Below are 54,440 nucleotides of genomic sequence, written 5' to 3'. Positions count from 1 at the left end.
CCGTCGACGAACGCCACCCCAGCGGCGAGCGGCACCAGGCCGGCAGCCGTGGTCCTTCCCGTGCCGGGTGTCAGTTGCTGAGGTCGAACACACCCCAGGCGGTGCACGGTTCGGCCTGGACGTAGATCCTGCTTCCTCGGCCGACGGCCCGCCAGCGACCGGAGGCAGCGCCATCGGGCAGGGCGAGCACGCCGGCGCCCGTCGGCTCGACGGACGCTTCGGTGAGCTCTCCGTGGGCGAGTCGGTGCCGCTCCTCGCCGTAACCACCGTAGAAGACCACCCGATCGCCGTGAACCGCCACCGCATGGGAACCCCGTATACGGTTCGCCCACACCCTCACGGGCCGCTCGGGGCGGTCGGGGCGTATCTCGACGAGCGGGAAGTCCGTGTACGGGCACGCCCAGGCGGCGGTGCCCGACACGTTCAGGGCGTAGCAGTCGAAGAGACCGGGGATGCGGGCGTCGTCCGACGTCCAGGCGAGCCGGCCGGTGGCGCTCCAGCGGCGGATTCCGAGCGGGTTCTCGTCGAAGTGCCCGACCCAGACGTGGCCGGCCTCGTCCACGAGCAGATGCTCGATGGCGTCCCCGACGGAGAAGGACGAGGTCTCGTGGCCGTGCGCGTCGAAGACCTGGACCTGGTTCGAGTCCTTGGACCGGCGGGCGCGAGAGGCGGCGACGACGAACCGGCCGTCGGGCAGTCGGTCCAGGTGCGGCCAGCGGGCCCGCACGGCGCTCAGTTCGGTGTGTTCGACGCTGCCGTCCTGATGGACGGAGACGACCAGGGCGTCGAAGGGCCGGATCTCGCCGCGGGGCTGCGGAGGGCGTTCACCGAGCAGCCAGTGTGCGGTGCCGAAGACATCGACGGTACTGGTCAGGACGTGGCGCTCGTGGTGCGCTCGGGGAAGGTGGGCGTAGGGAACGAGGGCGGTCGTCTGCACGGGCGGGCTCTCCTGAGTGGGCGGTCACGGCCTTCGGGCGCTGCGGTGGGCGGCGCGCGAGCGGTGGAGAGATGAGCGGGGCTCCTGGACGGCACGGCCCTTTCCGGTCGTCATGAGGTGATCATCGTCGACGCCGACCGCGTGACCAACCATTTAGGTACGCGTGGCGACACCCTGGGAGCCGCCGAGGCCAAGTCGTTCCAGCCAGGCCCTGAGGACGGTGTCCGCTTGTGCGACTTCTTCACCCTGGACCGCCAGGCCGTCGGCAAAGGCCGCGCCCCTACAGGAGGCCGCGTAATCGCGTGCGGTGGTACCCAGGCCACTCATGGCATGGGTGGTGAAGGGAACAACGGTCTTGCCGGAGAAGTCGAGCCGCTCAGTGAAGGTCGTCATGATCATGGGCGCGCGGACGTTCCAGATGGGGCTGCCCAGCAGCACGGTGCCGTACCCGTTCAGCTCGGGCAGCGCGCCCTTGACGGCGGGGCGGGCGTCGGCCTCCTGCTCGCCGGCATTGCGCTTGACCGTCGCGTCGTAGTTCGCCGGATAGGGCTCGACGGGCTCGATCCGGTACAGGTCACAGCCGATGAGGGCGCGGATCGTACGGGCCATGACCTCGGTGTTGCCGACCTTCAGATCGGTCCGACCGCCGTAGTGGTAGTTCTCGCCGGGCCGCGAGAAGTACGCGAGCAGCACCTTCCCCCGCACCGCACCGCTCGCTGCGGGCCTCGGCGACGACTTCTCGTCGGAGGCTGGCTGATCGTTCGCGGGTGAGCAACTGCTGAGGTGGGGTGCGGCCATGGCGGTGACTCCGGTGAACAGAGCGGCGCGCAGGATCGTTCGGCGCCGGGCTGAGCTGTGGTTCGGCTGGTTCACAGAGAGGCCCTTCGCGAGGGATCCGGCAGCGGAGGGGCGAACGACCGGCGAGGGGCCGCTCGCCCCTGGGGAGGGCGGCGGGTTTCGGGTCAGGCGTCCAGGCGGCGCTGGGCGAGCCAGGCGACGATCTCGGGGTCGTGGTGGTCGAAGAAGAGCGAGCTGCCGGTGTCGAGGGTGGCGATCCGGGCCATCTGCTCGTCGGTGAGCCGGAAGTCGAAGACGTCGATGTTCTCGGCCATGCGCTCGGCGCGGACGGACTTGGGGATGGCGATGACACCGCGCTGGGTCAGCCAGCGCAGGACGACCTGGGCGACCGACTTGCCGTACTCCTCGCCGATCCCGGCCAGGAGCGGGTTGGTGAACAGGTCGTTCCTGCCTTCGGCGAAGCCGCCCCAGGACTGGATCTGCACGCCGTGCTCGCGCATGAGGTCCTGGTAGTCGGCGCGCTGGAAGAAGGGGTGGGTCTCGATCTGGTTGACCTGCGGGGTGATCTCGTTGTTGACGATCAGGTCGAGCAGCCGGTCGGGGTAGAAATTCGCGACGCCGATCGCCTTCGCGAGGCCCTCGCGGTTGAGGGCTTCCATGGTGCGCCACTGGCCGTAGACGTCGCCGAAGGGCTGGTGCATCAGGTACAGGTCGAGGTGGTCCAGGCCCAGCTTGGTCAGCGATGTCTCGAACGCGCGGCGGGTGTTGTCCTGGGCGGGGGCGTCCTGGACCCACAGCTTGGTAGTGACGAACAGCTCGTCGCGGGCGAGCCCGCTGGACCTGATCGCGCGTCCCACCGCCTCTTCGTTGGCGTACGCGGCGGCGGTGTCGAGGAGGCGGTAGCCGGCGGCGAGTGCGTCGGAGACGGCGCGCTCGGTCTCCTCGGCGGGGATCTGGTAGACGCCGAAGCCGAGAAGCGGCATCTGCACGCTGTTGTTCAGGGTTACGTACTGCATGGGGGGCGTCCTTGACTGAGTGGGCGGAGCGGGATCAGGGGGGCTCGGGAGGTCAGCGTTCGAGCATCCGTGCCTGAGCCTCGGTGTGCGTGTCACCGGCGGCGGGCGGCAGGCTGGAGAGCTGGTCGAGGTGCTCGGCGGTCAGGGTGACGGCGTCGGCGGCGGTGTTCTCCTCGACCCGGCTGACACGCTTGGTGCCGGGGATCGGGGCGATGTCGTCACCCTGGGCGAGCAGCCAGGCCAGCGCCACCTGACCGGGCGTGGCGCCGACCTGGCGGGCCAGTGCCTCGACCTCGTCGGCGAGAGCGAGGTTGCGACGGAAGTTCTCGCCGGTGAAGCGCGGGTTGTCGCGCCGGAAGTCGTTCTCGTCGAACTGGTCGGTGGAGCGGACCGTGCCCGTCAGGACGCCGCGTCCGAGCGGGGAGAACGGCACCAGGCCGATGCCGAGCTCCCGCAGGACGGGCAGGACGCGCTCCTCGATGCCGCGGGTGAACAGGGAGTACTCGGACTGGACCGCGGTGACCGGCTGGACGGCGTGCGCGCGCCGGATGGTGTCCGGCCCGGCTTCCGAGAGGCCGAAGGCGCGTACCTTGCCCTCGGCGATCAGCTCGGCCACCGCGCCCGCGGTCTCCTCGATCGGGGTGTTCGGGTCCACTCGGTGCTGGTAGTACAGGTCGATGTGGTCGGTGCCCAGCCGCTCCAGCGAGCCCTCCACGGCCGCGCGGATGTTGGCCGGGCTGGAATCCAGGTTCCAGGCGCCCTCTCCGCCGTGGGAGACCAGGCCGAACTTGGTGGCCAGCACCACTTGGTCGCGGTGCCCCTTCAGGGCCTTTCCGAGGAGTTCCTCGTTGGTGTAGGGGCCGTAGATCTCGGCGGTGTCGATGAGCGTGACGCCCAGCTCCAGCGCACGGTGCACGGTCCTGACCGACTCCGCGTCGTCCGTGCCGGATCCGGTGTAGCCATGGGACATCCCCATCGCTCCCAGCCCGATCCGGGACACCTCCAGGTCACGCAGCTTGATGTAACGCATGTCGTCCTCTCCACGTCGTGGCACCGCCCGGCACCTCACTCTCGCCCGGTCCGGCGGGCCGTGCCCGCGCGGCCCACCGGTGGGATCCGGGGTGTCGGCGTTGTGCCCCTCCACCTTCGCCCGGATGGCGCTGGTGTGGCAGGGCGGGCTCTTCGGGGGTAATGACAGGGCCCCTCTCCCACCTGCGGACCAGGTCATGCGGGAGTCAGACTGGAGTCATGGCATCCGAGAACGCGCACGGTGAAGGCGCCGAGCTGGGCCGCTACCTGCGCGCCCGCCGCACCCAGACCAGCCCCGGACACGTCGGTCTCACCGTCGGCGCCGGCATCCGCCGCACGCCCGGCCTGCGCCGCGAGGAGCTGGCCACCCTGGCCGGCATCAGCATCGACTACTACGTGCGCATGGAGCGCGGCAAGGAGACCCGCCCCAGCCCCGCCGTCCTCGACGCCCTCGCCCGTGCCCTGCGCATGGACGACCAGGAGCACCAGCACCTGCGCGAGCTCGCCGCCCGCGCCGCCCGCTACGCCCCGGAGCCGCCACCCGCGCCCAGCCGCACCGTACGCCCGCATCTGAAGCTGCTCCTGGAATCGCTGCGGCCGAACCCCGCGTACGTGATCAGCCGCAGCATGGACGTGCTCGCCTGGAACCCCGGGGGCCTCGCCCTGTACGCGGGCCTGGACGACTGGCCCGTCAAGCACCGCAATCTCGCCCGCTACCTGTTCCTGCATCCCGCGGCCCGTGATCTGTTCGGTGACTGGGACCGGCAGATCACCGCGTGCGTCGCCCGCCTGCGGGCCATCGCCGGCACCGCCCCCGACGCCCCCGATCTCACCAACCTCGTCGGCGAGCTGCTTCTCAAGAGCTCCGACTTCGCAGGCCTGTGGGAGCGCTACGAGGTGACCGGGCGCAAGCCCGCCCACAAGACCTTCCAGCACCCGCAGGTCGGCACGGTCACCCTCACCTCGCAGTCCCTGCACGTGGAGGGCACTCCCGGCCAGCGCATCGGCGTCTACACCGCCGAACCCGGCACCCCCGACCACGACGCCCTGCTCCTGCTCGACATGACCGCACCGCAGCCGGCGGAACGCTCGTCGCCCGCTCCGAGAGCCACCGGGCAGGAGTTCCCCCGGGACTGACCGCGCCGGGCGTTCAGCCGGTGGGTCCGGTGGGCGTGCGGTGCCGGTCGGCTGCCCACGACGCAAGGATCCGCAGGCCGTCGTGGGTGGACGAGCCGACTTCGGCAGTCCAGACGACCAGCTGCTGATCGGGATCGGTGCTGGCCGTCAGGGTGTCCCAGTCCAGGGAGAGCTCACCGGCGACCGGGTGGTGGAGAACCTTCGTGCCCACGCCGAGCGTGGCGACATGGTGCGCGGCCCACCACTGACGGAAGTCCTCGTCCTGAACGCACAACTCGCCGACCAGAGCGGTCAGTCGGGGATCGTCCGGATACTTCGCCGCCTCCATGCGCAATTGCGCGACCGCAGTACGCGCGACGCCCTTCCAGTCGGCATAGAGGGTACGCATCGTGGGGTCGGTGAAAAGAATGCGCACGTAATTGCGGTGCTTTTCCGGTACCGCTCCGAAGTCGGCCACCAGTGCCGCCGCAAGGGGATTCCAGGCGATGACGTCCATCCGGCGGCCCATCACGACGGCGGGCGTGGAGGTGAGGTCGTCCAGGACCCTGCGGAGCTGCGGCTGCACCTTCTGCCGGGCCCGGCGGCGGGGCCGGGCGGCCTCCTTCCCGGCCAGGCCGAACACGTAGCGCCGCTGGTCGTCATCGAGGTGCAGGGCCTGGGCCACAGCCTCCAGCACCGGTGACGACGGTGGCAGCCGGCCCTGCTCGACGCGCGTGTAGTAGTCGGTGGAGATCGAAGCGAGCTGGGCCACCTCTTCCCTGCGCAGCCCGGCGACCCGGCGCTGCCCGCCGCTGTCGGCCAGGCCCACGGCTCGCGGGCTCAGCTCGGAGCGGCGGCCTGGTCACCGTCACCGTGCTGATCGCCCTGTACCGCTCCGAGCAGCTCGGCTTCCATCTGAAGCTGGCGCTGGAGAACGGACTGTCCGAGGCGGAGCTGAGTGAGGCCATCACCCATCTGGCGTTCTACGCCGGCTGGCCGAACGCCATGGGCGCCGCCGGTCAGCTGAAGGCCGTCCTGGCGTCCGCCGACGCAGGCTCAGGTTCAGACGCGGACCAGGACTGACACCCCGACTACGCAGGAGCTTTTCTCTCATGAGCAGGGTCATCTTCGTCACCGGTGCGGGCCGCGGCCTGGGCACCGACATCGCCCGCCGGGCCCTGGCCGCGGGCCACCAGGTCGTCGCCACCGGCCGCCGCCCCGAGCGCGTGCTCGACGCGCTCGGTGGCGCGCAGGACAACCTGCTGGCCACCGCACTGGACATCACCAGCACCTCCGCCGCCCGAGCCGCCGTCGATGCGGCCGTGGCCCGCTTCGGCCGCATCGACGTGCTGATCAACAACGCAGCCACCTTCCAGGCCGGCTACTTCGAGGAGATCTCCGAGGCGCAGATGCGGGCACAGATCGAGACGAATCTGTTCGGTCCCATGAACGTCACCCGCGCCGTCCTGCCCGTCATGCGCGGCCGGCGTGCCGGGCACGTCGTCACGATCTCCTCGCCGGCCGGCGTGATCGGCCAGGAGTTCTGCGTCGCCTACGCAGCGGCCAAGTTCGGCGTCGAGGGCTGGATGGAGTCCCTGCGCTTCGACCTGGAGCCCTACGGCATCAGGACGACGGTCGTCGAACCCGGCTTCTTCCGCACCGAGCTCCTCGTGGACGCCTCCACCAGCTGGGCGGAGAACTCGATCGAGGACTACGCCGCGCGCACCGCGGAGACCAAGAAGATGTGGCAGTCGATGAACGGCCGGCAGCCCGGCGACCCCTCCAAGCTCGCCGATGCCCTGCTGAGCGTCGTCGACCTGGAGGAGCCTCCGCTGCGGTTCGTCGCGGGCGACGACGCCGTGCCTGCCATCGAGGCCAAGGGCAAGGAGATCGCCGACCAGGCCCGAGCGTCGCGCGCTCTGGGCACCGCTCTCTCCCACGCTGACGCGGCCTGACGGCTGCGGCCCCGACAGCTCTGGGGCCGCAGCGGGCACCGTCCTTCACCCGCGGCACCACACCCGCCGCTGACACTTCACCCGTTCGAGGAGCGCTCGTCATGGAATTCGTCAATCCCCGGCCCACCGGCAAGGGACCTGCTGAATGGTTCGACGGAGACGTCTGGTTCGACGTCATCCACGCAGGGGAGGAACCGTCCCGTATCCGCGCCAACATGGTGCGCTTCGCCCCCGGCGCCCGCACGGCGTGGCACCACCACGCTGTCGGCCAGACCCTCCACGTCGTCGCCGGCACCGCCCTGATCGGCACCCGTGACGGCAGCGTCTATGAAGCCAACCCCGGCGAGACCGTGACCTGTCCGCCCGGCGAGGAGCACTGGCACGGGGCGACCGAGGACCGCTTCATGCAGCACCTCGCCCTGTGGGACGCCGTCGCCCCCGGCGACGACCGGCCCGAGACCACCTGGCTGGAGCACGTCACCGACGCGCAGTACCGCACCGAGCGCACCCGCAACAGCCACTGACCCCGCGCCACCCGCGAAAGGAGCCCCGCGCATGCCCGAGATGATGACCGCCCTGTTCGGCGGCACCGGACCTGACTGGGCCGCCCGCCGGATCCCCGTACCCGAGCCCGGTCCCGGGCAGATCGTCGTACGCGCCCGTGCGACGGCCCTGAACAACGCCGACGCCTCCATGCTCGCCGCCGCCGACCCGGCCTCCGGCGGCACCGGCGAGGAGTACCAGGCCGGCTACGAGTTCGCCGGCGAGGTCACCGCCGTCGGCGAGGGCGTCGACACACCCGCCGTGGGCGAGCGGGTGATGGGCACCACGCCGGGCAGCTTCGCCCAGTACGTCCTGGCCGATCACCGCCACGTCCTGCCCGTCCCCGACGAACTCGGCTACGAGGAGGCATGCGCGCTGCCCACCGGGCTGCTCACCGAGCACGGCGCCCTCATGGCCGCCGGGTTCCGGGCCGGGCAGTCGGTGCTGATCACCGGGGCCACCTCCGGCATCGGCCTGATCGGCGTGCAGATCGCCAAGGCCCTCGGCGCGGGACAGATCATCGCCACCACTCGCGGCGCGGCCAAGCGCGACCTGCTCATCGGCGCGGGGGCCGACACCGTCGTGCTCACCGGTGGCCAGGACCTCGCCCGGGCAGTGCTGGAGGCCACCGGCGGCGAGGGCGTCGATGTGGCCCTCGACCACGTCGGCGGCCGCGTCTTCGCCGCCTGTCTGCCGGCCACCCGCACCGACGGCGCCGTGGTCAACATCGGCCGCCTCGACACGGCCGAGGCCACCATCGACCTCGACGCCCTCTCCTACCGCCACCTGAGCGTCTCGGGCGTCTCCTTCGGCTTCACCCGGCCCGCCGAACTCGGCGACGTCATCGCCACTGCGGGAAGACACCTGTTGCAGGCCGTCGCCGACGCGCGGGTCCGGCCAGTGGTCGACACCACGCTGTCCTTCGACACGGCCGCCGAGGCCGTGGAACGGCTGCGCTCCCACCAGGCCCACGGAAAGATCGTTCTCACCGTCCCTTGAAGTGGGCCGGGCCGGCGGAGGTCAGCGGGTGCTGCCAACCGGCCGGGACGCCACGCTCAGCGGCGTCGAGGTCGGTCACGAGCCGCAGCAACCGCCCGCCGGCGCTTCGTCCACGGCTGCGGCAGCGGCCGGTGCGCGGACACCGAGCTGCACCAGGGCCGTCTCCGGGGTCGCGCAGCAGCCCGCGGCGTCGGTCTGTGCGGTGGCCGGGTCGTCGAACAGCCCGGCTCCGCCGCAGACCCCGGTTTCGGGGAGGGTGAGTTCGACGCGGTCGGCCGCCTCCAGGTCGCCGGCGAGCGCGGCGGCCACGGAGCGGACCTGCTCGTAACCGGTCATGGCGAGGAAGGTCGGGGCGCGGCCGTAGGACTTCATGCCGACCAGGTAGACCCCGGATTCCGGGTGGGAGAGCTCCCGGTGCCCGTGCGGGGGGACGGTGCCGCAGGAGTGCTGGTTGGGGTCGATGAGCGGAGCCAGCCCGGCCGGAGCCTGGAGCCGCTCGTCCAGGCCGAGGCGGAGCTCGTCGAGGAAGCCGAGGTCGGGGCGGAGGCCGGTCAGCACGATGACTTCGTCGACCGCGTCCAGACGGCGCCCGTCCTCGCCCACCAGGACCAGGCGGCCGTCGGTGTCGCGCTCGATCGCTTCGGTGCGGAATCCGGTGACCGCGTCGGCGTGCCCCTCGTCGACAGCAGCCCTCGCCGCGAGCCCGAGCGCACCGCGGGCGGGGAGCTGGTCGGCGCTGCCCCCGCCGAAGGTCGAGCCGGAGATACCCCGGCGCAGGACCCACACCCCCTTCGTGCCCGCGCCGTCGTCGGACGTGGCGAGGCCGGCGAGGTACGCCAGGGCGGTGAAGGCGGAGGCGCCGGAGCCGATGACGGCGGTGCGGCGACCTGCGTAGCGGGCACGCACGGCCGGGTCGTCGAAGTCAGGGACGCGGTAGGTGATCCGGTCGCCGGCGCCCTTCTCGCCGAGCGCGGGCAGGCCAGAGGCACCGGCCGTGTTCGGAGTGCTCCAGGTGCCGGAGGCGTCGATGACGGCGCGGGCGAGGACCCGCTCCTCACGGCCGTCGGTGTGCGCGATGTGTACGACGAACGGCTGCTGGTCGCGGTCGGCGTCCACGATCCGGTCGCGGCCGGAGCGCGAGACGCCGGTGACCCGGGCACCGAGCCGGACCCGGTCGCCGAGCACGTCGGCGAGCGGCTGCAGATACTGCTCGGCCCAGTCCCCGCCGGAGGGGTAGGCCGCCGGGTCGGGGCGGATCCAGCCGGTGGGGGCCAGCAGCTTCTCCGCGGCCGGGTCGATGAGCTCGCCCCAGGTGGAGAAGAGGCGTACGTGCGCCCATTCCCGTACGGCCGTGGCGGCGGCGGGCCCGGCTTCCAGGACGAGCGGGATGAGGCCGCGCTCGGTGAGGTGGGCCGCGGCGGCGAGTCCGGCCGGGCCCGCTCCGATCACGACGACCGGCAGATACGCAGTGGTGGTGGTCATGGCGGTGATGTCCTCCGGGGAAGAGGCGGCAGATCCGGCCGCTGTTTCGATTACTGTCTATGTCTGGAGCTTGCACCGGTTATCGATGAGTGTCAACATAGACGCATGTCGAAATATGAGAGTGCCGAGCTGCCGGTCCTGGACCCGGAGGCGGTTGTGCCGTGCTGCCCGCCCCTCACCGCCGGGGAGCTGTCCGCGGAGGACGCGGAGCGGATGGCCGCGACGTTCAAGGCGCTCTCCGACCCGGTGCGGCTGCGGCTGTTCTCCAAGGTCGCCTCGCATCCGGGAGGAGAGGCGTGCGTGTGCGACATCCAGGACGTCGGCGTCTCCCAGCCGACCGTCTCCCACCACCTGAAGAAGCTCCGCGAGGCCGGACTCCTGACCTCGGAGCGGCGCGGGACCTGGGTCTACTACCAGGTCGCGCCCTCCGTCGTGGCCGCCATGTCCGCCATGCTCGACCTCCGCCCGGCCGCCGGCAGCGCCTGAGGCCGGGCAGCCTCAGGCGCTGCCGGCGGCCGGGCGGCGCGGCTCCACCGCCGACCGCCGCGGCCGGTCCCCCTCAGCGCCCCCCACCGGGAGTCCCCACCGCCCCGGGCTCGAACCTCTTGCGCCAGGCGAGCGCGACGTACACGAGCCCGATCAGGACCGGCACCTCGATCAGCGGGCCGACGACGCCGGAGAGCGCCTGGCCGGAGGTGACTCCGAACGTGGCGATGGCGACGGCGATGGCCAGTTCGAAGTTGTTGCCCGCAGCCGTGAACGCGAGGGTGGCGGTGCGGTCGTACGCGAGGCCGAGGCCCTTGCCGAGGAGGAACGCGCCGAAGAACATGATCGTGAAGTAGACGAGCAGCGGCAGCGCGATCCGCACGACGTCCAGCGGCTGCGAGGTGACCGCCCTCCCCTGGAGGGCGAACAGCACGACGATCGTGAACAGCAGCCCGTAGAGCGCCCACGGACCGATCTTCGGCAGGAACGTCGCCTCGTAGGTCTCGCGACCCAGCTTCCGCTCGCCGATCCGGCGGGTGAGGAACCCGGCCAGCAGCGGGATGCCGAGGAAGACGACGACGTTCAGCACGATGTGCCGGACAGGCACGTCGAGGCCCCGGCCGTCACCCAGGCCGAGCCACCGGGGCAGCAGGTCGAGGTAGAACCAGCCGAGCAGGCCGAACGCGACGACCTGGAACACGCTGTTGAGGGCGACGAGGACGGCGGCTGCTTCCCGGTCGCCGCAGGCGAGATCGTTCCAGATGATGACCATGGCGATGCACCGGGCCAGGCCGACGACGATCAGGCCGGTGCGGTACTCGGGCAGGTCCGACAGGAAGATCCACGCCAGGGCGAACATGACCGCGGGCCCGACGATCCAGTTGATGACCAGCGAGGAGACCATCAGCTTCTTGTCGCTCGTCACACGGTCGAGCCGGTCGTAGCGGACCTTCGCGAGGACCGGGTACATCATCACCAGCAGACCGAGCGTGATCGGCAGGGAGATCCCGCCGACCTCGATCTGCGCGAGAGCGTCGTCCATCCCGGGAACGAGGCGGCCCAGGCCCAGGCCGCCGGCCATGGCGAGCAGGATCCACACCGCGAGGTAGCGGTCCAGGGTGGACAGCTTCCTCACGACCGAATCGTCCCGCACTCCGCCATGGGGCGTGGAGGTGGAGGTCACGGGCAGGACCTCTTGTTCCGGTCGGCGGTACGGGCGGAGTCGGCGAGCGCGGCGAACTGCTCGGACAGTCCGGCCAGGACCTCGGGCCTGAGCCTGTAGTAGGTGTACCGGCCGCAGGGCTCGGTCTCCACGATTCCGGCCTCGCGCAGGACCTTCATGTGGTTGGAGAGATTGGTCTGCCTGGCTCCGGTCTCCTCGACGAGGTGGGTGGTGCAGAGCGTCTCGCGGGCCAGCAGGGTCACGATTTTCAGGCGGAGCGGATCGCCCAGTACCCGCATCACATCAGGATCGACTGAAGTCAGCATGCACTGATACTTTCACATCACCGCTCGCTGATATCAGCGAGCCCGAAGTCGCTGGCGGCTGACGCCGTCGCGCGACGAGAGAGAGCGATCGATCATCATGGCCGACAAGCCGTCCGTCCTGTTCGTCTGCGTCCACAACGCCGGCCGGTCCCAGATGGCCGCCGCCTGGCTGAGCCACCTGGCCGGAGACCGGGTGGAGGTCCGATCTGCGGGCTCGGACCCGGGCGAGGCCGTGAACCCCGCCGCCGTGGAGGCGATGGCCGAGGTCGGCATCGACCTCTCCGCCGAGACCCCCAAGGTGCTCACGATCGCCGCGGTCCACGAGTCCGATGTCTGCGTCACGATGGGCTGCGGCGACACCTGCCCCGTCTTCCCGGGCAAGCGCTACCTCGACTGGACGCTGGACGACCCGGCCGGCCAGGGCGTGGCCGCCGTGCGCCCGATCCGCGACGCGATCAAGACCCTCGTCGAGGGCCTCATCGAGGAGATCGCCCCGGAGGCGGCGTGAGCACCACCGACCGGCCGACTGCGGCGCCAGGCCACCACTGCACCTCCGCCCCGGCGAGCCCTCGCGCCAACAATTCGAACAGACGTACCATTCACGGGTGACCACGTACGACTTTCCTCAGGACCTGTGCGACGCCCAGCTCGCCCTGCACCAGACCCGCGCCGCCTACGAGCAGTACGCCCGGACCCTGCCGTGGTCGGCCGAGCCCATGCCCGGGTGGGAGGGCGACAAGCAGCTGCACAGCGATTACCGGTCCTCCAAGCCCGACAGTCCCGGCTACACCGAGGACCAGCACCGGGAGCTCGCGGCGTTCCGGGCGCGCTTCCTCGAACTGGGCATCACGGTGTCGACGCATCCGTTCTGGGCGACGCTGGAGCGGGGAGCGGTGGTGGCGGGGCGTATGGCGCTCAAGCACACCCATGAGGCCGCGGCGACGGACGAGGCGGTCTGAGTCCGATGTCGGATCCCGGCGGGATATCACGGCTCGAGAAGTGGCGGGCCACGCGGGAGTACCTCGCGTGGCAGCTGAGGTGTGCGGATCAGAAGGTCCGGGAGCTCGAGGGCCAGGAGAAGGCGGACAGACGCCAGCGGGACCAGGCGCGGGCCGAGCAGTCGTGGAAGATCCAGCCGCAGCGTTCCAGCGGCAGCGCGCTGCTGCACCGGGGGTCGTGCACCTTGTACAAGAACGACTTCGGCTACATCGACCGACACGACGCACTCGTGGCACTGGCGGAACCGGACATCGAGGCGTGCCAGATCTGCACGCCGCAGACGGGCCTGGGTAGCCGCGGCGGCCTCCGAGCACAGCGAAGCCCCGGCTGGTCGGGTGACCGGCCGGGGCGGTGACGCGTGTGGGCGGAGTCTGTGCGGTGCGGCCCGACCCCCGTGGGGGAAGGGCCGTGCCGCCTTCGCTGCCTGTGATCAGTAGGCGGAGTCGACGTTGTCGATGGAGCCGTACTTGTCGGCGGCGTAGTTGGCTGCCGCGGTGATGTTGGCGATCGGGTCGGTCAGGTCCTTGGACGTACCGTCGACGTGAAACGCCTCGAACGTCGGCTGGATCACCTGCAGGAGCCCCTTGGAGGGCGTCCCGTTCTGCGCGTTGACGTCCCAGCCGTTGGCCGCGTCGGGGTCGCCGCCCGACTCACGCATGATGTTGCGGTGCAGGCCCTCGTAGGTGCCCGGGATCCCCTCGGCCTTCATGATCTTGAGGGACTTGCGGATCCAGTGGTCGAGCTTGTCCGAGTCCGACGCCGCCTTGCCGGCCTTCTTGGCGAGGGCGTCGGCCTGCGCGGACACTCCGGTTGCCGAGACCCCGGCCGTGGTCACACCGTGCGAAGCCGGCTCGGCGGCGTGCGCCGGGGACGGAGCGAGGGTCAGGGCCGCTGCTGCGGCTCCGGCGGCGCAGAGGCCGGATACGGAGTACCTGCGGATCCGGGCGGCACGGGTGACGGGGGCGAGGGACTGAGCGGACGTACGGATAGAAACACTCCTTGCGGCGATGACAGGGCGGCCACGGGACCGGCGGCGGAGCGGACGTGCGCGGCGAGGTCCGTACGTACGGAAACGTGCGGCGCTCGACCGGTTCGCGGGGTCGGCTCCCGGGCTTGCAACCATGGTTAGCGGCACGCCGGGGAGAGGGCAATGCCCCCTGTTACTACGTGTCTACGTAGGACGAGGCCCGAAGGCCGGTCGACGCGCTCGTGCGGCGCGGGGCCGTACCGCCGGCCCTACTACCGCTCCTCGTATGTGATCTGCGCCCTATGGGTCGGCTCACAACACCGGGCGGGTTCCAGGCGGCCGGCCAGGGGTCGGAGCGACGTCACCGCGTGCCGCATCTCCGGGACCACCTCAGAGCCATCCGCGTTCGCGGGCCGTCCGGGCGGCGACATGGCGGTTCTCCGCGCCCAGTTTCATCGCCGCGGAGGAGAGGTAGTTCCGGACCGTTCCGGCGGACAGCTGGGCGCGGGAGGCGATGTCGCTGACGGGCGCCCCGTCCGCCGCGTACGACAGGAGTTCCGCCTCGCGCGCCGTCAGCGGTGACTCGCCCGCGGCGATGGCGTCGGCCGCCAGTTCCGGGTCGATGTAGCGGCCACCGGTGTGGACGGTGCGGATGATCTCCGCCAGGTGGTGCGCGGACACCGTCTTGGGGACGAAGCCGCGCACCCCGGCGTTCAGTGCGCGCTTGAGGGCGCCGGCCCGGGCGTGGCTGGTGACGATCATGGAGACGCAGCCGGGCAGGTCATCGCGCAGTTCCGCCGCGACGGTCACCCCGTCGGGGCCGGGCATCTGGAGGTCGAGGACGGCGATGTCGGGATGGTGCGCCCTGGCCATGGCCAGGGCTTCGTCGCCGGTGCCGGCCTGCGCGACGACGGTGATGTCGTCCTCCAGGGCGAGGAGGGAGGCGAGAGCTCCCCGGATGAGGTGCTCGTCGTCGGCGAGCAGGACCCTGATCATTCGCCTTCCTCCCACGGGATGTGTGCGGTGAGGCGGAAGATCCCGCCGTGCTCGCGTGCGGTGGTCAGGGTGCCGCCGAGTGCGGTCAGGCGCTCCCGCAGCCCGGTCAGGCCGGTGCCTGTGCCCGTGCCGGGTGGCGCGTCGGCCGCGCCGTCGTTCTCCATCACCAGCAGGGCCGCGGGCGGACCCGCCGTGCGCAGCGACACGGTGCAGCGGGAAGCGCCCTGCGCGTGGCGCAGCACGTTCGTCGTCGCCTCGCGGACCACCCAGCCGATGGCCGCCTGTACGTCGGCGGGGAGGCGGGCCGCCGGTCCGTACGCGATGCGGCAGTCGATGCCCGCGGCTTCCAGGACGGAGCGCGCTCCGGCGAGTTCGGTGTGGAGGTCGGCGGTGCGGTACCCGCGGACCACCGACCGGATCTCCCGCTGCGATTCCCGCGCGATCCGTTGCACCTCCTCCATGTGCTCGACCGCCTCGGGACGACCGCGCCGTGCCAGTTGTGCCGCGAGCTCACTCGTGAGCGCCACGACCGCGAGGTTGCGGCCCAGTACGTCGTGCAGGTCGCGGCCGAAGCGCAGCCGCTCCTCGGCCACGGCGAGCCGTGCCTGTGTCTCGCGCGCGGCGGCCAGTTCCTCGACCAGCCTGACGCCCCAGCCGGTGGCCCGGAACGCGGCGCCGAGGAACGGTACGAGCAGCACGGTGCCGCTGATGACGACGGCCAGGGGCGAGCCACTGAGGCCTGCCACGACGGCCCCTGCCAGGGTCCCGACGGTGACGGCGGCCACGAGGACGGCGCCCACGCGGGGCGGCAGTGCCAGGACGGTCGGTCCGGAGTAGAACATGAGCAACCACAGCAGGCAGGAGGCCAGTTCGCGGTCGTCGATGCGGCCGGACGACAGCAGCGCGCATCCCAGGGCGGAGATCGCCGCGGTCAGAGCCGCGTACAGCACCACGAGCCGGACGGGCCGTGGTCCGGCGGCGAGGTAGTGGCTGAGGGCCGCGCGGCTGAGCAGCGCCTGGATCACGGCGTGTGCCACGCCGAGTACGGCGACCGATGCCCGTGTGGAAGCGCCGGCGTCCGTGGTCGCCGCCCAGAGCGCCCAGAGCCCCACCTCGCAGACGGGGAAGAACCCGACGCTGGCCAGTGCGGAGCGGCGGTACCGGCGGAGGCCGTCCGGGCCACCGAGGCGTTCCACCCAGTCGTTCACGCTCATGGTCTCAGCTCTCCCGTCCCGGGGCCGCCGTGCTCAATGGCGCGGGCCCCAGCGGAACCACTGCCGCACGCCGAGGGCCGCCACACCTGTCCAGGCCAGCACGGCGAGCACCAGGCGGCCCTGGTCCATGACGCCGAGGTCGCCCGTCCAGGCGCCCCGCAGGAGATCCATCACCGGTGAGAAGGGTAGCCAGGCACTGATGTCGGCCACCACGCCGGGCAGTACCTCACGCGGGACGAACATCCCGGAGCCGGCCATGCTCAGCAGCCAGAACGGCAGGAACGTCAGCTGTGCGCTCTCTGCCGTCCGGGTGACCGCCGCCGTGAGCGCCCCTGCGGCCACGAGGAGCGCCACGCCGCTCAGCAGACCGATGACCACCAGGTGGGGTGCCGCGGGTGCGGGCGCGTCCAGGGTCACGGTGAGGCCGATGATCAGCAGTACGCACTGCACCAGCGCCAGCAGCAGTGCCGGGAGCGCGCCTCCGGCGAAGATCTCCCAGTCGCGCACCTCACCCGTACGCAGCCGCTTGAGCACCAGGCTTTCGCGCCGGGTGACGTAGACACCGACCAGGTTCGCGTACACGGAGAAGATCAGCGCCAGCCCCATCGAACCGGGGAGCAGGACGGTGGCGATCGAGAGTCCGGTGCCATCGAGTTCCAGGCTCCTGACCATGCCCCGCATCGAGAAGGCCGTGACGGCCGGCACGAGGAGCGCGGTGATCAGCGCCGCTCTGCTGCGCAGCAGCAGGGTGAGCTCCGCGCGGCCGAGTGCGGTCAGCCGGGCCGCGGCACCGCTCCGTGCGGGCGCTGCGGCCTCCGGTCGTGTCGTACCCGCGGTCGTGGTCATCGTGTCTCCCCCTTCTCCAGGCCCTCGGCGATCTCCATGAACGCCTCTTCCAGCGAGGCCGACCGGGCGTCCAGGCCCCGGAGCTCCACCCCGGCGTGGTGGGCCCACGACAGGAGCCCGGTCGCGGTGCGCTGCAGGTCCCTGGTCTCCAGCCGGACGGTCCGGCCCTCCGTGTCGTGCCGGGTCACGCCCATCGCCGCGAGCGGCGGCAGTTCGCCCAGGAAGCGGTCGACGGGCAGGTCGAAGCTGATGCGGGAGGGCCGTTCGGCGACGACGTCGGCCACCCGACCGGTCGTGGCGATCAGCCCCCGGTGCATGATCGCCAGCCGGTCGGCCAGCTCCTCCGCCTCCTCCAGGTAGTGGGTGGTGAGCAGCACGGTCGTTCCCTGGGCCTTCAGCTCCCGGATCAGCTCCCAGGTGTCGCGGCGGGACTGCGCGTCGAGCCCGGTCGTGGGTTCGTCGAGGAACAGCACCTCGGGGCGCCCCAGCAGGGCGAGGGTGAGGTCGAGACGACGGCGTTCCCCACCGGAGAGCTGCTTGACCCGTACGGTGCGCCGGTCGTCCAGGCCGGTCAGTTCGAGCGCCTCGTCGGCGGGCCGGGCTCCGCTGGTGCAGCCCGCCCACATCCGCACGGTCTCCAGGACCGTCAGTTCCGTCGGGAAGCCGCCTTCCTGCAGCATCACTCCGACACGGGGCCGTACAGCCGCCCGCTCGTGGTACGGGTCCCGGCCCAGCACCCGGACGGTTCCGCCGGTGGGCACGGCCTGTCCCTCCAGGAGTTCCAGCGTGGAGGTCTTCCCCGCACCGTTGGTCCCGAGCAGGGCGAACACCTCTGCGCGGGCCACGGTGAAGTCGATACCACGTACGGCGTCGAACCCCCGATAGCTCCGCCTCAGTCCGACGCTCTCGATGATTGCGTTCATGTACTCCAGGCTCCCGGCGTGGCGAGCCGGGCGGCAGTGCGGTCTGTCATCGGTTCACATGACATCTCTCATGCGGGGAGCCCGTCCGGTGGTGTCCGTGTGGGCGGGACGACGGAGCCACCGCAGCTCGTCGACCGCGCGGGTCATCACGGCGGAACGCGCCGTCAGTCCTTGCGGCCCGTCGTCGCGACGGTCAGGCCGAGGCCGATCATCGTGATTCCGCCGACGCCTCCGACCAGGGAGAGCCGCTGGGGCGAGCGGGCGAACCACTCCCGGCCGGTGGCCGCGGCCAGCCCCCACACGCTGTCGCTGGCCAGTGCGATGATGTTGAAGACGAGCCCCAGCAGCATCATCTGGACGACGACGTGCCCGTGGGCGCGGTCGACGAACTGGGGCAGCACGGCCGCGAAGAACACGATGGTCTTGGGGTTGGCCACACCGACCATGAAACCCTCCGACAGCGTGCGCAGGCCTCCCCGCGCGGCCGTGTCACCGGTGAAGGCGGCCTGCAGCGCACCGCGTTGCCGCCACGCCTTGACCCCCAGATGCACGAGGTATGCGGCACCGGCCAGCTTCAGCACCGTGAAGACGAGGACGGAGCGCTCCACGATCGCCCCGACCCCGAGCGCCACGGCCACGACGAGCACGTATCCGCCCAGTGTGTTGCCCACGACCGTGGTCAGAGCGGCGCGGCGCCCCTGGGCCAGCGCCCGGCCGATCACGAACAGCACACTCGGCCCGGGGATCACGATCAGCAGGAACGACATGGCCGCGAAGGCGAGCAGACGCTCAGGAGTCACCATGGCGCTCATGCAATCACGACCGGATTCCTCCTCCCACCCACTTTTCCCTCCACTTCGCTTCGCCGAGGGTCGGCCCGCGCCGGGGCGAACCACCCCTGTACGGCGACGGGCACGCGGGGGCGGACCGGACGTGGCCGCAGACCTCGGCCGGGGCGCCCACCCGTACCGTCCCGTGGCGTGAGGTCCGTGCCGGATGTGCGTGACCCGTCAGCGGCTCCGTCGGGCATGGAGACGGGCGGCCTGCCGTGTCAGATGGTCGCGCTCCGCGAGGTTGGGTGCCTTGTGGGCCGCCTCGGCGTACAGCTGCGCCGCCGTCGCCAGGTCGCCGTCGCGCTCATGGAGGTAGGCCGCCACCGCCGCGTGGCGAGGCAGTGCGGCGTCCACGGCGGCGAGCGCTTTCAGACCGGCGCGCGGTCCGTCGGCCTCACCGACGGCCACCGCGCGGTTGAGCCGGACGACCGGGCTGTCGGTCAGGCGGGCGAGCTCGTCGTACCACTCGACGATCTGCACCCAGTCGGTCTCCTCCGCGGTGGGCGCGTCGGCGTGCAGCGCCGCGATGGCGGCCTGTGCCTGGAATTCCCCCAGCCGGTCGCGGGCGAGGGCCGTCTGCAGGATCTCCACGCCCGCGGCGATCGACGCGGTGTCCCACCGGCCGCGGTCCTGCTCGGCGAGCGGCACCAGCCTGCCGTCGGACGAGGTCCGGGACGCACGGCGGGCGTAGTGGAGCAGCATGAGAGCGAGCAGCCCGGCTACTTCGGGGTGGTCGATCGCGGCGGCGAGCTGCCGGGTGAGCCGGATGGCCTCGGCGGCGAGGTCGACGTCGCCGGAGTAGCCCTCGTTGAAGACCAGGTAGAGGACGCGCAGCACCGTGGCGACGTCGCCGGACTGCTCGAACCGCACGCCGGAGACCGTGCGCTTGGCCCGGCTGATGCGCTGCGCCATGGTCGCCTCGGGCACCAGGTAGGCCTGGGCGATCTGCCGGGTGGTCAGTCCGCCGACGGCGCGCAGCGTGAGCGCGACGGCGGAGGAGGGGGTCAGCGTGGGGTGGGCGCACAGGAAGTAGAGCTGGAGCGTGTCGTCCGTCGCGGGAGCCGGCCCTGGTGCCGGCTCCTCGTCCACGCGGTCCTCACGCCGGCGGCGGGCGGCGTCCGAGCGGGTGGCGTCGAGGAACTTGCGCCAGGCCGCGGTGACCAGCCAGCCCTTCGCATCCCGCGGAGGGTCGGCCGGCCAGACGCGGACCGCCTCGACCAGGGCGTCCTGCACGGCGTCCTCGGCCGCCGCGAAGTCGGCTCCGCGGCGGACGAGGATCCCGAGCACGCTCGGCGTGAGGCTCCGGATCAGAGCCTCGTTCATCAGTGAGGGCACTCGGTGACGGCCGGCTGCGCGCTGAGGAACGGGCGCAGCTCGAGCCACTCGTGGATCGGCCTGCCGCCCGCCCCGGGAGCGGCTGACAGCTCTCCGGCGAGCTCGACGGCACGCTCGTAGCTGTCGACGTCGATCACCATCCAGCCGGCGATGAGGTCCTTGGTCTCCGCGAACGGCCCGTCGGTCACGGGCGGACGCCCCTCACCGCCGTACTGGACGAACGTCCCCTCGGGTGCGAGCGCCTGGCCGTCGACGAACTCGCCGGTCTTCTCGAGCCGGTCGGCGAAGTCGCTCATGTACCGCATGTGGGCCGAGATCTCCTCGGGCGTCCACTCCGTCATGGGTACGTCGTTGACCGGGGCCGGGGCGCCGCGGTAGTGCTTCAGAAGCAGGTACTTGGCCATGGTGTTCTCCTCGGTGCTGGTGCGACCCGTTCGGTCACCTTCACCACGGGGACGGAGCCGGTCGCGTCTTCTCGACATCGCCGTCCGAAAAAAATCCGGCCCAGCGGAAAGGGTGCGCGACTCTTCCTCTCAGCCCATGCCGCAGGAGGCTTCTGCGGCGGTGAGCCACCCCAGGTACCAACCGGCGAAGTCCAGCGGGGAACCGTCGTCGTCGCGCATCGGATGCAGATCCGTGCCGTCACAGCGCGGATCACGCCATATTCGCCCCCGTTCCGGACCTGTGACGACGAGCCAGGTCTTCAGCCCGCAGCCCTCGTCGCACAGGCAGAGCGCCCCGGCGGTGAAGCGTGGGTCGTACTGCGTCTCGGCCATGCGCTCCTCCCACAGTTCCAGGGCCACATCGAGGTCGGCGAGGTCGTCGAACTCCTCCTCGCTCGGCCGCTCGGCCAGGATCCGTGCCGCTGCCGTCGGGTCCGCGCCTCCCGGGAACGGCTCGGCGAGCGCAGCCGGCTCGATCTCCTCGGGGACGTCGCCGGCCCAGCGCCAGCCACCGGCGCCGTCGCGCCGTACCGGGAGGACGCCGTAGGCAGGCCCCGCTCCCCCGGCTCCGACGTACAGCAGGAACGAGCGGTACTGCTCGGGCAGCTCGGCGCCGAGCCATCTCTCCATGTCGGCCACCTCGGCGGCCGTCAAGGGCACCTCGAGGCCGAAGCCGTGCCCCGAGGCTCCGAACACCTTGTCGCTGCCCGGCGCTGCGGCCAGCCCCAGAACCCTCTCACGCACCCCGGTCCAGTCAGTCATGGCACCCGACCCTAGCGGCAGCGGCGCAGCGCGGTCCGTGGCGCCGGACGGTGAGGCGGACGGGGGTCACCGCGACCACCCCGTCCTCCTCGACCGGTGCCGTGACCGGCTTCCGGACCACTGTCCCGGCCGAAAAGGACCGGGCCACTGGGCATCAGGCCCGGCAGCGCAGCATCGTCAGCGGAGGGTTGGCTGTGCAGTCGTCCCAGAACTCCTTCCCGTACGCGCGGATGCCCTCGGCGGAGACTGCCGGCGGAACCCACGTGATCTCGCTGAATCCGGCCGCCCGCAGGCACTTCTCGTAGACGGCCCGACCGGGCGGGTTCGCCTCGAACGAGATCGGCGGGTCGAGGAGTGCGGTGATCCGCACGCGCGGCCCGATCGCGGTCTCCTCGCCGAGCGACTCACACAGGAAGCCGTACTTGGCCAGCGAGGGCCCGTCGAAGCGGAAGTCCGGGTTCTGCATGAATGCGAAGAGTTCTGCTCCGTCCTCGATGCTGCGGTGGATGGTGCGGCACATCCGCTCGATGGTCGCGACGTCCTCGGCGTAGTTGAACAGCTGGACCGCGATCGCGAGGTCGAAGCGCTGTTCGAAGGCGCGCAGCGCGGCGACGTCAGCGACCTCGTAGCGGACGCCCAGTGGGTCACGGTCCTCCAGGGCCCGTGCCGCGTCGACCATCGCGGAGGAGATGTCGACGCCGAGCACTCGGGTCGCGCCACGGCGCTTGAACTCCCGGCTGTAGAAGCCGGTTCCGGAAGCCAGGTCGAGGACGGACCTTCCGCTGACGTCGCCGACGAGGGCGAGGAATCCGGGTACCTCCGCGTAGCGCGCGAGCGGGAGGGTCTTGAAGCCCTCGAACGCCTCGCCGATCCCGTCGTACAGCTGACCACTCATCGCGTGTCTCCCCCTTCGATCCTCGGCGTCGGCCTCCCTGACGGGCCGACGCCCCTGGCGGGAAGTCTCCCTCTCGCCGGTCGTGGTGCCGTATGGGCAGAAGACCCGAACACGGGGCGGCTGTCCTGTGTCCTGATGAGACGACCCGGCGCTCGCAGGTCGTCGGACTCGACGACGGGTGCGGTGAAGCGGCGGTTTCCGGACGGACGACCGGACAGGAGCGGCTTGTCCTGCCCCTTGTCCGGCAGGCTCACAGCCCTCTATCTTACTCCGGAGTAAGTTTACTCCCTGGTAAGGAGGGTGACGTGATCGCCTACCGGACTGTCATGGTCGGCACCGACGGCTCGGAGTCGTCGTTCGCAGCGGTCGAGGGGGCTGCCCGGCTCGCCGCCGTCTGCGGGGCCGAACTCGTGATCGCCTGTGCCTACGCACCGATGCGCGGCCCCGAGCTCGCCCTGGCCCAGGACCAACTGGGTTCCGAGGCCTATCAGGTGGTGGGCTCGGCACCCGCCGAGGACACCCTGCGGACCGCCAAGGACCGCGCCCGCGCGCAGGGCGCGTCGAACGTCCGGTCGGTCGCCGTGCAGGACGAACCGGTTCCCGCACTCGTGCGGATCGCCGAGGAGTGCTCGGCCGACCTCCTGGTCGTCGGCAACCGAGGGCTTCGCTCGCTCGCCGGGCGCATCCTCGGCTCCGTACCGGCGGACATCGCGAGGAAGGCCGGCCTCGACGTGCTGATCGTGCACACCACATGAGTGCGACAGGTCAGGCGGAGAACGCGGCTGACCCGTCCGGCCCCGGCGATCCGCGCAGGACCGTCGAGGAGGTACTGCTCGGTGGCGGCCGCGTCTGGACGAGGAGGGACATCGCCGAACGGTCCGGGGTCGGGCCCGAGCGGACCGCGCAGATCTGGCGTGCGCTGGGGTTTCCGGTGGCCGATGAGGACGCCAGGGTGTTCACCGACGCCGACGTCGAGGCACTGCGCGCGGGCGAACGGCTCATCGAGGCCGGCCTCATCACCGAGGAGAGCGAGACGATGATGGCGCGCGCTCTCGGGCACCATCTGTCCCGGCTCGCCGAGTGGCAGGTACACACACTCTGGGCCTGGATGAACAACGACTCGGCCGCCCCCTGGGACGACGAGGAGTTGATGGGCCACGCCGCGGCACTGCTGCCAGAGATCGAGCTCCTCCAGCGGCATGTCTGGCGCCGGCATCTGGCCGCGTCGACAGGACGGCTCCTGGCCGAGACGCAGGGGGACGCGCTCGCCGGTCAGGAGCCGGGAAAGGGCCGTGCGGGGAAGGCTGCGAGCGGGCCGGTGCCGCCCCGGGAGGGTGCCGACGTCCGCGACCGGGCCGTGGGATTCACGGACATGGTCGGCTACACCCGGATGACCCGCGGACTGGACAGCGCCGAACTCGTGCAGGTGCTCGACCGGTTCGAGAGCCTGACCGGTGACGTGGTCACCGAGGGCCGGGGCCGCGTGGTGAAGACCATCGGCGACGAGGTGCTCTTCGTGTGCGAGTCGGCACAGGCGGCCGCGGACATCGCCCTGGAGCTCGCCGCCCGCGCCGAGACGGAAGAGGGACTGCCGCGGATGCGGACCGGGCTGGCCCACGGCGCCGTGCTCAGCCGGTTCGGCGACGTCTACGGGGCGGCGGTGAACATCGCGGCGCGGCTCACCGCGGTGGCCCGCCCCGGCACCGTACTGGTCAACACGGTGCTGGCGGGCGAGCTGGCCGGCATGGCGCCGTACGAACTGAAGGTGCTCCGCCCCGTATCGGTGCGCGGGTACAGCAGGCTGCGACCGGTGCTGCTGCGGTCGGCACGGCCCGTCGTGCCCCGGATAGGTGAGCGCACCGGGTGAGGCCCAGGGGTGGCCGGCGACGTCGGCTGCCTCGACTGTGGCCGCCAAGCCCTTTCGTCCGCCCTCGGCAGGCGGGTCCACCGGCGGGCCACCTGCCCGTCGACCGCCGGATCGGCATGTACCGCACGACCCACCCTGCTGTCGGTCTCCCATGCGCCGGGCGACCGGAATCGGTCACAGGAACGAGGAGCCTGTCACGGAGGGAGTTCCCACAGGGCGGGCACCGGAGAGGGGAGGCGTAAGGACGTGCTGGATCAGTGCGCCGTAGCGGGTCACGAGGGTGGCACGGTCGGTTCCGAGCAGCGTCTCGTCGCGCGCCACCCACAGGGAGTGGAGCAGTCCCGCGGCGACCGAGGCCGCCAGGCGCGCGCGGATGTCGGCATCGGGTCCTGACAGGCGGGCGCGCAGCGGTTCGATCAGGACCTTCTCGTGGGTGTCCTTGAGCCGTCGCAGGATCTCCGGCTCGTTACTGCCGCGCACCAGGGCGAGGAACACGCCCTGGGCGCCACCGTCGAGACCGAGGACGAGATCGACGAGGCGCTCACCCAGCACCTCCACGGGGACGTCCAGGAGCGGTTCGTCGTCGATGGTCAGATGCATCGTCTCCAGGAACAGCAGTTCCTTGTTCTTGAAATGACGGATCACCAGCGCCGGGTCGGCGCCGGCCGCCGCGGCGATCTGACGGACGGTCGCACCGGCGTACCCCCGCTCCTGGAACAGCCGGGTGGCGGCGGTGCGGATGGCTTCGCGCGTCGTGGTTCCTGTACCGGGCTGCGCCATGTGCCCAGAGTAGGCCCGACGACGGCGCCGGCGCGGGCGGGGATCCCGGCGGAACAGAAGGGGTACGCGGCGGCGCGCCGGCAGTCCGGGAAAGTTGTGTCAACTTAGTTGACGTCGCTGCGGAGGTGGCCCACATTACCTAGGGGTAGCACCGGGCGGTAACCGCGCCCGTGACGTCCGACGGGATCCGGCGCGCGTTCCGCAGACCACCCCACCGGCGTCGGCACCACCCCGCTCGAGCCGCTCCTTCACCGCGGGACCGGCTGCCGCGAAGGGGCCGGAACCCCTCCCGCACCGCCATCGAGAAGAGAGAGCACATGACCAGAACCCGTAGTGTCATGGCCGCGTCAGCTCTGACCTGTGCACTGGCCCTCACCGCCGCCGGAACCACCACTGCGCACGCTGCGACGCCACTGGACTACGTCGCCCTGGGTGACAGCTACAGCGCCGGATCGGGCGTCCTGCCCGTGGACCTGTCCAATCTGTTGTGTCTGCGCTCCACCGCGAACTACCCCCACGTCATCGCCTCGGCGACGGGCGCCCGCCTCAAGGACGTCACCTGCGGCGCCGCCCAGACCAAGGACTTCACCCGGTCCCAGTACCCGGGGGTGGCGCCCCAGGCCGACGCGCTCAGCGCGGACACCGACCTGGTGACGTTCACGATGGGCGGCAACGACAACAGCACCTTCATCAACGCCCTCACCACGTGCGGCACGGCGGGTGTCCTCAGCGGCGGCAAGGGCAGCCCCTGCAAGGACAAGAACGGCGCCTCCTTCGACAACCAGATCGAGGCGAACACCTACCCCGCCCTCAAGTCCGCTCTGCAGACGCTCCGGGCCAAGGCCCCCAACGCACGCATCGCCGCCCTGGGATACCCCTGGATCACACCCGCCACCGCGGACCCGTCCTGCTTCGTCAAGCTTCCGATCGCCTCCGGTGACGTGCCCTACCTGCGCGCCATCCAGGCCCATCTCAACGACGTCGTCGAACGCGCCGCCGAGGAGACCGGTGCGACGTACGTGGACTTCTCCGCGGCCTCCGAAGGCCACGACGCCTGCAAGGCCTCCGGGACCCGGTGGATCGAGCCGCTCCTGTTCGGTCAGAACATCGTCCCCGTCCACCCCAACGCCTTGGGAGAGCGCCGCATGGCCGAACGTGCGATGACCGTCCTCGGCCTCGGCTGACCGCACACCACCCGTTCTCGGACCCGGCGCACACCGGGTCCGAGGGCCGGCAGCCGGTCAGGTCCCTCGCAGGCGGCTCTCGGCGGTCCTTCCGGCTGCGGCGGAGCACTCGGTCCGGGCGGGGTCGTCGGGAGTCACTCGCGCACGACCGGTTCACCACTCTTTCCTCGCGACTGCGGAAGTAGCTGCCCCGGCACGGGGGCGGTTGTAAGGTCGACGCTCTCACAGGCCGGATGGGGTGGCAGGGCATGCGGGTGTCGATGACGAGCGTTCCGAAGCGGCCCGGCCGGGTGAACGAGGACTTCACCGGTGCCGTGCCGACGGCAGCGGTGCTGATCGACGGCGCCGGCATCCCCGGCAGCGACCACACCTGCCTGCACGGCGTCGCCTGGTACGCCGGTCGTCTGGGAGGAAGCCTCCTCGGTCTCCTTGCGCTCGCACAGGACCGCGGTCTCGCGGCGCTGCTCGCCGAAGCCGTCGAGCTGGTGACCGACGAGCACCGCGACACCTGCGCCGTCGCCGACCCCATCAGCCCGTCGGCGACCGTTGCCGTCCTCCGCGTCTCCGAAGGCTGGGCCGAATACCTGGTACTCGGTGATTCCGTCCTCGTGCTGGACCGGGCGGACCGTATGCCGCTCGTGGTGACCGATCCCCGAGAGGTGGTCATCAGCCGACGGTACGAACCCGCGCTCGCCGCCGTCGCCAAGGGCAGTGACGCGCACCACCGCATCCTCCGCGAGCTGCGTGCCAACCGGAATGCGCCGGGCGGCTTCTGGGTGGCCAAGGACGACCCGCGGGCGGCGGACGAGGCGATCACCGGCAGGTGTCCGGTCGCCGAGGTCACCGGAGCCGCCCTGCTCAGCAACGGAGCCGGCCGCCTCGTGGACCGGTTCGGGCTCGCCACCTGGCCGCAGGTGATGACGGTCCTCGCGTCGGGCGGAGCGGCCGAGACCATCCGACGCGTCCGGCAGGAGGAGACCCGCCAGGCGCTGGCGGCGGACGACGCGACGATCACGTACTGCACCGACCTGGCCTGACAGTGCCTGTGCGGCAGACCGGTGGGCTCGGGCGCGCTCAGGACATGCGGCCCGCAGTCAGCCGCGGGCCATCAGCGCGGCGAGGGCCGCACGGGAGGCGACATCCGTCTTGCGGTACACCCGGGAGAGGTGGGTCTCGACGGTGCGCGGACTGAGGTACAGCCTGTCGGCGATCGCCTGGTTCGTGAGGCCCTCGGCGACGAGCTCGGCGACCTCCCGTTCACGAGCCGTCAACGACGCCAGCCGCTGCGGGGGAATACCGGAACCCCCCGGGGATGCCGCCGCTCCCGCCGCCGCCAGACCGGCCAGCAGGTGTGCTCCCCCGGTAGCGGCCAGCCGGCGACCCCTCTCACGCATCGCCTCACCTCGTGCCTGCTGCCCGGCGGCCGTCAGGACCGGGGCGGCGAGCAGCAGCGATCGCGCCTCCCAGAAGACGGCACCGGACCGTGCGCACTCCTCGACCGCCTCGGAGAGCAGGGCCGCCGCCGTCACCGGGTCGCCACCGTGCAGCGCCAGCTGAGCCGCGCTGCGCAGGGCGGACGACCGTTGCAGGGGCAGGCCGAGCCGATCGGCCTCCTTGTGCGCCCGCTCGGCCCAGGCGGACGCGGAACCGGCATCCCCCGTGAGCAGGGCCGCGGTGACGAGCAGTTCCAGGAACAGGGGGCGCATCGAGGGCTGCAGGCCGTGCAGGTCGTCGCCACCCGCCCGGAGCAGGGCGTCCCGGGCGCGGTGCGGGTCGCCACCGGTGAGCGCCGCGTAGCCGAGCATGCACCAGGCCATGGACGCCCGCCAGTTGGCGCTCGGTCCCATGCAGGAGACCGCTTCCTCGGCGGCGGCCAGCGCCTCCGGGTCACCGGGTGCGGAGGCCACCACCAGAACCTGCGCCTTGTTGGCCAGGACGAAGGAGAGCAGCTCGCTGCTCCCGATGCCTCGTGCGATGTCCTCCGCCTCGTCGGCAAGTTGGCGCGCCGACGGCAGTCGGCAGGTCTGGATCCGGACATGCGCCTTGCACAGCAGCAGGAGCGGCAGCAGGTAGACCTGGCCGCTGCGCCGGGCGATCTCGAGGCCCCGGTCGGCGTGGCGCTCGGCGTCGGTGAAGCGGCCCAGGAACGCCTCCGCCCAGCCGAGCCTGGCCAGGGGCTCGCACAGTGAGGTGAGGTCTCCGTCGGGCAGACCGTCCATCAGGTCTGCCGCCTGCCCGGCGAACCCGGCTGCCGTGGCCGTGCCGCCCTCGTAGGCCTCACCGAACGCGGCGAGCGCCAGGGCGCCGGCTTCGCCCGGTACGTCCTCGAGGGAGCGGGCAGCCGAGAGGGTCCGGGCCATCTCGTCCCGCACCTGCGGATACGGGGTGTTGTGGGGGGCGGAGGAGCCCAGTTCGAGTCCGATCGAAACCCTCTCGGCCGCCGATGGCCCGACCTTCCTCGTCAGCTCGTGGCGCAGCAGGGCGATCGCCTCGGGGTACCTTCCGAGGTGCCGCTCCACCAGGGCGCACAGCACGACGGCCGACGCCCTGACGGCGGCCTCGTCCGGACCCGAGGTGCTGATGACGTGGTGCAGCAGCTCCCGGCTCTCCCGCAGTCCGCCGGCGACGCCGAGCGCACGTGCGCGCCTCAGCATCAGCCGGCGCCGCTCGGCGGCGTGTTCGGCGGTGTCCGGAAGGAGCCGGAGCACGGTACCCAGCCAGTGCGCGCAGCTCGTCGGGGCCGTCGACGCGGTCTCCTCGGCGGCCTGCCTCAGGACGGCTGTCGCCTCGGTGTCCCAGGCGGTCACCGAACGTTCGATGTGAGGGGCCCGCTCGATCGCCGGGGCGCCCGTGCGAGCCAGCTCGACGGCGGCCCGGCGATGGATGTCGACGCGGCGCCACGAGGGGATGGACTCGTACACCAGCGTCCGGAGTACCGGGTGGCGCAGCATCAGCCGGCCGCCCGGACCCGCGCGCACGAGATCGCGCCGGGCCAGGGCCTCCAGATCGCCGTCGAGCTCCGCGTCGGTGCGGGAAGCCGTCGTGCCCAGGACGGAGGGTGTGGCGTGGTCGCCGAGCACGGCGACCACCTCCAGGGTCAGGCGCTGCGACGGCGTGAGCGGCGTCAGCTCGTTGAGCAGCAGCGGTCCGAGGCCGACCGGCAGTCCGTCGGCACCGTCCCCGGTCGAGGGAGAGGCCGCGGAGGAGGTGCCACTGAGGGTGGCCCCTTCGCGGTGGGCGTGCAGCAGGGAGAGGAAGTACAGGGGGTTGCCCCCGCTGGCGGCGTGGAGCCGCGCCGCCCGGACACGCGGCAGGTCGGGGGCGAGCCCTTCGACGCATTCCTGCTCGGGGAGCGGTCCCAGACCGATCCGGATCACCGCCCCGGTGTCGAGACCGCGGGTGAGCGCCACGGTGAGCGCAGGTGGGGTCTGCCGGTCGCGACGTGCGACGACGAGGACGACCGGGCCGGGAACCGGGTGCCGGACGAGATGGTCCAGGAGTTCCAGGGACGCCGGGTCCGCCCAGTGCATGTCGTCCAGCGCGACCAGCAGGCCCTCCGTGCCGAGCTGCGCCAACAGCCGTGCCGTCGACCGGTGGAGGGCGAAGCGGTCGACGGCTGGGGCCGTCACGGGGGACGGCCCCGTGGCCCGGCCGCCCATCGCCGGGGACAGCGCGGCGAGCAGCTCGGTCGCCGCGCTCGGACCGCGGTCGTCGGCGTCGGCGATCGCCTCGGCGAACGGCTGGAAGGGGAGGTGCTGTTCGTACTCCGTGGCCCGGCCTCGCAGCACCGTCACACCGCGTCGCTCCGCACGCAGGCAGAGCTCTCCGACCAGTCGGCTCTTACCGATTCCCGCCGCGCCGGTGAGGTCGACGACCGCCGGACTCCCCCGGCCCAAGCGATCGAACACGGCATCGAGCTGGGCGATTTCGGCCGTGCGACCGACGAGCGGGTTGCCGCCTGCGCGGCCCGTCGCGGCACCGGCCGCCACTCCCGCCGGTGTGATCCCTCTGGCGAACTTCACGGCAATGTCTACCACGTTGGGCAGCCACCCGTGGAGACGTCCATCCGGCCCCGCAAGCGCGGTACGGGAACGAAGCCGCCGGAACGCCTCCGTCGGCGTCTCCGACAGCGCCTCCGTCAGCGGCGGAACCGCCCCTTCAGCCGGACCAGGTCATCACCACGTCCACCACCGCGACGATCGCGAAAAGGACGGCCGCGACGAGGGGCAAGGTGAACACGAAGGCTATCGAGCCGTGCCCCACCGCCCATCCGGACTCACGTGCGCACACGAGGAGCCAGATGGTCAGGCTGAGGAACGGCGCGAAGAGACCCCACGTACTCAGCGTCCACCGCACGAAGGCGACGCCCGACAGTTCGTATGCCTCTCCCGCCACCGTCCGCACCTCCACAACACTGCCGGCCCGGTACTCCCTGCGTGCCTCGTGCAGGACCATGTCCCGCTGCGGCTTCCCTCCTGTCCGCGGTGCGTACACACCTGTACAACCGAAGCCCTGGAAGCTGTCGTCCGCCATGGACGTCTCATAACACCGGGTTACTCTCAGGGTCCCGTCCACGGGTCCGACCCCCACCACGGCCGCCAGGCGGGGCAGGGGAAGCAGCCAGGACAACCACCCGGCCACGGCAAGACTCAGCACCGACCCGGTGACGGCCGCCCCCCGTCCCCACCGGCCCCACTTCTTCCTCGCCACGTCTTCTCCCCCTCCGGAGCTGATCGCCGCGACGACCCTCGCCCCCGGGCCGGTCCCCCGCACCGGCCCGCCCCCGACAACCACCTTTCCAGCCCGCACGGTGCCGCGCGTCCGTGGTTTCCCGTACATGCGCTACGTACATCCGGCCCCGGTGCACGCGCGTACCCGGCGCGTTGTCCGGAGGGCGACGGACACCCACGCCCGGCACCTCTACGTGGGGAAGTACGTGATTCCACCGACGCCCGCCGGGGCAAATCCTGGAAGCATCGTCCTCCGGGTCGCGCCACACCTGGACAGAACTCCAGGGACGCGCCCACCGCGTACCGGTCCGGTGGAAGGCGCTCCACGTGTCACATCCACGTCCGCGTCCCTCACGTCCTCTGACCTCCCGTCACCCGGAGGCCCGGGGCACCGGAAGAGCCGCGAAGGCCGGTTCGAGGCACCAGCGGCGCAGGTGTGCCGTGCACCAGGGCGCGCGCCCTCCGCGCGCATTCGGTTTCCAGCGAGGGAGCGTCCGTGCGTCACACAGTGGCTGGTCTGGGACTCGGTACGATCCGCGGCGACTACGCCGTCATCAACCCGACGATCGGCTCCATGATGCAGGTGCTGAGGGGATTCCTGCTGATTCTCTGGATCGCCATGATCGTCACCACGTTCGTCAACCCGGACGCGGTCGACGGCAATGCCGCTGTGACGACAGCCGTGGTGGCCGCGGTGTACGCCCTGAAGCTCGGATGGCGCTGGCTCACGGCCCGGCTCGGTGTGAACAGGTGCTACCTGTGCACGGACGGAGTGGCGGTCACGGGCCGGCTCGGCCGGGTACGGGACTCCGTGAGGTGGGGCCAGGTGACCGGGGTGCAGCAGACGGCAGTGGTGGGTCTCGTCATGGGTTGCCACCGCGTCGAAATCCACCGGAGCAACTCCGCCAGGCCACTGTGGTTCGTGGCGCCGGGAGCGAAGTCCGCCCTGGTGCAGGCGGTGCTCGACGAGGGCAGGCGAAGCGGCGCCCTCCAGTGATCCCCGCGTGCGCGCGGGCACGGACGGGCCGTCTGTACCGGACCGGCCCCGAACCCGCAGCGGAGGTGGTGCGCACCGTCAGCAAGGGCGGGATGCGGACAGCCGTGCATCCGGGGGACGCGCCGCCCCGATGGATCAGCGAGTGCGGCGGATACGGATCGGGCCGCGTGCCCGTGCCGGCTCGACGGCACGGCCCGCCTGGGTGATTTCCACGTCACCGGCCGTCACCAGCCGACCGGCGGCGCGGCGGGCGGGCTCCATGAGCGCGCGCCAGCCGTCGTCGTCCCCGTCGTACACCGCTCGCGCGGCGTCGGAAGGACAGATCGTCGCAGTCGGGCCACGACGCTCCAGCAGCTCCAGAATGGCCCGTTCCAGGAGCCGCCCCGTACGGCGTTCAGCGTCTGTCACGGTGCCAGTGTCGCACCGGCCCTGACGTGAATCCACGTCTCGGCCACCGCGCCGCTCCGGTTCCGGCAGAGGTGTCCAGGACACCGTTCCCGCACAGTGGTCGCGGGCGTCCACCGGAACCGTAGGGCAGGGTGGCGGTGCTCTCCTGGCCTACCGGTCGCCCCGAGGGGGCGACCACACGGTCAGCCGTTGACGAGTTGGTCGCCCGCGCTCACCGTGTCCTCTCCGGCCTGAGCCAGGTCCCCTACGGCGGAGACCCGCTTCGCGATCGCGGGCTTCTGCAGAACCGCGGAGCCGGCGGAACCGACCTGCTCCCCGACCGTGCTGGCGGTCAGGGCGGTGTCGGTGAGGGTGGAGGCGAAGGCGTCGGCCTGGGCAGCGGGAGCGGCGGCGGCCAGCAGGGCGGATCCGGCCGCGGCGGCGGTGAGAATACGACGTACGTTCATGATCGATACAACGCGGCCCACCCCCGGCAGGACACGCACTTCGCCCCTGCCGTCATCGTTCGTCCGTGCCGTCCACCCGTGCGGGTGTGCGGCGCGACGGCGGATCCCTCTCGCTCGGACGGACACCGGCACACGGCACCGCACGCCGGCGCGCCCCGGGGCGGCTGGAAGAAGCCGACGCGGCTCAGTCGTCGCCGCTGCCGAAGTCCCCGACGTCCAGGTCACCGCCGTAACCGGCGGACCCGGCACCCACCACGCCCTGCCAGCCGGAAAGGAACGTCCCGCTGATCAGCCCCACGGTGCCCGCCAGCACAAGGGCCGACCCGGTCAGCAGCACGGCCGCGGCCGGGGGCCCGTTCCCGTTGCCCGTGAGCATCAGCGCCATGAGGCCCGGGCCCATGCCGACCCCCGTGCCACACACGACGGCCAGCGTCGCGTTGTGGTGGAGGTCAGGGACCGTGCCCCACAACACCGGGATCAGAGACACTGCCTGGCAGAGCAGAAAGACCCCCTGCAGCACGGCGTACCCCGCGAACGTCATCTCCTGCTGCCAGAAGTACACGACCCCCGCTGCGGCACAGAACAGCTGAGCCGTGACGCCCACCAGGACGAACGCACTGGGACCGTGGAGGTAATACCCGAACGCGTCCGCAGATCGTCCGAGCTTGTACCTGAACCTTCCGTGCACGTCCAGCCCCCGATCGTCGGCACTGCTCCGCCTGGCTGCAGCATGCCCACACCAGCCAATCGCTACCCGGTCCCGGCTCCCTCCGTCCGGGCACCGGGGCAGTCGCCCGGACCGCTGCCGACCGACCGACGCGCCTCACCCGGCTGTCCCGCTCCGCTTTTCGACCTCACCGACCGGCAGCACACTGGGAGCACGCCGCGGGCTGCGACTGGGGAGGCACACGTCATGCACTGGCTCTTCGGCGACCAGCTCGGCCCTCACTTCCTCACTGCGGGTGACGGTGACGGGCCCGGTCGCGACACCCCTCTACTCATGATCGAGGCACGGTCGGTGTTCCGGCGACGCCGCTTCCACCGGGCCAAGGCCCATCTGATCCTGTCCGCGATGCGCCACCGCGCGGCGGAGCTCGGTGACCGCCTGACCTATGTGCGCGCCGACACCTACCGGGCCGGCCTGGAGAAGGCGGCCGGTGGACGCCCTGTCACCGTGTACCACCCGACCTCGTTCGCGGCTGCCGGCCTGGTGCGTGCTCTTCCGCAGGTGTCCGTCCTGCCTGCGCGCGGGTTCCTGGTGCCCATGGAGGACTTCTCGTCGTGGGCGGACGGCCACGGCGGGAAGAGTCTGCGTCAGGAGGACTTCTACCGCTGGCTCCGGCGCGACCACGATCTGCTGATGGACGGCGACCAGCCGGCGGGCGGCCGTTGGAACCACGACCACGACAACCGGGAGCGCCCGCCGCGCGGGAGCGCCACTCTCCCCGTCGGCCGGCCCTACCGGCCCCGCGAGGACGCCATCGACGACGAGGTCCGACGCGACCTCGACCGCTGGGAGAAGGACGGTGACGTGTCCTTCGTCGGGCGTGACGGGCCTCGCCGGTTCCCGGCGACCCGCGCCGAGGCCCGGGCAGCTCTGAAGCGCTTCCTCTCACACCGGCTGAACGCCTTCGGCCCGTACGAGGACGCCATGCTCGCCGCCGACCCGGTCATGAGCCACAGCCTCCTGTCGACCTCGCTCAACCTCGGCCTCCTCGACCCCGCCGAATGCGTGGAACGAGCGGAAGAGGAGTGGCGGGCCGGCCGGGCGCCGATCAACAGCGTGGAGGGGTTCATCCGGCAGGTCGCCGGCTGGCGGGAGTACGTGTGGCAGCTCTACTGGTACTTCGGCGAGGAATACCGGCACTCCAACGTCCTGCGGCACGCCGCCCCGCTACCCGGCTGGTGGAATGACCTGGACGCGGACGCCGTCCACGCGCACTGCCTGCGGACCGTCCTGGCTCAGGTGCGCGACACCGGGTGGACCCATCACATCCCCCGGCTGATGGTCCTGGGCGGGTACGCGCTCCAACGGGGCTGGGACCCCGCCGAACTCACCGACTGGTTCCACCGCAGCTTCGTGGACGGCTACGACTGGGTCATGGTCCCCAACGTCATCGGTATGTCCCAGTACGCGGACGGCGGCAGGATGACGACCAAGCCCTACACGTCGGGCGGCGCCTACATCAACCGTATGAGCGACTTGTGCGGGGCATGCGCGTACAAGCCCGGTGACCGGACCGGCGAACACGCCTGCCCCTACACCACGGGCTACTGGACCTTCGTCGACCGGCACCGGGATCGGCTCGCGAGCAATCACCGGACCTCACGAGCGGTACAGCAGATGGACCGGCTCGGCGACCTCGAGGACGTACGCCGAAAGGAGCGCACCCGTGGTGACACCCCACCGTGAGCTCCGAGTTGACGAATGGTCCACTGGCCGAGGCGGGCGACTGGACGTGCCACACGCAGGAACCCGGGTCCCTCCCGGCGCGAGCCTCCGCCTCCGGAGGCCGCGGGTCTCCGCAATCTACGCGTAGCGTGCGAACAGAGCGTGGAGGTAGTCCTCGATCCTGCTGCTCAGAAGATCGGGGGTCAGATCCGTGCGGCCGAGTTCACGCCAGGGGACGGCGACCTTCTCCGCGTCCGGGGCGAAGGCCAGAGCGTCGATGATCCGCCAGTACAAGTGCGCCGCACGCTCCTCGGCGAGACGCCCGCCGGCGGCTGCATACCGGTCCGCGAAGGTCATCCCCAGAGGAACACCGTGGAGCAGGGACAGGGCCGTCGAGCAGTGAGCGACATCGAGGTCGGCGGGTCCCCACGAGGTCTCCACCCAGTCGACCACCCCACTGATGCGGACGTCGTCCCCCTCGCCCTGGAAGAGGACGTTGCCCGGATGGAAGTCCCGGTGCAGGAAACAAGGACGCGCGGCGGGCGGATCCTGCCGGATCACGTCAACGGCCCGGTGCCAGAGCTCCGGACGCGCCGTGTACGGCGGGAGCGTCACCCGCTCCGGCGACGTCCATGCCTGCCAGGCCCGCGGCCTCGTGCCGGCCGAGACGTCGACCTGATGGATGCGCACCAGGTGTTCGGCGAGCGCATCGGCCCGGCGCTCGGCGTCACGGTCGTCCAGCCGGACGGACCCGGGCAACAACGACATCAGCAGGGACGGGTGGTCGCAGTGCATCGCGGTCGGGTCCACGTCCACGAGCGTCGCCGCAGGCACGTCCGTCCCCTCGAGCAGACGCAGAACCCCGGCTTCGCGGGACAGCAGACCGTCTGCGTGCCGGACCCAGAAGGGCTTCACGAAGGACCGCAGCACCAGGTGCTCACGACCCTCCGGGCCCTCGACGCGAAGTTTGCGCATGTCCGACGTCCACCCACCGCGCAGACGCTCGACGGCTTGTATCCGTTGCCCGTCACCGAGTCGCTTCTCCACCCAGGAGCGCGTGGCGTCCCAGCCCCGCGCCCCGGGATCGCCATCGAGTTGCTCTCCGTCCCCGCCCTTGATCACGGAGGAAGCGTAGCGGCCCTCAGATCAGGTCAGCGCTCGCCGGTGGGCAGCCCGCCCGGCGCAGCGTCGCACCGCTTCGTCGCCCCGGCCTACACGTCCCGTCGTCGTGCGTCCGCCGTACGACGCACAAACGACGCGTGTTGCACCCGTTTTCGTCCGTCGCCAGACTGGAGTACGCGCACGACTCCCCACGGTCCGCCACATGGACGCGACCGGCAGATGGGCCCAGGTCTTCGCGCGTGGCTGGAGGCGCCGCCCGCACATCCACTGCGGCACCCGGCCGGGGAATGGAGCGAGGCTTCGCGCTCTGCGAAGAACCAGCCCGAAAAGGATGATCCTGATGATCTCTCGAACCCCCCTCTCGATCGCCGCCGCAGCCGGTGTCTGTGGCCTGGCACTGGGGATCGCCGCACCCGCCACCGCGGCTTCCGCGGCCGAGGACGACAAGGCCATGGTGTCCGTCTTCCACGGCATCCCCGGAATGACCGTCGACGTCTACGCCAACGGCGACGAGTTGCTCAGCGACTTCAAACCCGGAACGGTGACCGACCCGCAGGCTCTCGATGCCGGCACCTATGACATCCAGATCTTCGAAGCCGGCCAGAGCCCCGACGGGACGCCGGCCCTGGAGAAGAAGATCAAGGTGCCCGACGGTGCGAACGCCACGGTCGCCGCCCACCTCAGCGCCGGCGGCAAACCTCAGTTGACGGCCTTCGTCAACGACGTGTCGAAGGTGGACGCCGGCGAGTCACGCCTGACGGTGCGTCATGTCGCTGCCGCCCCCGCGGTCGACGTACGCGCGGACGGTCAGCCGGTCTTCACCGGGTTGGAGAACCCGAAGGAGGACACCACCGAGGTGAAGGCGGGCACGGTGAGCGCCGATGTCGTACTCGCCGGCACGAGCACCGTGGCGATCGGCCCGGCCGATCTGAATCTGAAGGAAGGCACGAGCAACGTCGTGTACGCATGGGGCAGCGCCGAGGACAAGAACCTGGCTCTGGCGACTCAGACGCTCAGCACTGAGGAGTCGGCGCCGAACGCCGTCCGCGGAGGAGGGAGCGGCGCCGCTGCCGCCACGACGAACTTCTCCGACCAGTGGCTCGCCTGGGCAGCAGCAGTCGGCGCGATAACGGTGACTGGTGTCCTGGTCGCCAACAAGGTCAACCGCCGGCGTGACTGACCGCTCACGGCGGCTCACCAGCCGGACGCGCTCGGTCGTCGATCCGACGGAGCAGCCGGACCTCGGCGCGGCAACCGCGTCGAGGTCCGTACTCCGGATGAAAGCCGCCCCGCTGAGCCACACCCCCGCATGGCTGGGGAAGCGCGCAGCGCGGGTTCCGTCCGAGCTTCGGCTTAGAGTGGTGAACGACTCGGCGGACTCAGGAGAGGTATGAGCTGGTCCTACCCGTCCGCCCTGCCGGACGACGACGGTCCTGAGGCACTGTTCGGCCTCGATGACATTCCGGTCGGCCCCGGGCGCACGACGCCGGGATCCGCGTTCCGCAGCTCCCCCGAGGCCCGGCGGATGCTGTCGGTGCGGCGGATCCACGCGGAGCCCAGGTCCGCCCTGTCACCGCGGGGCAGGCAGATCCTCGCGGCGTTCCCCGACGCCGAGGTGGTGCACGCCGACTCCCACTGGCGCATTCCCCAGCTTCACGGCAACGAGGGGAACGCCGAACGCTGGGTGCGGATCAAGCGCACGGTCCTGGTTCTGGGCGAACGGAAGACCCTGACCGTCCGACCCAACGGCCGCTCGGCTGACTGGATCGCTCCCGGAGCGGCCAACGGGTGCGCCATGGCCTGTTCGTACTGCTACGTTCCCCGGCGGAAGGGCTTCGCCAACCCCATCACCGTCTTCACCAACATCGACCGCATCATCTCGCGTATCGGGCACCACGTCGTCGGCCAAGGCCCCAAGCGGGAACCCAATCAGTGCGACCCCGACGCCTGGGTCTACGACATCGGCGAGAACAACGACTGCTCGGTCGACGCACTGATCAGCGACAACACCGCCGATCTGGTGCACGCCTTCTCCCGGTGGCCCACCGCCAAGGCGTCGTTCGCCACCAAGTTCGTCAACCCGGACCTGCTGCTCCTCGAGCCCAGAGGCCGGACCCGCGTCCGGTTCTCCGTGATGCCCCCTGACGACTCGCGGCTTCTCGACATCCGCACCAGCCCCGTCGAGGACCGGATCGCCGCCGCCGCGGACTTCCTCGATGCCGGCTACGAAGTGCACTTCAACCTGTCCCCCGTCGTCATCAGACCCGGCTGGGTGCAGGCCTGGACAGAGTTGCTGCGCCACTTGGACGACGTCCTGCCGCAACGGGTGAAGGGGCAGGCCTCGGCCGAGGTCATCATGCTGACTCACAACAGAGAGCTGCACGAGGTCAACATGGCGTGGCATCCCCGAGCCGAGGACACCCTCTGGCGCCCGGACCTCCAGCAGCCGAAGCGCTCGCAGAACGAGAGTTGGAACGTGCGGTACCGCGATGGCATCAAAGCCTCGGGTGTGGAGACCATGCGCGCCCTCATCGGCACCCATGCCCCCTGGATGCGAGTCCGTTACGCCTTCTGACCGGCAGCGGCAGCGGCAAGCCACACCGATGGGGGCGCACCGCATCCATGGCACCTGCGGCGTCCCGGCCCGCGGCCCGGCTGCGGGTGGTCCATCAGCCTCGGTCAGGGGTGAGGAAGACGTCGTCCTCGTAGCACCACGCCCATGTCTCACCCTTCTCGAGCGACCGGGCCAGCGCGTGCTTCGCGTGCTCGGCATGCGACGCGGCATGCTTCCGGGCCGAGCTGTCGCAGCAGCCGACATGACCACAGGCCAGGCAGGAGCGCAGGTGCACCCAGCGGGTGCCCTCTCTCAGGCAGTCCTCACATCCGACGGTGCTCGTCGGAGGCACGTCCGGCACGTCGTCCCCGACATGGGAACACGTGCCGCCTTCCGGACGGCCGGCATCGAACGCCACTTTCCAGTGCACCATGCATCCCCTCTCCAGCAGTTAGGCCACCGGTGCGGCGCCCTGTCCCGAACGGACTCTTCCAGTCATACATGGCTGGTCGCGCCGGGCGGCCTCGATGCGCCGCCATGGCTCCGTGTGTTCGCTCGATGGCGCAGCGGAATCAATCAAGGGCGGCTGAGATCGCCGAAGCCCGCGTGCACCGATCGCGCATCGTACGGTGGAGGTGTGGAGGGTACCGACGACTCGCCGCCCAGAAAGGGTGGCCTCACCACCGGCGCAGTGGCCCGTCGCTTCGGCGTCGCGCCGACGACCCTGCGCTCATGGGACCGGAGGTACGGCATCGGGCCCGCCGCCCATGAGGGTGGCACTCACCGCCGGTGGGGCAGCGCGGATCTGGCGCTCCTCGAGCGCATGTGCGCTCTCACGAACTCGGGCGTGCCGCCGGCTGAAGCCGCCCGCGTGGCCGCCGCCGAAACGCCCACCCCGCCGAAGCGTGGAGGTCCTGGTGCAGAAGGGGTGCCCAGCACCCCATCCGCTCGTCGGCCCCCACCTGCAACTCGGCGCTCCGCTCCACACGACCGGGCCGGAAGCAGGCTGCGACGGGGAAACCCCCGGGTGGAGTGCAAAGGGCTCGCCCGAGCGGCGCTGCGTCTGGACTCGCAGGCGGTGGACAGGATCCTGGAGTCCGTGATCACCGGGCACGGCCTCGTAGAGGCCTGGACAGAGGTTCTCGTGCCCACACTGAGAGCCGTCGGGCGGAAGTGGGAGAGCTCGGGCGAGAGGTACATCGAGGTGGAGCACCTGCTGTCGTGGCACGTCTCCAGTGCCCTGCACCGCCGCCAGGTCGTCCCTGATGAAGCATCCACTGCGGATCCGGTGGTCCTCGCCTGTGTCCCCGGTGACATTCACACCCTGCCTCTGGAGGCCCTCTCCGCCGCGCTCGACGAGCAGGGACTGCCTGTACGCATGTTCGGTGCCGCCCTGCCCGCCGAGTCCTTGTTGGCGGCTGTCCGCAGGACGGGCCCGAGCGTGGTCGTCCTCTGGGCACAGTCGCGGCCGACCGAGAGCCGCCCGTTGGCCCAGCACGTCGCGCAGATGACCTGGGGTGTGAGGGGGGCACGCCGCCACCCGGCGGTGCTCACCGTCGGCCCGGGTTGGACCACGCCTCTTGTCCCCGGAACACTGCACCCGCTCGGCCTGCAGGAGGCGGTGGATGCGATCGCCTCCATTCTCGGCGATTTACTGACCAGTTCAGAATGAACATCAGCGCCGGCGCCCTGTCGAGTTACACGCCGTCGTCGAGTGCATACAGGTCGCGGCTGTGCGGCAGGCCGTTGACCAGGGCCAGGATGGCCTCGTGGAGTAGGCCGTTGGTGGCCGGCACCGTCATGTCTCCCTCCAGCACGGGTCCGCCGCTGAGGTCCGTCACCCGGCCGCCGGCTTCCGACACGATGACGGGCATGGGCGCCACGTCCTCGTAACCCATGGGCGGGCCAGCGATCACGACGGCGTCCGCGCGGCCGGTGACAAGGTCAACGATGCAGCCCATCGATGCCATCAGGAACACCTGACGGTGGAGAGCGGTGAGGAGTTCCTCCGGCCAGCCGGCCGGATTGAGTGCCTGAGTCCTCGCTCCGCGCGCGCTGGTCCGCCGGGTGACTCGGGCGCGGTGGCCCGACTTCAGGGCCGGGCTCTCCCCGGTCAGCACCCAGCAGCCCAGGCCCCGCCCGGCTACGACCATCTGTCGGCTCATGGGCATGTTGATCACCCCGACAGCGGGACCGTACTCGTCCTCGTAGGCGATGTCGTTCGAGAACAGTGGCCACCGGCGGGTGAACGACGTGGTGCCGTTGATGGGGTCAATGATCCATCGTCTCCCTGACACCCCGGCGGTCGAGCCCTTCTCCTCACCCTAGATGCCGTCCTCCGGCATATGGCGGGCCAACTCGTCCCTGACCAGCTCTTCGACTGCGAGGTCGATTTCGGTGACCTCACTGCCGTCTTCCTTACGGCGGCTCCCCCACTCTCCGAAGAAACCCTGCGCGGATACCTGGCCGGCCCGCGCGGCCAGGTCGACAGCGAAGTCGAGGAGCTCTCGATCAGCGGGAGGGCCGTCACATGTCTGATCCATTCGGTGAGCCTGTCACGACTTCCCGCACCCAGGGGCACCCTCCTTCAACCCGACAAGCGGATCGATGTGTCCACCGGCGAGCGCAAGCGGTTCTCCTCGGCGATCCTGCCGCCCTGGTGCCGCAAGTCCCCGATGATCAGCGAGGTCCTCCCGCTGCCCTATCCCCACGGCGAGGATGCGGCACTAGCGTGCTGTGCTGACAGGTCTGGCCGGAGTTTCGCACCCACCTGTCCTGGCGACGAGAGAGCGGAAAGCATCCAGGTCGCCGATAACCTCTTCGACGCGGTTGCGCTGCTCATACATGCTGTAGTAGCGGGCGCCGATGGCGTCAGGGTCGGCCTCGCCGCCGCCGGGGACGACCCCGGAAGCGATCGTCACCGTGCCCACGTAGATTCCCTGCGGCGTGAGTTCAGCGTGCAGAGTGTGTGCCCAATTGCGCAGGCCGGCCATGGCCATGCCCACGTTGGCCAGAAAGGCTGCGGGGACCGTCGAGGAGACGCCGGTGGTCAGCAGCAGCGCACCCTCTCCACGGGCCAGCATCTCCGGCAACACCTGGCCCACGACCGTGACCGCGCCCAGTACATGCAGCTCGAACTGCGCGGCGACGGAGTCGACCGTGGTCTGTGCGGCATGGGTGATGGGCCCGGTCGGGCTGGGACTGTACTCGAGCACGTCGATCGGTCCCAGCATGTCCCTGGCCGCACCGAGGGCGGTGGTGAGCGCGTCACGATGACGGATATCGGCGGGAAACGCGGCAGCGGTGATACCCAGTTCGGTCAGCTCACTGACCAGGGTGTCCAGCTTCTCCTTGGTACGGGCGATCAACCCGACCTGGAATCCCTTGAGGCCGAACGCACGAGCCACCCCCATCCCCAGCCCCGGGCCGGCACCGACAACAACGAGCGTCTTCACCACGAAGAAGCCTCTCCGATCACCGCGATCGGAGCGGTGCTACCTCGACTCCGCGCCGGTCACTTACTGTTTGTGAGTGGCCCCATGATTTGTTACTGGGAGGGCCGCGGCAAGACGGCACATTTATGTCGGTGACACACACGGAGGTAACCGTTGGCGCCTAGCAGGAACATTTCCCCCGCCCCGCAGCACCGAAGCTCCACGCAGCCTCCGACAGAAGGCACCGGCAGCGAGCCGGATGAGGAAGCGTGCAGGCAGGTGCTCCAGATCCTCGGGTTGATCGGCAGCAAGTGGAGCATCCTGATCATTGGGCAACTCCGCGACCGCACCCTGCGCTTCGGTGAACTGCACCGAACCGTAAACGGCATCTCCCAGCGCATGCTCACGCTGACACTGCGCCAACTTGAACGCGATGGCTTGTTGACCCGTACCGTCCACCCCAGCGTTCCCCCACGTGTGGACTACACGCTCACCGGACTCGGCGCGACACTACTGGAATCCGTCGTCGCTCTCGGAGAATGGGCCACCACACACCGCCAGGAGATCAACGACAACCGAAACAGCTACGACGCCACACACCCAACGCAGGCACCGTCCTGAAGCCCCTGCTCAATCGACGGAGTCTGACAATTCCTCCCGAGCTGCGGGCGGTCGGGCTGGTGGAGGGGGACGACCGTGCCGTCGACGGCACGCACGTACGCGGCCCTCAGAGGAGTCGCAGTCTTGCCGTACAAGCAGGGCAGCGGCCGCGCCGAGGAGTGCGAGCCCTTTCGTACGTATCGGATGGTCCCCGGCGGCGGCAGCCGAAGAGCCAGGCAATTGACCGTGCCGACCGAGGCGTTCACCGGACTCGATGGCCGGCCGCGCGATGCGCGCGACGAGCCCACGCTCGCGCAATCGGCTGAGGTGTTCGGCGGAGAAGTACACCTCAGGCGCACGGAGTTTGACGGGCCTGCGCCGTCGTGGTCCCCAAGTCCGTCCAGCACTGCCTCCTGCAGTGAGCACCACAGGCCGACCTCGGTCCCGTGAAGGGGCGAAGCGTGGTGGCGGAGGACGCGCCGAACGTCGGCGGCAGATACCACCAGGCACAGCCTCTGGTCAGCAACTACACCTCTACGGTGAACACGACTCACTCTTACGGTGGGGCCGCGAACGACGGCAGTAGCGGGGCGAGCAGCTACTCGAGTTCATCGGAACCGAAGCGCTTCGACGGATCAGCACGCACGGCTGGCATCATTCCGCTCGAACACCCAGTCACGTGGGACAGCCTTCTATGCCGTGCCTGATGAGACCGATCTGGCGGCCTGCTCGATCTTCGCGCAGTAGGCGGTGCGTGCGTCCTCATCGATCTGCATCTCGTGTTCGGGGCGCATCCCGGTTCGGCCGTCGACGCCTTCACGCAGGATGTCGGCGTGCCCGGCATGACGGTTGGTCTCACCGAGGACATGGACCAGGATGGCGAACAGGTTCGTACTGGAATAGGGCTCCGGCCACCACGGCACATGGCCGGGGGCATCGAGGGCAAACTCGTTGATCGTCGCGTCCGAGTGTTCCCACGTGCGCCGGTAGGAATCGAGAATCTGATCGCGCGCCTCATCCTCAGCCGCCCACAGATCGCTGCCGTCGTGGTCCTGCCACCGGGACAGCGGTTCAGGAGACGGCCGACCGAAGACCTCGCCGAAGTACCTGGCCTCGACACCGGCCACGTGTTTGACCAGGCCGAGGAGGTTGGTCCCGGTCGCGGTCAAAGGTCGGCGGGCATCGTATTCGGACAGGCCGTCGAGTTTCCAGAGCAGAGCCTCGCGGTCCCGTCGCAGTCTCCCGTGCAGGTTGCCCTTCGCGAAGTCATCGATCATGCGACATGAGCCTGCCATGGGCAGCTTGTGACCTCAAGATCCCGCACGTGGACGGTGACCGGCGGAGCAGAAGCCTGGCCATGGGCGCTGCCCTGAGCTGCTTGCGGGAACCACGTAGGACACGGCCGCTGTTCCGTGGCGGACCAACCAAGAACCTGGGTGTGCGGGTGGGGGCAGGAGGCTTGGTGGCGCAGCCGCAGAAAGCATCCGTGAAGAAGGGCAGAGGGGAATGAGTGTGGTGGAGAGCTGGTCCCGCGTGATGAATCTGCTGGAGCAGCACGCCCCGGTCGATCACGAGGATCTGCCTGGGCCCGCTACGGAACAGATGCTCGCGGCCGCCGAGGAACGGATGGGTCTCCCCCTCCCCCAGGATCTGCGGGCGTGACTGCTGCAGAACAATCTGGATCGTCCCGAAGGGTTGTCCCGTAACTGATCTTTGGCAGCACGCGAGTGGCTGGCCGGGATCGCTTCCCAAGTCTCCCCTTCTTGGAAAGGCACCGACCTCGGTTCACCCCCGCCGTACTACACAGCAGCGGATAATCGGGGCCCTCCTCCCGGTAACGTGCGAACCTTCCCACCTGGGGAGATGAGCAGGGACCCTGCTATCGTGCGCCGATGTCAATGATCAAGCAGCTCCAGGTGACCATCGACTGCGCGGAACCCACGCGCCTCGCCGCATTCTGGTGCGAAGTCCTTGGGTACGTCGTACCTCCGGTCCCGGAGGGGTTCGCCACCTGGGAGGAGCACGACCGTTCGCTGCCGACGGAGGAGCAGGTCGTCTACTTCGGGTGCAGCGATCCCTCGGGTGCCGGGCCCCGCGTGCTCTTCCAGCGCGTTCCCGAGGGGAAGATGGTCAAGAACCGCGTGCATCTCGACGTGCGGGCCGGCCTGGGACTCGTGGGGGAGGAGCGCCTGTTCGCACTCGAGTCCGAATGCGCACGGCTTGTCGCGCTCGGCGCGACACATGTACGCACGATGCGTGCCGATGGAGAGAACGAGTCCTGCATTGTGATGCAGGACATCGAGGGCAACGAGTTCTGCCTCGACTGAATCTCCTCGGAGACTGCGACGCGGCGAGCCCTCTCCCCTGGACCTCTCAGGTCCCGCATGCGGCGGGAGTTAGCCGGTGAGAGTGAGGTTGGGTGGGCGTGCGATGCCGTGCATCGCGTGGCGCACACCGTCTCCTCTCAGGCGGCAGTCGCGCAGGATCTTCCAGGTCTTCATACGGGCGAAGGCGTGCTCGACGCGGGCGCGGACCCGTTTATGGCTCTTGTTGTGAGCCTGCTTCCGGTCGGCAGTTCCTCGCCCTTGCGTCGGCGGTGCGGCATGATCAGCCCGGCGCCCAGGTAGCCACCGTCCGCGATCGTTGTAGTGCCGCCGACTGCCTGCTTGGCACCGGACTCGGCCCATGCCCGGCAGTCGTTGCGGTTCCCCGGCGGAGGCCGGCCGACCACCACAACCAAGCGTGTGTCGGCGTCGATGACCACCTGGTGGTTGGTCGAGTAGCGATAGTTCTTCGACTGCTCGGCGACTGTGGTCGCGTGTGGGTGCCAGTGTCCCGTCCACAATCAGCACCGCGTCCGCGCACACCCGCATGCGCCCTATCTGTCAGGCGACTTCATGTTCCCCTTCCGGGGCTTCGACGTGGTGGAGGTCTGGAACGAGCTGTGGACTGCGAGCCGACCTTGGAACGCCGACAACGAGGCTGTCTTGGCGGAGTGGGGGCGAAGCCTCGCAGCGGACGCGGGGATCATCACCCGGCCGGCCGCCCGACGCCCGCGCTCTCGCTACCGTTCGCGAGGGAATCGCGATGGTCCAGACCAGGACGTTGACGCGTCCCTGACCGATCGATACGCTCCAATCAGCCTCTTGAGAGCGCTCTCATCATCCCTTCGAGAGGGCTCGCACGAGCTACCCCCACCGCACGCCCTTCCCGATGAGGAGAAGAGCTTGTCTGCCACCTTTCCTTCCGCTCGACCCACCCACCGCTCCCGCCGCAGACCTGCCGCCCTGGTCGCTGCGCTCGCGCTGGCCGGCGGCTGCCTCGTCGTCACCCAGGTCACCGCCGCCACCGAGGCGGCTGCCGTCCCCGCCACCATCCCGCTCACGCTGACCAACAGCTCCGGGCGCGGCGAGCAGGTGCACGTCTACGTGATCGGTACCGAGCTCTCGTCCGGGCGCCAGGGCTGGGCCGACGCGAACGGCACCTTCCATCCGTGGCCCGTCGGCGGCAACCCGCCGACTCCCGCTCCCGACGCGTCGATCGCGGGCCCGGCCAACGGACAGTCGAAGACGATCCGGATGCCGAAGTTCTCCGGCCGGGTCTACTTCTCCTACGGGCAGAAGCTCGTCTTCAAGCTCACCACCGGCGGTCTGGTGCAGCCTGCGGTCCAGAACCCGAGCGACCCGAACGCGAATATCCTCTTCAACTGGACCGAGTACACGCTCAACGACGCCGGGCTGTGGATCAACAGCACGCAGGTCGACATGTTCTCCGCGCCGTATGCGGTCGGAGTGAAGCGCCCGAACGGCACCACCCTGACCACCGGTCACCTCAAGCCCGGCGGCTACAAGGCGTTCTTCGACTCCCTGCGCAGCCAGCCCGGCGGCTGGGGCGGGCTGATCAGGACCCGCTCCGACGGCACGATCCTGCGGGCGCTCGCCCCTGGCCACGGCATCGAGGCGGGGGCACTGCCGGCCTCCGTCATGAACGACTACGTCAACCGGGTATGGAGCAAGTACTCCTCGCAGACGCTGACCGTCCAGCCGTTCAAGGACCAGCCGAACACGAAGTACTTCGGCCGGGTCCAGGGCAACACCATGAACTTCACCAACAGTTCCGGGGCGGTCGTCACCAGCTTCCAGAAGCCTGACTCCGACAGCATCTTCGGCTGCTACAAACTCCTCGACGCCCCCAACGACCTGGTCCGCGGGCCCATCTCACGCACGCTGTGCGCCGGATACAACCGGTCGACGCTGCTGAGCAACCCCAACCAGCCCGACGCGAACAACGCGAACTTCTACAAGGACGGGGTCACCAACCACTACTCCGCCAAGATCCACGCCCAGATGGCCGACGGCAAGGCCTACGGCTTCGCGTTCGACGATGTCGGGGCACACGAGTCGTTGGTGCACGACGGCGACCCTCAGCAGGCGTACATCACACTGGACCCGTTCAACTAGGACGACGGGGGAAGCCGCCACGGCACAGCTGCCCGAAGAACTGGCGCGCGCTCTTGGGGCAGCTGTGGCGCAGCGGCCCCAAGTTCTCCACCACTCCCCACTCCCCTGACCCCGGTCACGTAAACGGTTCACCGGACCATCACCGTCCGCCGACGCACGCTCGGTCGGAGGCGTGAGCCGGTAGGCGTCGGGGCGGGCGACTCAGGCTCGTCCGCCGGCCCGGTGGGCGGCGACGTCTCGTGCGCACATGGCGGTACGGGCGAGGGCATGCTGCCCGGGGTCGGTCGCGTCGAACCCGCACGCCTCGGCAAGCCGGTAGTCGAGGCTGTCGGGGTGAAGGTGGAGCTCGGCCGCGGTCAGCCTTCTGTCGCAGCGATTACGCAGGCAGACGCGCAGGGTTTCTTCCCGGCCCGGGTGACGGTCGATCGGGCTGAATCGGTCCGAGGACAGTCGCAGCGCCGGTCCCGGTCGCGTCAGTTGATACTCGACGAGCCCGTCTTCGAGGTGGTATACGCCTGAGGGACGGCGTGCGGCCACCGAGAGCTCACAGCTGTCGGCGCACTGGGTGACAGCGGTCGGGTGTCGGCAATGGCGGCGCGCGCGGTGCCCACATGCAGGTCCACGTCGAGGACTTCGACCAGTTGCCGAAGTCCTGGAAATTCCCTGGCGGCATCGGCTGCCGCGCCAGTACGTACGGGCACCAAAAGGTGGGATCGCCGATGCCGGCGTAGACCGCACCGCCTCCGTGAAGTCCGCCCGGATGCCAAGCATGATCCGCGAACAGGTCTCCGAGTAGCCTGTCGCGGCGGTCTCCCGCGCCCGCACTCACCGGCTGCCCCGGCTCGGCAGCCGGCAGGGAGACCTACCGGAGCGGCTCAGCAGCGGTCCGGTAGCGCGCGTAGATCAGTCCGCTGTCGAAGGCACGCTCCTCGACCAGGTCGAGATCGAGGCGCACGCCGTCGGGGAAGAATCGCTTGCCGCCACCGACCACGCTCGTGGTGATGAACAGGTGGTACTCGTCCACCAGGCCGGCTGCGATCGCCTGGGCCGCCAGGTTCGGTCCGTCGACGGTGAGGTCGTGATCGGCCTCGGCCTTGAGCTTGCGCACCGCCTCCGGGTCGAAGGTCCGCTCGATCCTGGTTCTCGCGCTGGACACCGACTTGAGCGTCGTGGAGTAGACGACCTTCTCCGCCGCCTGCCAGTCGCGGGCGTACTGCAGGATGTGCGGCGGCTGGCCCGGCTCGGTGTGCGCGGTCTCCCAGTAGACCATCGTCTCGTACATCCGCCGGCCGTAGAGGTACGTGCCGACGGGGCGGAAGAGGTCTCCGACGAAGGTATGCACCTCCTGATCCTCGGCCCCGGCGCCGAGGTCGCCCTCCGCAGCCTCGGCGTAGCCGTCGAGGGAGGTGATCATCGAGTAGATGAGCTTTGCCATGCCAGTCTCCTCAGGGTGCGCGCGTACGTCTACCGGAGGTCCTGCAGGTGGTGACCTCCATACGACCCGAGACTCATCGATCGGTGCCCGAGCAGTTCAATGGGCCGTCACATCCCTGTCCACGAGCATCACGTCGCCGGTTTCCCCGCGCAGTTCCGCGACCTGGTCATCCGCTGGTCGGAGGACATCATCGCGGCCGTCACGGTGTACCTGCGCGCCGACTCACCGGTCAGCTGCCCGGGGAAGTCGCAGGCGGCCAACCACATGGTCCGCCTCCGACAGGGTGACCGGCGGAGCAGCGCGGGTGCGGAAGCCGAAGCTCGGCCGCTCAGGACGCCAGACTGCCCAGGGACCGTCGGCACTCGCACACCCGGAGCTCCCTCATGTCCAAGCCCTCCACCGGACCGACCGATTCGGATACCTATCTGGCTGTATGCGGCCACACTCACCTGTTTCCTGGTGCCCGTTGCCGGGTCACAGGGCTTCCGGACCTCCATGCCTTCGCGGCAGACCCATGGCCGGTCGACCTGGACCTGCGCCTCTCCGACGACGTGGTCGTCGAGGCAGAGTTGCGCATCGAAGACCCGGCGGACCCCGTGCTCACCGTCCCGGCCTACACCACCGGCGCCGGTACTCGCATCGCCGGGCGCAAGTGGCTGATCCGGGAGTTCGCCCGAACGGGAGACGGGGTCGAGCTGACGATCGGCGGCTCTGCCTGAGGGCTGCGGAATCATCACGGCAGGCCACGGCCACTTGGACGGGCGGCGGGAGCCGCTGACGTACCTGATACTCAATCAGGAAGGACAGCATCCGTCCTGGCAGACACGATCGGACGCTGGCGCAGATGGGAACGGGTCCAGCGGAGGACTTCCCCTGAGGCGCTGTCAGCCGCTTCCGCACTCCCCCGCCCACCGTACGACGCAGACATGATCGGGCGCGCCTCGAAAGCGTAGAACCCGCGAGAACCCTCAGCTCAGCGCACACGTCCACGCGGCTTCAGGGGCACATCGGGCAGTGCCGGCGCAGGGAGCGGTGCACCGTCGTAGCCATGTACGGCACCGAACCGATCACCGGTCATCCAGTCCTCGCGGGCCTGCCTGATCTCGTCCTGGGTCCTGGCCACGAAGTTCCACCACATGATGATCTCCTCCTCGAACGGCTCGCCGCCGAGGAGCATCAGCCCCGCGTCGGAGGTGGCGCGCAGCGGCAGTTCGCTGCGGCCGCAGCCGAGGTAGAGCATCGAGCCGGGCAGAACCGGAACACCGTCGACCTCGGCCTCTCCGGACATCGACAGCACGGCGTACTCGTAGCCGGGATCCAGTGGCAGCCGGGCCTCGGCGCCGTCCGCCAGGGTCAGGTCCGCTCCGACGATGGGGGTGTAGGCCCGCCCCGGTGACCTGGCACCGTCGAGTTCGCCGAGGATCACGGTCGCCGTGAGGCCGGGCGCTGTGACCGCGGGGAGGTCGGTGTGGTGCTGGAAGTGCGGCTCGACGTGCCGGTCGGCGTCGGGCAGGGCAACCCAGAGCTGGGCTCCGTGCAGAATCCTCCCGTGCGGCTCGGGGCTCTCCTCGGAGTGACTGATGGCCCTCCCGGACGTCATCAGGCCCAGTTCGCGTGGGCGGATCCGCTGGAGGCTGCCCAGGCTGTCGCGGTGCAGCACCTCCCCCTCGTGCAGCCAGCTGACCGTCTGCAGACCCATGTGCGGGTGCGGCGGTACCTGCATCCCGGGCTCGTCGGCGATGTCGTCCGGGCCGTAGTGGTCCACGAACGCCCAGGCGCCGACCATGCGGCGCCCCAGATTGGGCAGCAGTCTGCGCACCTCGGTGGACTCGCCGAGCTGGACGCGCCGCGGGGTGAGGAGCTCACGCACCGGTTCGGCGACGACGAAGCCGCGTCCCCCGCAGAGGGAGGGAGTGGGCTGGCGATCGAGATTGCTCATGGCGCACAACCTATTCCCGGGCGGTCGGCGAGCGCCGGTCCCCACGCCGAAAATTTAGTGGAATGTTTAACTACATCGACGTGTTGACGTGGCTGTACACATGTCGGCCGAGGAGGAGAAGTGAACGACACCTACTACGAGTTCGGCACGCCCGCCGACCGCTGGGACCGGGCGCAGCTGTTCTTCGAAGCGAAGGAGTACCTGACGGCGGCCCGGATCCTGGGCGGCCTGGTCCAGGAGGCTCCGGAGCAGGTGGGGCCGCGGCTGCTGCTCGCCCGCGCCTATTACCACTCGGCGCGGCTCGTCAAGGCCGAGACGGAGCTGCGTGAGGTACTGGAGCTCGACCCCGTCGAGGACTACGCGCGACTGATGCTCGGACGCACCCTCGAACGTCAGGGCCGACACTCGGAGGCTGCCCCTCACCTGCGCATGGCCCAGGCCATGGCCGGTGAGTTCGCGGAATCCGAGCCGAGCGCGCAGGAGCGACAGAACCAGGAGTGACAGGCGGGCCGGCGGCCGAGGGAGAGCGAAGCAGCGAGCACCGCTCCCCCGGCCGCACCCCTGCCCCCGGCCGCGCCCCGGCCCTCGGCCGGGTCACTGCTCCGCGTTCGACACCCGGTCGAGCCATTCCGTCATCAGCGCCGACTCGGCCGTACTGAGCCCGGTTCCGTGCGACCGGCGCAGCAGCGCACCCAGCCTGGCCGCGGCGGAGGGCACTTCGGTGTCCACCGGCTCGCTCACCCGCACGTCCGGCGTGAAGACGGCAGCGTGCACAGCGTCCCGCACGCGCGCCGACACCCCGGCGTCCGGGAACGTGGCGGACCGGGAGACCAGCATCAGTGCGACGCCGGTCGTGGCCGACATGATCATCTGGGCGGCCAGCTCGGGCGCGACGCGCAGCTTCCCCTGCTCGGCCGCCCGCTCCAGATCGCTCGTCAGGATGCGGTGCGACTCGAGGGCTGCCGCCGGCGGTGTCCGCATCGCCGGTGAGTTCATCAGCCGGTAGAGGTTGGGGTTCCGTAGGGCGAAGTCGACGTGACTGTCCCAGCCGTCGCGGAGATCCTGGACGGGATCGGTGGTCCCGCCCCTCTCCCGCTTGGTCGCCAGATAGGCGTCGAAGCCGTGGTCGACGACTGCCGAGAGCAACCCTTCCTTGTCCCCGAAGTGCCGGTAGAGGGCGGGCGCCCCGACCTGGGCGGCCTCGCACACGGCGCGCGTGGAGATGTCCCCGTCGGGGGACTCCGCGACCAGCCGGGCCGCGACTTCGAGGATGCGTGCTCGTGTACTCATCGGACGGACGCTATCAAGGGGCACGCCCGGCCCACCCGACGGCAGCCGCGTGGACCGACAGCCCTCCGCGCCGCACCTCCCAGCGCTTCGGTCAGGCGACCTACGACATCCCCGCTCATGGCCGCGCTCCTTCGCCGGCGGCGGATCGGCGGCCGCAGCGAGCCTGGCCGGTCAGACGATGCCCCCGTTGGCACGCAGCACCTGGCCGTTGATCCAGCGGGCGGGACCGGCGAGGAAGGAGACGACCTCCGCGATGTCCTCGGGGGCTCCCAGGCGCTCGAGGGGCGGCTGAGCGGCCATCCTCGCGACTGTCTCCTCGTCCTTGCCGTCGAGGAACAGGGCGGTGGCGGTCGGTCCGGGAGCGACGGCGTTGACCGTGATGTCCCGGCCCCGCAGCTCACGGGCCAGGATCAGCGTCATCGCCTCGACGGCCCCCTTGGTCGCGGCGTACGCCGTGTATCCGGGGATGGCCAAGCCCAGGACCGAGCTCGAGAAGTTGATGATCGCCCCGCCGTCGCGCAGACGGCGGGCCGCCTGCTGGCCGACGACGAACGTGCCGCGGACATTGGTGCGGAACATCCGGTCCAGGTCTTCCAGGTCGAGGTCGACCAGCGGGGAGAGCGACATGACACCGGCGGCATGAACGAGCACGTCGACTCCGCCGAAGGCTTCCTCCGCGGTGTCGAAGAGCGCGGCGACCGCCACCTCGTCCGCGACGTCCGCCTGGTGCGCGACGGCTTCGCCGCCCGCGGCGACGACTGCCGCGACCGCCGCTTCCGCCTCGGTCCTGTTTCCCGCGTAGTTGATGACGACCGCGAACCCGTCCGCCGCCAGCCGTTCGACACTCTCGCGGCCGATACCTCGCGAGCCCCCGGTGACGAGGGCAACCCTGCGTGCGGTGGTGGTGGCGTGCTGCTCATCGGTCATGACGCTGCTCCTGTGGCAAGAGATGCCGTCGGTTCCACGAACCCTGTCGTAAGCAACGCTAACACCGCAACGGTATCAACGCTACCTCGGAGTGGTAGCAGCGCTTCCACACGCCGGGACCTTGAGGGACGGAGCCGATCCGGCAGCGGTCGTGCGAATCGTCGCCGAACCCTGGCGCCCGCCGGGCCGAGCCGCACCACCCCGCCGGCGTCAGGCGGCGCGGTCCGCGGGGAGCACGATCGCCGTCACCGCGAAGCCGTCGTCGACCAGCCACCTGCCCTCGTACGACGTCGGCATCCCGGGCACGGTCAGGGAGAGTTCAGCGGTGAACGTGCCCTCCGTGGCGTTTCCCGGTCGGCTGCGGAAGGTGACGTCTGCCTCGTCGAAGTCGAGTTCCGTCCGGGTGAGCGGATACCAGGTCTTGAAGACGCTCTCCTTGGCGCTGAACAGCAGCCGGCCCCAGTGGACCGCCGTGTCGTGCACGCCCGTGGACAGCCGCGCTCGTTCCGAGGGCAGCGAGATCATCTCCCACACGCCGGGCGGCAGGGGCTCGTTCGGCTCGGCGTCGATCCCGACCGCGCGTATCTCGGACGACCAGGCCAGCGCCGCCGCACGGTAGCCGTCGCAGTGCGTCATGCTGCCGACGGTGCCTTCCGGCCACAGCGGCATGCCCCGGTGACCGCGCAACACCGGTGCCGGGGGCAGCCCGAGGTCGCCCATGGCGCGTCTCGCGCAGGCGCGTGCCGCCGCGAACTCATGTCTGCGTTTGTCAACGCTGTTGGCCACCAGCAGGGCCTCCTCCGGGTAGAGGCTGCCCGGCGGTCCGTCCGCCTCGTAGGTGTCCGCGCAGGCGACGTTCGCGGGAAGGAGCCGTTCGATCACGCGGCGTCGCCCTCCGGGGCCTCGGGCTCCAGGCCCTCGTACGGGAGGATCTGGCGCAGCAGCCCGCGCGGGTGTCCTCGCTTGCGCCACTCCCTGGGGTAGCCGATCGATACCTCCTCGAACCGGACGCCGTCGTGCCAGGTGGTCCGCGGGATGTGGAGGTGGCCGTAGACGACGGCGGCGACGTTGAAGCGACGGTGCCAGTCGGCGGTGAGTTCCGTGCCGCACCACTGGGCGAACTCCGGGTACCACATCACCGAGGTGGGCTCGCGCAGCAGGGGCCAGTGCCCGGCGACCACGAGGGGGATGCCCGGGTCGTGTGCGGCCAGGCGCTGTTCGGTGAGTTCCACCCGCGCCCGGCACCAGTCGTCCCGGGTCGGATAGGGGTCGGGGTGCAGCAGGTATTCGTCGGTGCAGACGACGCCGGCCTCATGGGCGCGTGCCAGGGACTCCTCCTTGGTCGCCGTTCCCGGTGCCCGGAAGGTGTAGTCGTACAGCAGGAACACCGGGGCCACGGCCACCGGGCCGTCCGCACCCTGCCACAGGGGGAAGGGATCCTCGGGCGTGGTCACACCGAGCTCTCGGCAGACCCGGACGAGGTGCTCGTACCGCGCGAGGCCACGCAGGCGTACGGGGTCCTTGTCCACCGTCCACAGCTCGTGGTTGCCGGGCGTCCACACCACGTGGGCGAAGCGACCGGCAAGCAGCTCCAGCGTGCGTTCCACCTCCTCCGCCTGCTCCGCCACGTCCCCGGCGACGATGAGCCAGTCCTCGTCGGAGGACGGGTGCAGCCCTTCGGCGAGGGGACGGTTGTCGGCGATGCCGACGTGGAGATCGCTGACTGCGAGGAGCCGGCCGTTCGGCGGCTGAGCGGCGGGCCCGGTCGGGGAACTCATTGTTCGAATCTAGCCTCTCGATGACGCGGTCCGGT

The 54,440-nt window shown here is 70.4% G+C and carries 60 protein-coding genes and 4 pseudogenes; 24 read left to right on the top strand and 40 right to left on the bottom strand.

Annotation, left to right across the window (positions count from 1 at the left end):
* Positions 1–70: 70 nt before the first annotated feature.
* From OG488_RS36730 to OG488_RS36715, 4 genes are all read right to left on the bottom strand, one after another.
* Positions 71–937, bottom strand: coding sequence for a hypothetical protein (locus tag OG488_RS36730; protein ID WP_329237438.1), 867 nt, complete (start codon positions 935–937; stop codon positions 71–73).
* A gap of 153 nt (positions 938–1,090) precedes the next feature.
* A complete protein-coding gene (locus OG488_RS36725; RefSeq protein WP_329237435.1) occupies positions 1,091–1,735 on the bottom strand; it encodes a flavodoxin in 645 nt (214 codons plus the stop codon).
* A 164-nt stretch (positions 1,736–1,899) separates the two neighbouring features.
* Entirely contained in the window at positions 1,900–2,751 is an 852-nt protein-coding gene (locus tag OG488_RS36720; protein WP_329237433.1) for an aldo/keto reductase, read from the bottom strand.
* 52 nt (positions 2,752–2,803) lie between these two features.
* Entirely contained in the window at positions 2,804–3,781 is a 978-nt protein-coding gene (locus OG488_RS36715; protein ID WP_329237430.1) for an aldo/keto reductase, read from the bottom strand.
* Between the two features lie 218 nt (positions 3,782–3,999).
* On the opposite strand from OG488_RS36715, the gene OG488_RS36710 reads away from it, so the two are divergent.
* Positions 4,000–4,917, top strand: coding sequence for a helix-turn-helix transcriptional regulator (locus OG488_RS36710; protein ID WP_329237425.1), 918 nt, complete (start codon positions 4,000–4,002; stop codon positions 4,915–4,917).
* A gap of 13 nt (positions 4,918–4,930) precedes the next feature.
* Here the strand turns inward: OG488_RS36710 and OG488_RS36705 are convergent, their stop codons facing one another.
* The gene (locus OG488_RS36705; protein ID WP_329237423.1) at positions 4,931–5,725 is read right to left on the bottom strand and encodes a helix-turn-helix domain-containing protein; all 795 of its coding nucleotides are present in this window, start codon (positions 5,723–5,725) and stop codon (positions 4,931–4,933) included.
* A gap of 11 nt (positions 5,726–5,736) precedes the next feature.
* Here OG488_RS36705 and OG488_RS36700 point away from each other — a divergent pair.
* The 4 genes and pseudogenes from OG488_RS36700 to OG488_RS36685 form a co-directional block, all read left to right on the top strand.
* Positions 5,737–5,979: pseudogene (locus tag OG488_RS36700) on the top strand (carboxymuconolactone decarboxylase family protein); the annotation flags it as partial.
* A 29-nt stretch (positions 5,980–6,008) separates the two neighbouring features.
* Positions 6,009–6,851 (top strand): SDR family oxidoreductase, encoded by an 843-nt coding sequence (locus tag OG488_RS36695; protein WP_329237420.1) that lies wholly within the window; start codon positions 6,009–6,011, stop codon positions 6,849–6,851.
* Between the two features lie 101 nt (positions 6,852–6,952).
* Positions 6,953–7,375, top strand: coding sequence for a (R)-mandelonitrile lyase (locus tag OG488_RS36690; protein ID WP_329237417.1), 423 nt, complete (start codon positions 6,953–6,955; stop codon positions 7,373–7,375).
* Positions 7,376–7,406: 31 nt separating this feature from the next.
* On the top strand, positions 7,407–8,393 hold the full coding sequence (locus tag OG488_RS36685; RefSeq protein WP_329237414.1) for a quinone oxidoreductase family protein: 987 nt from the start codon (positions 7,407–7,409) through the stop codon (positions 8,391–8,393).
* A gap of 75 nt (positions 8,394–8,468) precedes the next feature.
* Here the strand turns inward: OG488_RS36685 and OG488_RS36680 are convergent, their stop codons facing one another.
* The gene (locus tag OG488_RS36680; protein ID WP_329237411.1) at positions 8,469–9,875 is read right to left on the bottom strand and encodes an NAD(P)-binding domain-containing protein; all 1,407 of its coding nucleotides are present in this window, start codon (positions 9,873–9,875) and stop codon (positions 8,469–8,471) included.
* Between the two features lie 105 nt (positions 9,876–9,980).
* Here OG488_RS36680 and OG488_RS36675 point away from each other — a divergent pair, with 105 nt between their 5' ends.
* Entirely contained in the window at positions 9,981–10,361 is a 381-nt protein-coding gene (locus tag OG488_RS36675) for an ArsR/SmtB family transcription factor (protein ID WP_329237408.1), read from the top strand.
* 73 nt (positions 10,362–10,434) lie between these two features.
* Here OG488_RS36675 and arsB read toward each other — a convergent pair whose 3' ends face one another.
* Positions 10,435–11,550, bottom strand: a complete 1,116-nt coding sequence (arsB, locus tag OG488_RS36670; RefSeq protein WP_329239275.1) for an ACR3 family arsenite efflux transporter — start codon at positions 11,548–11,550, stop codon at positions 10,435–10,437.
* Positions 11,541–11,849, bottom strand: a complete 309-nt coding sequence (locus OG488_RS36665; RefSeq protein ID WP_329237405.1) for an ArsR/SmtB family transcription factor — start codon at positions 11,847–11,849, stop codon at positions 11,541–11,543. The genes arsB and OG488_RS36665 overlap by 10 nt, the downstream gene beginning before the upstream one ends.
* 97 nt (positions 11,850–11,946) lie before the next feature.
* On the opposite strand from OG488_RS36665, the gene OG488_RS36660 reads away from it, so the two are divergent.
* The 3 genes from OG488_RS36660 to OG488_RS36650 all read left to right on the top strand — a co-directional run bounded on the left by OG488_RS36660 (position 11,947) and on the right by OG488_RS36650 (position 13,203).
* Positions 11,947–12,357 (top strand): arsenate reductase ArsC, encoded by a 411-nt coding sequence (locus OG488_RS36660; protein WP_329237403.1) that lies wholly within the window; start codon positions 11,947–11,949, stop codon positions 12,355–12,357.
* 97 nt (positions 12,358–12,454) lie between these two features.
* Positions 12,455–12,808, top strand: coding sequence for a hypothetical protein (locus OG488_RS36655; protein ID WP_329237401.1), 354 nt, complete (start codon positions 12,455–12,457; stop codon positions 12,806–12,808).
* A gap of 5 nt (positions 12,809–12,813) precedes the next feature.
* Positions 12,814–13,203, top strand: coding sequence for a DUF6233 domain-containing protein (locus OG488_RS36650; RefSeq protein ID WP_329237399.1), 390 nt, complete (start codon positions 12,814–12,816; stop codon positions 13,201–13,203).
* 75 nt (positions 13,204–13,278) lie between these two features.
* Here the strand turns inward: OG488_RS36650 and OG488_RS36645 are convergent, their stop codons facing one another.
* From OG488_RS36645 to OG488_RS36600, 10 genes are all read right to left on the bottom strand, one after another.
* Positions 13,279–13,971: a transglycosylase SLT domain-containing protein gene (locus OG488_RS36645; protein ID WP_406466350.1), complete on the bottom strand. Its 693-nt coding sequence runs from the start codon at positions 13,969–13,971 to the stop codon at positions 13,279–13,281.
* A gap of 234 nt (positions 13,972–14,205) precedes the next feature.
* A complete protein-coding gene (locus OG488_RS36640; RefSeq protein WP_329237396.1) occupies positions 14,206–14,811 on the bottom strand; it encodes a response regulator transcription factor in 606 nt (201 codons plus the stop codon).
* Entirely contained in the window at positions 14,808–16,025 is a 1,218-nt protein-coding gene (locus tag OG488_RS36635; protein ID WP_329237393.1) for a sensor histidine kinase, read from the bottom strand. Before OG488_RS36635 ends, OG488_RS36640 begins: the two co-directional genes overlap by 4 nt.
* Positions 16,026–16,058: 33 nt before the next feature.
* On the bottom strand, positions 16,059–16,871 hold the full coding sequence (locus OG488_RS36630) for an ABC transporter permease (RefSeq protein WP_329237390.1): 813 nt from the start codon (positions 16,869–16,871) through the stop codon (positions 16,059–16,061).
* Complete coding sequence (locus tag OG488_RS36625) at positions 16,868–17,794, bottom strand: ABC transporter ATP-binding protein (RefSeq protein WP_329237387.1); 927 nt, start codon at positions 17,792–17,794, stop codon at positions 16,868–16,870. The genes OG488_RS36630 and OG488_RS36625 overlap by 4 nt, the downstream gene beginning before the upstream one ends.
* A 164-nt stretch (positions 17,795–17,958) precedes the next feature.
* Entirely contained in the window at positions 17,959–18,597 is a 639-nt protein-coding gene (locus OG488_RS36620) for a LysE family translocator (protein ID WP_329237384.1), read from the bottom strand.
* Positions 18,598–18,804: 207 nt separating this feature from the next.
* Entirely contained in the window at positions 18,805–19,950 is a 1,146-nt protein-coding gene (locus OG488_RS36615; RefSeq protein ID WP_329237381.1) for an RNA polymerase sigma factor, read from the bottom strand.
* Positions 19,950–20,366, bottom strand: a complete 417-nt coding sequence (locus OG488_RS36610) for a YciI family protein (protein WP_329237378.1) — start codon at positions 20,364–20,366, stop codon at positions 19,950–19,952. Before OG488_RS36610 ends, OG488_RS36615 begins: the two co-directional genes overlap by 1 nt.
* Before the next feature lie 129 nt (positions 20,367–20,495).
* Complete coding sequence (locus OG488_RS36605) at positions 20,496–21,167, bottom strand: SMI1/KNR4 family protein (RefSeq protein ID WP_329237375.1); 672 nt, start codon at positions 21,165–21,167, stop codon at positions 20,496–20,498.
* A gap of 154 nt (positions 21,168–21,321) precedes the next feature.
* A complete protein-coding gene (locus OG488_RS36600; protein WP_329237372.1) occupies positions 21,322–22,062 on the bottom strand; it encodes a class I SAM-dependent methyltransferase in 741 nt (246 codons plus the stop codon).
* 305 nt (positions 22,063–22,367) lie between these two features.
* Between OG488_RS36600 and OG488_RS36595 the strand changes: the two genes are divergently transcribed.
* Together OG488_RS36595 and OG488_RS36590 are read left to right on the top strand one after the other, a co-directional pair.
* Positions 22,368–22,817 (top strand): universal stress protein, encoded by a 450-nt coding sequence (locus OG488_RS36595; protein ID WP_329237369.1) that lies wholly within the window; start codon positions 22,368–22,370, stop codon positions 22,815–22,817.
* On the top strand, positions 22,814–23,929 hold the full coding sequence (locus tag OG488_RS36590; protein WP_329237366.1) for an adenylate/guanylate cyclase domain-containing protein: 1,116 nt from the start codon (positions 22,814–22,816) through the stop codon (positions 23,927–23,929). The genes OG488_RS36595 and OG488_RS36590 overlap by 4 nt, the downstream gene beginning before the upstream one ends.
* Positions 23,930–24,103: 174 nt before the next feature.
* Here the strand turns inward: OG488_RS36590 and OG488_RS36585 are convergent, their stop codons facing one another.
* Positions 24,104–24,709: a TetR/AcrR family transcriptional regulator gene (locus tag OG488_RS36585; RefSeq protein WP_329237364.1), complete on the bottom strand. Its 606-nt coding sequence runs from the start codon at positions 24,707–24,709 to the stop codon at positions 24,104–24,106.
* Positions 24,710–25,026: 317 nt separating this feature from the next.
* Between OG488_RS36585 and OG488_RS36580 the strand changes: the two genes are divergently transcribed.
* Positions 25,027–25,893 carry an SGNH/GDSL hydrolase family protein gene (locus OG488_RS36580; RefSeq protein WP_329237361.1) on the top strand — a complete coding sequence of 289 codons (867 nt, stop codon included), beginning with the start codon at positions 25,027–25,029 and terminating at the stop codon, positions 25,891–25,893.
* Positions 25,894–26,153: 260 nt separating this feature from the next.
* Positions 26,154–26,930: an integrase gene (locus OG488_RS36575; RefSeq protein WP_329237358.1), complete on the top strand. Its 777-nt coding sequence runs from the start codon at positions 26,154–26,156 to the stop codon at positions 26,928–26,930.
* Positions 26,931–26,987: 57 nt separating this feature from the next.
* On the opposite strand, the gene OG488_RS36570 is transcribed toward OG488_RS36575, so the two are convergent.
* Together OG488_RS36570 and OG488_RS36565 are read right to left on the bottom strand one after the other, a co-directional pair.
* A complete protein-coding gene (locus OG488_RS36570; protein WP_329239269.1) occupies positions 26,988–29,882 on the bottom strand; it encodes an ATP-binding protein in 2,895 nt (964 codons plus the stop codon).
* Positions 29,883–30,051: 169 nt separating this feature from the next.
* Positions 30,052–30,426, bottom strand: coding sequence for a hypothetical protein (locus tag OG488_RS36565; protein WP_329237355.1), 375 nt, complete (start codon positions 30,424–30,426; stop codon positions 30,052–30,054).
* Positions 30,427–31,119: 693 nt separating this feature from the next.
* On the opposite strand from OG488_RS36565, the gene OG488_RS36560 reads away from it, so the two are divergent.
* Positions 31,120–31,620, top strand: coding sequence for a hypothetical protein (locus OG488_RS36560; RefSeq protein WP_329237352.1), 501 nt, complete (start codon positions 31,120–31,122; stop codon positions 31,618–31,620).
* A 135-nt stretch (positions 31,621–31,755) separates the two neighbouring features.
* On the opposite strand, the gene OG488_RS36555 is transcribed toward OG488_RS36560, so the two are convergent.
* From OG488_RS36555 to OG488_RS36545, 3 genes are all read right to left on the bottom strand, one after another.
* Positions 31,756–32,028 (bottom strand): DUF3253 domain-containing protein, encoded by a 273-nt coding sequence (locus OG488_RS36555; protein ID WP_329237349.1) that lies wholly within the window; start codon positions 32,026–32,028, stop codon positions 31,756–31,758.
* Positions 32,029–32,210: 182 nt separating this feature from the next.
* A complete protein-coding gene (locus OG488_RS36550; protein ID WP_329237346.1) occupies positions 32,211–32,474 on the bottom strand; it encodes a hypothetical protein in 264 nt (87 codons plus the stop codon).
* Between the two features lie 184 nt (positions 32,475–32,658).
* The gene (locus OG488_RS36545) at positions 32,659–33,078 is read right to left on the bottom strand and encodes a hypothetical protein (protein ID WP_329237343.1); all 420 of its coding nucleotides are present in this window, start codon (positions 33,076–33,078) and stop codon (positions 32,659–32,661) included.
* Between the two features lie 309 nt (positions 33,079–33,387).
* Here OG488_RS36545 and OG488_RS36540 point away from each other — a divergent pair, with 309 nt between their 5' ends.
* Positions 33,388–34,887, top strand: coding sequence for a cryptochrome/photolyase family protein (locus OG488_RS36540; RefSeq protein ID WP_329237341.1), 1,500 nt, complete (start codon positions 33,388–33,390; stop codon positions 34,885–34,887).
* Between the two features lie 117 nt (positions 34,888–35,004).
* On the opposite strand, the gene OG488_RS36535 is transcribed toward OG488_RS36540, so the two are convergent.
* Positions 35,005–35,985, bottom strand: a complete 981-nt coding sequence (locus tag OG488_RS36535) for a phosphotransferase family protein (protein WP_443074284.1) — start codon at positions 35,983–35,985, stop codon at positions 35,005–35,007.
* A 343-nt stretch (positions 35,986–36,328) separates the two neighbouring features.
* Between OG488_RS36535 and OG488_RS36530 the strand changes: the two genes are divergently transcribed.
* Together OG488_RS36530 and OG488_RS36525 are read left to right on the top strand one after the other, a co-directional pair.
* Positions 36,329–37,168 carry a DUF4397 domain-containing protein gene (locus tag OG488_RS36530; RefSeq protein ID WP_329237339.1) on the top strand — a complete coding sequence of 280 codons (840 nt, stop codon included), beginning with the start codon at positions 36,329–36,331 and terminating at the stop codon, positions 37,166–37,168.
* A gap of 210 nt (positions 37,169–37,378) precedes the next feature.
* Positions 37,379–38,563, top strand: coding sequence for a spore photoproduct lyase family protein (locus OG488_RS36525; protein ID WP_329237338.1), 1,185 nt, complete (start codon positions 37,379–37,381; stop codon positions 38,561–38,563).
* Between the two features lie 94 nt (positions 38,564–38,657).
* Here OG488_RS36525 and OG488_RS36520 read toward each other — a convergent pair whose 3' ends face one another.
* The gene (locus OG488_RS36520) at positions 38,658–38,975 is read right to left on the bottom strand and encodes a UBP-type zinc finger domain-containing protein (RefSeq protein WP_329237337.1); all 318 of its coding nucleotides are present in this window, start codon (positions 38,973–38,975) and stop codon (positions 38,658–38,660) included.
* A 204-nt stretch (positions 38,976–39,179) separates the two neighbouring features.
* Between OG488_RS36520 and OG488_RS36515 the strand changes: the two genes are divergently transcribed.
* Positions 39,180–40,214 carry a MerR family transcriptional regulator gene (locus OG488_RS36515; RefSeq protein WP_329237334.1) on the top strand — a complete coding sequence of 345 codons (1,035 nt, stop codon included), beginning with the start codon at positions 39,180–39,182 and terminating at the stop codon, positions 40,212–40,214.
* Positions 40,215–40,239: 25 nt separating this feature from the next.
* On the opposite strand, the pseudogene OG488_RS36510 reads toward OG488_RS36515, so the two are convergent.
* The 3 genes and pseudogenes from OG488_RS36510 to OG488_RS36495 form a co-directional block, all read right to left on the bottom strand.
* Positions 40,240–40,851: pseudogene (locus OG488_RS36510) on the bottom strand (inositol monophosphatase family protein); the annotation flags it as partial.
* 15 nt (positions 40,852–40,866) lie between these two features.
* Entirely contained in the window at positions 40,867–41,085 is a 219-nt protein-coding gene (locus tag OG488_RS36505; RefSeq protein WP_329237332.1) for a hypothetical protein, read from the bottom strand.
* Positions 41,086–41,268: 183 nt separating this feature from the next.
* A complete protein-coding gene (locus OG488_RS36495) occupies positions 41,269–42,000 on the bottom strand; it encodes an SDR family NAD(P)-dependent oxidoreductase (protein ID WP_329237329.1) in 732 nt (243 codons plus the stop codon).
* Between the two features lie 255 nt (positions 42,001–42,255).
* On the opposite strand from OG488_RS36495, the gene OG488_RS36490 reads away from it, so the two are divergent.
* The gene (locus OG488_RS36490) at positions 42,256–42,597 is read left to right on the top strand and encodes a winged helix-turn-helix transcriptional regulator (protein WP_329237327.1); all 342 of its coding nucleotides are present in this window, start codon (positions 42,256–42,258) and stop codon (positions 42,595–42,597) included.
* A gap of 671 nt (positions 42,598–43,268) precedes the next feature.
* Here OG488_RS36490 and OG488_RS36485 read toward each other — a convergent pair.
* Positions 43,269–43,853, bottom strand: coding sequence for a DinB family protein (locus OG488_RS36485; protein ID WP_329237325.1), 585 nt, complete (start codon positions 43,851–43,853; stop codon positions 43,269–43,271).
* A 229-nt stretch (positions 43,854–44,082) separates the two neighbouring features.
* On the opposite strand from OG488_RS36485, the gene OG488_RS36480 reads away from it, so the two are divergent.
* A complete protein-coding gene (locus tag OG488_RS36480) occupies positions 44,083–44,238 on the top strand; it encodes a hypothetical protein (protein WP_329237322.1) in 156 nt (51 codons plus the stop codon).
* 230 nt (positions 44,239–44,468) lie between these two features.
* A complete protein-coding gene (locus OG488_RS36475; RefSeq protein WP_329237319.1) occupies positions 44,469–44,903 on the top strand; it encodes a VOC family protein in 435 nt (144 codons plus the stop codon).
* A 69-nt stretch (positions 44,904–44,972) separates the two neighbouring features.
* On the opposite strand, the pseudogene OG488_RS39370 reads toward OG488_RS36475, so the two are convergent.
* Together OG488_RS39370 and OG488_RS39365 are read right to left on the bottom strand one after the other, a co-directional pair.
* Positions 44,973–45,203 (bottom strand): annotated as a pseudogene (locus OG488_RS39370) (transposase); the annotation flags it as partial.
* Positions 45,176–45,340: pseudogene (locus tag OG488_RS39365) on the bottom strand (IS5/IS1182 family transposase); the annotation flags it as partial. The pseudogenes OG488_RS39370 and OG488_RS39365, both read right to left, overlap by 28 nt.
* A gap of 463 nt (positions 45,341–45,803) precedes the next feature.
* On the opposite strand from OG488_RS39365, the gene OG488_RS36465 reads away from it, so the two are divergent.
* Positions 45,804–47,036, top strand: a complete 1,233-nt coding sequence (locus OG488_RS36465) for a glycoside hydrolase family 64 protein (protein WP_329237316.1) — start codon at positions 45,804–45,806, stop codon at positions 47,034–47,036.
* 201 nt (positions 47,037–47,237) lie between these two features.
* Here OG488_RS36465 and OG488_RS39360 read toward each other — a convergent pair whose 3' ends face one another.
* The 3 genes from OG488_RS39360 to OG488_RS36455 all read right to left on the bottom strand — a co-directional run bounded on the left by OG488_RS39360 (position 47,238) and on the right by OG488_RS36455 (position 48,737).
* The gene (locus tag OG488_RS39360; protein WP_443074261.1) at positions 47,238–47,807 is read right to left on the bottom strand and encodes a helix-turn-helix domain-containing protein; all 570 of its coding nucleotides are present in this window, start codon (positions 47,805–47,807) and stop codon (positions 47,238–47,240) included.
* A gap of 91 nt (positions 47,808–47,898) precedes the next feature.
* Positions 47,899–48,471, bottom strand: coding sequence for a dihydrofolate reductase family protein (locus tag OG488_RS36460; RefSeq protein WP_329237314.1), 573 nt, complete (start codon positions 48,469–48,471; stop codon positions 47,899–47,901).
* A gap of 128 nt (positions 48,472–48,599) precedes the next feature.
* Positions 48,600–48,737, bottom strand: a complete 138-nt coding sequence (locus OG488_RS36455; protein WP_329237311.1) for a hypothetical protein — start codon at positions 48,735–48,737, stop codon at positions 48,600–48,602.
* A gap of 117 nt (positions 48,738–48,854) precedes the next feature.
* Here OG488_RS36455 and OG488_RS36450 point away from each other — a divergent pair, with 117 nt between their 5' ends.
* On the top strand, positions 48,855–49,190 hold the full coding sequence (locus OG488_RS36450) for a hypothetical protein (protein WP_329237308.1): 336 nt from the start codon (positions 48,855–48,857) through the stop codon (positions 49,188–49,190).
* 254 nt (positions 49,191–49,444) lie between these two features.
* On the opposite strand, the gene OG488_RS36445 is transcribed toward OG488_RS36450, so the two are convergent.
* The gene (locus tag OG488_RS36445) at positions 49,445–50,410 is read right to left on the bottom strand and encodes a pirin family protein (protein WP_329237305.1); all 966 of its coding nucleotides are present in this window, start codon (positions 50,408–50,410) and stop codon (positions 49,445–49,447) included.
* A gap of 120 nt (positions 50,411–50,530) precedes the next feature.
* Between OG488_RS36445 and OG488_RS36440 the strand changes: the two genes are divergently transcribed.
* Positions 50,531–50,911 carry a tetratricopeptide repeat protein gene (locus OG488_RS36440; RefSeq protein WP_329237302.1) on the top strand — a complete coding sequence of 127 codons (381 nt, stop codon included), beginning with the start codon at positions 50,531–50,533 and terminating at the stop codon, positions 50,909–50,911.
* 93 nt (positions 50,912–51,004) lie between these two features.
* Here the strand turns inward: OG488_RS36440 and OG488_RS36435 are convergent, their stop codons facing one another.
* From OG488_RS36435 to OG488_RS36420, 4 genes are all read right to left on the bottom strand, one after another.
* Entirely contained in the window at positions 51,005–51,700 is a 696-nt protein-coding gene (locus OG488_RS36435; protein WP_329237299.1) for a TetR/AcrR family transcriptional regulator, read from the bottom strand.
* A 171-nt stretch (positions 51,701–51,871) separates the two neighbouring features.
* The gene (locus tag OG488_RS36430) at positions 51,872–52,627 is read right to left on the bottom strand and encodes an SDR family oxidoreductase (RefSeq protein WP_329237296.1); all 756 of its coding nucleotides are present in this window, start codon (positions 52,625–52,627) and stop codon (positions 51,872–51,874) included.
* Between the two features lie 210 nt (positions 52,628–52,837).
* Complete coding sequence (locus OG488_RS36425; protein ID WP_329237292.1) at positions 52,838–53,509, bottom strand: 4'-phosphopantetheinyl transferase family protein; 672 nt, start codon at positions 53,507–53,509, stop codon at positions 52,838–52,840.
* On the bottom strand, positions 53,506–54,405 hold the full coding sequence (locus OG488_RS36420; protein ID WP_329237290.1) for a metallophosphoesterase family protein: 900 nt from the start codon (positions 54,403–54,405) through the stop codon (positions 53,506–53,508). Before OG488_RS36420 ends, OG488_RS36425 begins: the two co-directional genes overlap by 4 nt.
* Between the last annotated feature and the right edge of the window lie 35 nt (positions 54,406–54,440).

This window comes from Streptomyces sp. NBC_01460 (assembly GCF_036227405.1).
Lineage (GTDB): Bacteria > Actinomycetota > Actinomycetes > Streptomycetales > Streptomycetaceae > Streptomyces.
The sequence above is the reverse complement of the archived record's forward strand: the minus strand, read 5'-3'. Positions and strand labels throughout refer to the sequence as shown.

Coding starts and splice junctions, on each gene's coding strand:
- OG488_RS36550 (WP_329237346.1), bottom strand. CDS start 32,474: ATGAACGTACGTCGTATTCTCACCGCCGCCGCGGCCGGATCCGCCCTG.
- OG488_RS36695 (WP_329237420.1), top strand. CDS start 6,009: ATGAGCAGGGTCATCTTCGTCACCGGTGCGGGCCGCGGCCTGGGCACC.
- OG488_RS36580 (WP_329237361.1), top strand. CDS start 25,027: ATGACCAGAACCCGTAGTGTCATGGCCGCGTCAGCTCTGACCTGTGCA.
- OG488_RS36660 (WP_329237403.1), top strand. CDS start 11,947: ATGGCCGACAAGCCGTCCGTCCTGTTCGTCTGCGTCCACAACGCCGGC.
- OG488_RS36445 (WP_329237305.1), bottom strand. CDS start 50,410: ATGAGCAATCTCGATCGCCAGCCCACTCCCTCCCTCTGCGGGGGACGC.
- OG488_RS36645 (WP_406466350.1), bottom strand. CDS start 13,971: ATGGTTGCAAGCCCGGGAGCCGACCCCGCGAACCGGTCGAGCGCCGCA.
- OG488_RS36720 (WP_329237433.1), bottom strand. CDS start 2,751: ATGCAGTACGTAACCCTGAACAACAGCGTGCAGATGCCGCTTCTCGGC.
- OG488_RS39360 (WP_443074261.1), bottom strand. CDS start 47,807: ATGCTTGGCATCCGGGCGGACTTCACGGAGGCGGTGCGGTCTACGCCG.
- OG488_RS36640 (WP_329237396.1), bottom strand. CDS start 14,811: ATGATCAGGGTCCTGCTCGCCGACGACGAGCACCTCATCCGGGGAGCT.
- OG488_RS36505 (WP_329237332.1), bottom strand. CDS start 41,085: ATGGATCAGACATGTGACGGCCCTCCCGCTGATCGAGAGCTCCTCGAC.
- OG488_RS36690 (WP_329237417.1), top strand. CDS start 6,953: ATGGAATTCGTCAATCCCCGGCCCACCGGCAAGGGACCTGCTGAATGG.
- OG488_RS36620 (WP_329237384.1), bottom strand. CDS start 18,597: ATGGTGACTCCTGAGCGTCTGCTCGCCTTCGCGGCCATGTCGTTCCTG.
- OG488_RS36685 (WP_329237414.1), top strand. CDS start 7,407: ATGCCCGAGATGATGACCGCCCTGTTCGGCGGCACCGGACCTGACTGG.
- OG488_RS36565 (WP_329237355.1), bottom strand. CDS start 30,426: ATGGCGGACGACAGCTTCCAGGGCTTCGGTTGTACAGGTGTGTACGCA.
- OG488_RS36480 (WP_329237322.1), top strand. CDS start 44,083: ATGAGTGTGGTGGAGAGCTGGTCCCGCGTGATGAATCTGCTGGAGCAG.
- OG488_RS36675 (WP_329237408.1), top strand. CDS start 9,981: ATGTCGAAATATGAGAGTGCCGAGCTGCCGGTCCTGGACCCGGAGGCG.
- OG488_RS36455 (WP_329237311.1), bottom strand. CDS start 48,737: ATGTGGTTGGCCGCCTGCGACTTCCCCGGGCAGCTGACCGGTGAGTCG.
- OG488_RS36460 (WP_329237314.1), bottom strand. CDS start 48,471: ATGGCAAAGCTCATCTACTCGATGATCACCTCCCTCGACGGCTACGCC.
- OG488_RS36650 (WP_329237399.1), top strand. CDS start 12,814: ATGTCGGATCCCGGCGGGATATCACGGCTCGAGAAGTGGCGGGCCACG.
- OG488_RS36610 (WP_329237378.1), bottom strand. CDS start 20,366: ATGGCCAAGTACCTGCTTCTGAAGCACTACCGCGGCGCCCCGGCCCCG.
- OG488_RS36420 (WP_329237290.1), bottom strand. CDS start 54,405: ATGAGTTCCCCGACCGGGCCCGCCGCTCAGCCGCCGAACGGCCGGCTC.
- OG488_RS36430 (WP_329237296.1), bottom strand. CDS start 52,627: ATGACCGATGAGCAGCACGCCACCACCACCGCACGCAGGGTTGCCCTC.
- OG488_RS36665 (WP_329237405.1), bottom strand. CDS start 11,849: ATGCTGACTTCAGTCGATCCTGATGTGATGCGGGTACTGGGCGATCCG.
- OG488_RS36540 (WP_329237341.1), top strand. CDS start 33,388: ATGCACTGGCTCTTCGGCGACCAGCTCGGCCCTCACTTCCTCACTGCG.
- OG488_RS36520 (WP_329237337.1), bottom strand. CDS start 38,975: ATGGTGCACTGGAAAGTGGCGTTCGATGCCGGCCGTCCGGAAGGCGGC.
- OG488_RS36710 (WP_329237425.1), top strand. CDS start 4,000: ATGGCATCCGAGAACGCGCACGGTGAAGGCGCCGAGCTGGGCCGCTAC.
- OG488_RS36485 (WP_329237325.1), bottom strand. CDS start 43,853: ATGATCGATGACTTCGCGAAGGGCAACCTGCACGGGAGACTGCGACGG.
- OG488_RS36680 (WP_329237411.1), bottom strand. CDS start 9,875: ATGACCACCACCACTGCGTATCTGCCGGTCGTCGTGATCGGAGCGGGC.
- OG488_RS36605 (WP_329237375.1), bottom strand. CDS start 21,167: ATGACTGACTGGACCGGGGTGCGTGAGAGGGTTCTGGGGCTGGCCGCA.
- OG488_RS36475 (WP_329237319.1), top strand. CDS start 44,469: ATGTCAATGATCAAGCAGCTCCAGGTGACCATCGACTGCGCGGAACCC.
- OG488_RS36635 (WP_329237393.1), bottom strand. CDS start 16,025: ATGAGCGTGAACGACTGGGTGGAACGCCTCGGTGGCCCGGACGGCCTC.
- OG488_RS36715 (WP_329237430.1), bottom strand. CDS start 3,781: ATGCGTTACATCAAGCTGCGTGACCTGGAGGTGTCCCGGATCGGGCTG.
- OG488_RS36625 (WP_329237387.1), bottom strand. CDS start 17,794: ATGAACGCAATCATCGAGAGCGTCGGACTGAGGCGGAGCTATCGGGGG.
- OG488_RS36435 (WP_329237299.1), bottom strand. CDS start 51,700: ATGAGTACACGAGCACGCATCCTCGAAGTCGCGGCCCGGCTGGTCGCG.
- OG488_RS36615 (WP_329237381.1), bottom strand. CDS start 19,950: ATGAACGAGGCTCTGATCCGGAGCCTCACGCCGAGCGTGCTCGGGATC.
- OG488_RS36600 (WP_329237372.1), bottom strand. CDS start 22,062: ATGAGTGGTCAGCTGTACGACGGGATCGGCGAGGCGTTCGAGGGCTTC.
- OG488_RS36725 (WP_329237435.1), bottom strand. CDS start 1,735: ATGGCCGCACCCCACCTCAGCAGTTGCTCACCCGCGAACGATCAGCCA.
- OG488_RS36450 (WP_329237308.1), top strand. CDS start 48,855: ATGTCCAAGCCCTCCACCGGACCGACCGATTCGGATACCTATCTGGCT.
- OG488_RS36530 (WP_329237339.1), top strand. CDS start 36,329: ATGATCTCTCGAACCCCCCTCTCGATCGCCGCCGCAGCCGGTGTCTGT.
- OG488_RS36525 (WP_329237338.1), top strand. CDS start 37,379: ATGAGCTGGTCCTACCCGTCCGCCCTGCCGGACGACGACGGTCCTGAG.
- OG488_RS36575 (WP_329237358.1), top strand. CDS start 26,154: ATGACGAGCGTTCCGAAGCGGCCCGGCCGGGTGAACGAGGACTTCACC.
- OG488_RS36630 (WP_329237390.1), bottom strand. CDS start 16,871: ATGACCACGACCGCGGGTACGACACGACCGGAGGCCGCAGCGCCCGCA.
- OG488_RS36590 (WP_329237366.1), top strand. CDS start 22,814: ATGAGTGCGACAGGTCAGGCGGAGAACGCGGCTGACCCGTCCGGCCCC.
- OG488_RS36585 (WP_329237364.1), bottom strand. CDS start 24,709: ATGGCGCAGCCCGGTACAGGAACCACGACGCGCGAAGCCATCCGCACC.